The sequence below is a fragment of the Enterococcus sp. DIV0806c genome, assembly GCF_051710905.1.
Taxonomy (GTDB): domain Bacteria; phylum Bacillota; class Bacilli; order Lactobacillales; family Enterococcaceae; genus Enterococcus_B; species Enterococcus_B mundtii.
Genome location: NZ_JBIOLO010000003.1, coordinates 1 through 42,691, shown reverse-complemented (window position 1 = coordinate 42,691; position 42,691 = coordinate 1). Strand labels below are relative to the sequence as shown.

At 36.0% G+C, this 42,691-nt stretch carries 41 protein-coding genes; 35 read left to right on the top strand and 6 right to left on the bottom strand.

Annotated elements, in window-relative coordinates:
• From IGK77_RS16105 to IGK77_RS16080, 6 genes are all read left to right on the top strand, one after another.
• Positions 1 to 1,182 (top strand): helix-turn-helix domain-containing protein (locus IGK77_RS16105; RefSeq protein ID WP_438713403.1); only part of this gene is annotated, 1,182 nt, incomplete at its 5' end.
• Between the two features lie 55 nt (positions 1,183 to 1,237).
• Positions 1,238 to 2,716, top strand: coding sequence for a helix-turn-helix domain-containing protein (locus IGK77_RS16100; protein WP_409173956.1), 1,479 nt, complete (start codon positions 1,238 to 1,240; stop codon positions 2,714 to 2,716).
• A 19-nt stretch (positions 2,717 to 2,735) separates the two neighbouring features.
• Complete coding sequence (locus tag IGK77_RS16095) at positions 2,736 to 3,086, top strand: DUF7006 family protein (RefSeq protein ID WP_169059293.1); 351 nt, start codon at positions 2,736 to 2,738, stop codon at positions 3,084 to 3,086.
• 379 nt (positions 3,087 to 3,465) lie between these two features.
• On the top strand, positions 3,466 to 4,206 hold the full coding sequence (locus tag IGK77_RS16090; protein WP_169059294.1) for a trypsin-like serine peptidase: 741 nt from the start codon (positions 3,466 to 3,468) through the stop codon (positions 4,204 to 4,206).
• A 267-nt stretch (positions 4,207 to 4,473) separates the two neighbouring features.
• On the top strand, positions 4,474 to 4,674 hold the full coding sequence (locus IGK77_RS16085) for a cold-shock protein (protein WP_071868074.1): 201 nt from the start codon (positions 4,474 to 4,476) through the stop codon (positions 4,672 to 4,674).
• Between the two features lie 66 nt (positions 4,675 to 4,740).
• Entirely contained in the window at positions 4,741 to 4,956 is a 216-nt protein-coding gene (locus IGK77_RS16080; RefSeq protein ID WP_137073137.1) for a DUF2187 family protein, read from the top strand.
• Between the two features lie 167 nt (positions 4,957 to 5,123).
• Here IGK77_RS16080 and IGK77_RS16075 read toward each other — a convergent pair whose 3' ends face one another.
• Together IGK77_RS16075 and IGK77_RS16070 are read right to left on the bottom strand one after the other, a co-directional pair.
• Positions 5,124 to 5,705: a recombinase family protein gene (locus IGK77_RS16075; RefSeq protein ID WP_438713402.1), complete on the bottom strand. Its 582-nt coding sequence runs from the start codon at positions 5,703 to 5,705 to the stop codon at positions 5,124 to 5,126.
• Between the two features lie 544 nt (positions 5,706 to 6,249).
• Positions 6,250 to 6,687: a MerR family transcriptional regulator gene (locus tag IGK77_RS16070; RefSeq protein ID WP_074802112.1), complete on the bottom strand. Its 438-nt coding sequence runs from the start codon at positions 6,685 to 6,687 to the stop codon at positions 6,250 to 6,252.
• Between the two features lie 107 nt (positions 6,688 to 6,794).
• On the opposite strand from IGK77_RS16070, the gene IGK77_RS16065 reads away from it, so the two are divergent.
• From IGK77_RS16065 to IGK77_RS15995, 15 genes are all read left to right on the top strand, one after another.
• On the top strand, positions 6,795 to 7,772 hold the full coding sequence (locus IGK77_RS16065) for an alpha/beta hydrolase (RefSeq protein ID WP_244063278.1): 978 nt from the start codon (positions 6,795 to 6,797) through the stop codon (positions 7,770 to 7,772).
• A 47-nt stretch (positions 7,773 to 7,819) separates the two neighbouring features.
• Positions 7,820 to 8,560: a carboxymuconolactone decarboxylase family protein gene (locus tag IGK77_RS16060; protein ID WP_074802076.1), complete on the top strand. Its 741-nt coding sequence runs from the start codon at positions 7,820 to 7,822 to the stop codon at positions 8,558 to 8,560.
• Between the two features lie 11 nt (positions 8,561 to 8,571).
• On the top strand, positions 8,572 to 9,156 hold the full coding sequence (locus IGK77_RS16055) for an acyltransferase (RefSeq protein WP_373875951.1): 585 nt from the start codon (positions 8,572 to 8,574) through the stop codon (positions 9,154 to 9,156).
• A gap of 925 nt (positions 9,157 to 10,081) precedes the next feature.
• Complete coding sequence (locus IGK77_RS16050; RefSeq protein ID WP_074802078.1) at positions 10,082 to 11,548, top strand: helix-turn-helix domain-containing protein; 1,467 nt, start codon at positions 10,082 to 10,084, stop codon at positions 11,546 to 11,548.
• Positions 11,549 to 11,836: 288 nt separating this feature from the next.
• Positions 11,837 to 12,196: an LPXTG cell wall anchor domain-containing protein gene (locus IGK77_RS16045; protein WP_074802080.1), complete on the top strand. Its 360-nt coding sequence runs from the start codon at positions 11,837 to 11,839 to the stop codon at positions 12,194 to 12,196.
• A 4-nt stretch (positions 12,197 to 12,200) separates the two neighbouring features.
• Positions 12,201 to 13,007 carry a WxL domain-containing protein gene (locus IGK77_RS16040; protein ID WP_074802082.1) on the top strand — a complete coding sequence of 269 codons (807 nt, stop codon included), beginning with the start codon at positions 12,201 to 12,203 and terminating at the stop codon, positions 13,005 to 13,007.
• Between the two features lie 80 nt (positions 13,008 to 13,087).
• Positions 13,088 to 14,155, top strand: coding sequence for a DUF916 and DUF3324 domain-containing protein (locus tag IGK77_RS16035; protein ID WP_169059183.1), 1,068 nt, complete (start codon positions 13,088 to 13,090; stop codon positions 14,153 to 14,155).
• A 5-nt stretch (positions 14,156 to 14,160) separates the two neighbouring features.
• Complete coding sequence (locus IGK77_RS16030) at positions 14,161 to 18,450, top strand: WxL domain-containing protein (RefSeq protein ID WP_074802090.1); 4,290 nt, start codon at positions 14,161 to 14,163, stop codon at positions 18,448 to 18,450.
• 177 nt (positions 18,451 to 18,627) lie between these two features.
• Complete coding sequence (locus IGK77_RS16025) at positions 18,628 to 18,981, top strand: DUF7006 family protein (protein ID WP_074802088.1); 354 nt, start codon at positions 18,628 to 18,630, stop codon at positions 18,979 to 18,981.
• Positions 18,982 to 19,427: 446 nt separating this feature from the next.
• Entirely contained in the window at positions 19,428 to 19,631 is a 204-nt protein-coding gene (locus IGK77_RS16020; protein ID WP_169059075.1) for a DNA helicase UvrA, read from the top strand.
• 109 nt (positions 19,632 to 19,740) lie between these two features.
• Positions 19,741 to 21,066 carry a Y-family DNA polymerase gene (locus tag IGK77_RS16015; RefSeq protein ID WP_074802106.1) on the top strand — a complete coding sequence of 442 codons (1,326 nt, stop codon included), beginning with the start codon at positions 19,741 to 19,743 and terminating at the stop codon, positions 21,064 to 21,066.
• Positions 21,059 to 21,406, top strand: coding sequence for a hypothetical protein (locus IGK77_RS16010; protein WP_169059315.1), 348 nt, complete (start codon positions 21,059 to 21,061; stop codon positions 21,404 to 21,406). Before IGK77_RS16015 ends, IGK77_RS16010 begins: the two co-directional genes overlap by 8 nt.
• Positions 21,391 to 21,555 carry a hypothetical protein gene (locus IGK77_RS16005; RefSeq protein WP_169059313.1) on the top strand — a complete coding sequence of 55 codons (165 nt, stop codon included), beginning with the start codon at positions 21,391 to 21,393 and terminating at the stop codon, positions 21,553 to 21,555. The genes IGK77_RS16010 and IGK77_RS16005 overlap by 16 nt, the downstream gene beginning before the upstream one ends.
• A gap of 159 nt (positions 21,556 to 21,714) precedes the next feature.
• A complete protein-coding gene (locus IGK77_RS16000; protein WP_074802017.1) occupies positions 21,715 to 22,536 on the top strand; it encodes a hypothetical protein in 822 nt (273 codons plus the stop codon).
• Positions 22,537 to 22,681: 145 nt separating this feature from the next.
• Complete coding sequence (locus IGK77_RS15995) at positions 22,682 to 22,975, top strand: type III secretion system protein PrgN (RefSeq protein ID WP_074802014.1); 294 nt, start codon at positions 22,682 to 22,684, stop codon at positions 22,973 to 22,975.
• A 151-nt stretch (positions 22,976 to 23,126) separates the two neighbouring features.
• On the opposite strand, the gene IGK77_RS15990 is transcribed toward IGK77_RS15995, so the two are convergent.
• Both IGK77_RS15990 and IGK77_RS15985 read right to left on the bottom strand, forming a co-directional pair.
• Positions 23,127 to 23,435 (bottom strand): hypothetical protein, encoded by a 309-nt coding sequence (locus IGK77_RS15990; RefSeq protein WP_034690382.1) that lies wholly within the window; start codon positions 23,433 to 23,435, stop codon positions 23,127 to 23,129.
• A gap of 12 nt (positions 23,436 to 23,447) precedes the next feature.
• On the bottom strand, positions 23,448 to 24,404 hold the full coding sequence (locus IGK77_RS15985) for a ParA family protein (protein WP_074802011.1): 957 nt from the start codon (positions 24,402 to 24,404) through the stop codon (positions 23,448 to 23,450).
• 469 nt (positions 24,405 to 24,873) lie between these two features.
• On the opposite strand from IGK77_RS15985, the gene IGK77_RS15980 reads away from it, so the two are divergent.
• A complete protein-coding gene (locus IGK77_RS15980; protein ID WP_074802009.1) occupies positions 24,874 to 25,911 on the top strand; it encodes a replication initiator protein A in 1,038 nt (345 codons plus the stop codon).
• A gap of 121 nt (positions 25,912 to 26,032) precedes the next feature.
• On the opposite strand, the gene IGK77_RS15975 is transcribed toward IGK77_RS15980, so the two are convergent.
• Entirely contained in the window at positions 26,033 to 26,218 is a 186-nt protein-coding gene (locus tag IGK77_RS15975) for a hypothetical protein (RefSeq protein ID WP_438713401.1), read from the bottom strand.
• A 46-nt stretch (positions 26,219 to 26,264) separates the two neighbouring features.
• Here IGK77_RS15975 and IGK77_RS15970 point away from each other — a divergent pair, with 46 nt between their 5' ends.
• The 3 genes from IGK77_RS15970 to IGK77_RS15960 all read left to right on the top strand — a co-directional run bounded on the left by IGK77_RS15970 (position 26,265) and on the right by IGK77_RS15960 (position 28,816).
• On the top strand, positions 26,265 to 27,119 hold the full coding sequence (locus IGK77_RS15970) for a hypothetical protein (RefSeq protein WP_438713400.1): 855 nt from the start codon (positions 26,265 to 26,267) through the stop codon (positions 27,117 to 27,119).
• Between the two features lie 15 nt (positions 27,120 to 27,134).
• Complete coding sequence (locus IGK77_RS15965) at positions 27,135 to 27,647, top strand: TraM recognition domain-containing protein (RefSeq protein ID WP_074802004.1); 513 nt, start codon at positions 27,135 to 27,137, stop codon at positions 27,645 to 27,647.
• Between the two features lie 452 nt (positions 27,648 to 28,099).
• Positions 28,100 to 28,816 carry a hypothetical protein gene (locus tag IGK77_RS15960; protein WP_409173952.1) on the top strand — a complete coding sequence of 239 codons (717 nt, stop codon included), beginning with the start codon at positions 28,100 to 28,102 and terminating at the stop codon, positions 28,814 to 28,816.
• A gap of 253 nt (positions 28,817 to 29,069) precedes the next feature.
• Here the strand turns inward: IGK77_RS15960 and IGK77_RS15955 are convergent, their stop codons facing one another.
• Entirely contained in the window at positions 29,070 to 29,213 is a 144-nt protein-coding gene (locus IGK77_RS15955) for a putative holin-like toxin (RefSeq protein ID WP_066026087.1), read from the bottom strand.
• Positions 29,214 to 30,043: 830 nt separating this feature from the next.
• On the opposite strand from IGK77_RS15955, the gene IGK77_RS15950 reads away from it, so the two are divergent.
• The 10 genes from IGK77_RS15950 (at position 30,044) to IGK77_RS15905 (ending at position 42,534) form a co-directional block, all read left to right on the top strand.
• Positions 30,044 to 30,568, top strand: a complete 525-nt coding sequence (locus IGK77_RS15950; protein ID WP_074801999.1) for a hypothetical protein — start codon at positions 30,044 to 30,046, stop codon at positions 30,566 to 30,568.
• Between the two features lie 63 nt (positions 30,569 to 30,631).
• Entirely contained in the window at positions 30,632 to 30,973 is a 342-nt protein-coding gene (locus IGK77_RS15945) for a hypothetical protein (protein ID WP_074801996.1), read from the top strand.
• A gap of 133 nt (positions 30,974 to 31,106) precedes the next feature.
• On the top strand, positions 31,107 to 31,403 hold the full coding sequence (locus tag IGK77_RS15940; RefSeq protein ID WP_074801993.1) for a hypothetical protein: 297 nt from the start codon (positions 31,107 to 31,109) through the stop codon (positions 31,401 to 31,403).
• Positions 31,404 to 31,977: 574 nt separating this feature from the next.
• A complete protein-coding gene (locus tag IGK77_RS15935; protein ID WP_039729568.1) occupies positions 31,978 to 32,130 on the top strand; it encodes a leucocin A/sakacin P family class II bacteriocin in 153 nt (50 codons plus the stop codon).
• An 87-nt stretch (positions 32,131 to 32,217) separates the two neighbouring features.
• The gene (locus IGK77_RS15930) at positions 32,218 to 34,296 is read left to right on the top strand and encodes a peptidase domain-containing ABC transporter (protein ID WP_074801990.1); all 2,079 of its coding nucleotides are present in this window, start codon (positions 32,218 to 32,220) and stop codon (positions 34,294 to 34,296) included.
• A 24-nt stretch (positions 34,297 to 34,320) separates the two neighbouring features.
• Complete coding sequence (locus tag IGK77_RS15925) at positions 34,321 to 34,617, top strand: bacteriocin immunity protein (protein WP_023524142.1); 297 nt, start codon at positions 34,321 to 34,323, stop codon at positions 34,615 to 34,617.
• Positions 34,618 to 35,409: 792 nt separating this feature from the next.
• On the top strand, positions 35,410 to 35,718 hold the full coding sequence (locus IGK77_RS15920; RefSeq protein WP_438713399.1) for an LPXTG cell wall anchor domain-containing protein: 309 nt from the start codon (positions 35,410 to 35,412) through the stop codon (positions 35,716 to 35,718).
• A 24-nt stretch (positions 35,719 to 35,742) separates the two neighbouring features.
• Complete coding sequence (locus IGK77_RS15915; RefSeq protein WP_438713398.1) at positions 35,743 to 36,549, top strand: WxL domain-containing protein; 807 nt, start codon at positions 35,743 to 35,745, stop codon at positions 36,547 to 36,549.
• A 92-nt stretch (positions 36,550 to 36,641) separates the two neighbouring features.
• Positions 36,642 to 37,682 (top strand): DUF916 and DUF3324 domain-containing protein, encoded by a 1,041-nt coding sequence (locus IGK77_RS15910; RefSeq protein WP_194180145.1) that lies wholly within the window; start codon positions 36,642 to 36,644, stop codon positions 37,680 to 37,682.
• A 13-nt stretch (positions 37,683 to 37,695) separates the two neighbouring features.
• Positions 37,696 to 42,534 carry a WxL domain-containing protein gene (locus IGK77_RS15905; RefSeq protein ID WP_438713397.1) on the top strand — a complete coding sequence of 1,613 codons (4,839 nt, stop codon included), beginning with the start codon at positions 37,696 to 37,698 and terminating at the stop codon, positions 42,532 to 42,534.
• The last annotated feature ends 157 nt before the right edge of the window (positions 42,535 to 42,691 follow it).

The window sequence follows — 42,691 nt, the reverse complement described above, 5'->3', positions numbered from 1 at the left end:
CAAACCTTAGCTAAACAGACTGGGTTTGGGCGACGGACGATTATTGAGGATATAAAGGTGATCAAGGACTATTTTGGTGAGCGGATCCATTTGATCGGCGATGAGAAGGGCTATCACTTTTCCTTTCTGAACCCTAAAGGGTATTATGAGGAGAAACAAGCGTTACTAAATGAAGAGAAACTTTTTCTTTTTGTGGATCAATTGGCTGCGGGAAAGTGTTTAGACAATCAACAGTGGATGGCGTATCTTGATGTGTCGAGTGCAAGCTTCCAACGGATGAAACGGCAGCTTCAAACGTTATTAACGACCTATTATGGGATAAAAATTGAATCTAAAACCAATCAATTATGGGGAGAAGAAGCGGGGATTCGCCAATTCCTTTATGATTTTTATTTCACCTTACCATTGTATCCTAGGTTTCTTTCAGAACATATTCAGGACCTACATCAGGAGAAAGTGGCGATTCAAGACGGACCTTGGCACCTAGATCAAACCTTGTTTAATCAATGGCTGAAACTAGCTAAGCAACGAGTCGACCAAGGACATTGCTTACAAGAACAAGTGGCACATAAACAAGCCCAAACAACTCTAATCCAGGCTTTGGATCAACAGGTGAGTGTGTTTCTGCCAGGACCAGAAAAAGCTGCGTTGTTTCTTCTCTCGTTAGATGAGAGTCAATTTTTGAACCCTTTGACACAACAGGCATTTACCCGCACATTTTCACCTGCGAGTGAGTATGAGTTACCGATGCATAAGACCGAAGGTCTGACTTATGGTTTTTTCGAAACACTCCTTTTTTTAATGGAGGCCTTTTTCCAGCTACCTACACTTGAAGCACCAGAACAAGTGCCATATGCAAACAGTGAGAAACCGTCTCCTTTAGAAGTACTCATGAAACGTTTTTTAGCTGAGAAGAAAAAATATAGCCAGACGATTTATGTTTCCTATCAGCTAGTAGGACCACGTGCTTTGACACGATGGCTCAAACAGGAAGTTGAAACGATTTTAAAAAAATCTGGCTTACAGGTGGTGGAAGCTGCCCAAATGAATCCACTTGGACTAGTACGTCATGTACAAATCGTGAATCAACCACAAGCTAGAAACGCTCGTGAAACGATTGAACTTCCCTATGTACCTAGCAAGGAGAAAATCGATGAAGTGCTCTCTGCATTTTCTGAGTAAAGATGAGTGAACGAGCATAAGAGGGAAATATTTGAAAAAGTGAGGGGGAAAAAAATTGCGTGAGTTTCAGATGGCGTTTATTACAAGCGCAGAGGTCAAGCGATGGATGCAGGTGTTAAGTGTGATGGAACAAGAACGGCGTTTTACGATTGGAGAGCTGAGTGAACGACTGGCTATTTCACAACGTACCTTGATAAAAGATATTCAAACATTCAAAAACCATTTTGGCACAAGCATCGAATTACGTTCGAATTATAGTGGGTATTATTTTGAAGAACGAAATCGTAGGGACTACCAAGAGAAAAAAGAACAACTGTTGGAAAACGAAGTGTTATTTGAAATCGTGGGAAATGTTTTTTGGGGAAAAGATTTTACAGTGGCTGACTTGGCTCACCAGCACAGTTATGCAGAGAGTACTTTACGAAGGTTTTTATCAAGAATCCGACCGGTATTAGCTGAGTATGAGTTAACATTGGCTTTTAACCCAGTCAATTTTTTAGGGGAAGAAGCCAATATCCGAAAGTTCTTTTTTGATTTTTATTATAGCAGTGAACAAACTCCGTATACAATCCGTCCGCCAGAAGACTTACATACGTTGGTCTTGAACGAACTGTCTGGCAAATTGGGAAAGTATGAATTGGGTACGGGAATCACGATTTCAGCCTTTTATTACCAGCTTTATATCGCAATGGTCCGAGTTCATCAAAACCATTTTATGTCCTTACCTGAATGGGTAAAAGTAAGCATTTATCAGGAAAAAGATTTTCAGTTGCTTTATTCTTTACAAGAAAGAATCAAAGATGAATACGAGATCTATCTATCAAAGGAAGAATTCGCTTGGATCCATTTATCGATTATTTCCAAACGGACGATCCATCGTGTGGACCAAGAACAAACTTTTAACCAACGATTCAACCGCTGGAAGGATCTTCAGTTCATCGTGTCAGATTATCTTTCTGATCCTTTCTTTGAACAATGGGATACGGATACTTTAGAACCGTTTATGACCTCTTTTTTCCTTTCGCGCTTGATGAATGAAGCAGTGAGTCCGGTGTTGAACAAAGAGCTAGAAGAAATCCATTGGATGGTAAAGAAAAGCGATAAACAGATTTATGAAGCCCATAAACAATTTCTCTTAAAACATGCCCGAGTACTCAGTTTTTCTGCCCGATATTTTGAAGATATCGTGATGAGTTTTACGGCATATATGAACTTATTGTTCCACTATTACCAACCGGTCAAAAAAGTTTTATTTTTATTAGAAGGTGACTATTTAGTGGTTCAATCCATCCGAATGCAGGCACGTGTACTATTAGGGGAATATCATAAGCTGTTGTTTATGCCGCTTCAGGAATTGACGCCGGAACATTTAAATGATGCACACGTTGATTTGATTGTAACGAACTATCGACCGTACCTTTTGGATTACGCTCTTGACACGGATTGCGTTCTTATGGGCAGTATCCCTACGGCGCAAGATTGGGCAAGAGTCAAGCATCAGTTGAATCCACTGATCGATCATGAAACATTTTAAAAGAAGGAAGGAAAAAACAATGCCTACATTTTTTACAAAAGAAGCGTATCTGGAGGGCTTTCAAAGTACCTTTGAAGAGGTAGAAAAACGAGCAAGTGAAGACCTAAAGGTCTATTTAAACACCCAGATCCAACGATTGGAGACCTTAGTAAGTCAGATCTGTCAGGAGAATTTTTGGGAACTATTGCCGGAGATCTTAGGAATCGATGCCAAGATGAGTCTAGTAGCAGATCTGATCGACTTTGATCACTGTTCAGATGTGGAAATCCTTCGAATCGTTGAAAGTGAATACTCCACCTACTTTAAAGAACTATGTGGGTACAATCGCAGTATGGACCCGAAACATTCCATGATTTTCAATGTGGTATGATGAATCAATGACTTGTAGACTATATTCAAGAACTGGAAAAGCTAACTTAGATGAGAGTGAAGTGAAAGATTGTTTTTTTATTTTTGTAATATCAGTACCTAACATTTTCCTTTTGTTGAAAAACGATAAAGTATTCTCAACGGTTATATAGATTATCGAAAGTTGTACGAAATCTTAGCCTATAAAATGTGTGTTTTTTCACAATGTGTTATATTTTAAGTATTCATAACTTCCATTAGCGAATGAATAAAAAATTAAGAGAATATTATTAGTTAAAGGTTGAAATCTAAATTTCTCTAAGGGGGATAAAAACAGTTGCTTAGTATATTTGATTAGAAAAAATAGTTATTATTAAATATATTTAAAGGAGAGAATAGTTATGCAGAATAGAAAGCCTAGAATATGGGGCCCTTTGTTCATCCTATTTTTCATAAACTTTATCAGTTTAAGTCCTATTGCACGAGCAGAAGAAACCGATTTCCATACAAGAGCAATACTACCTAATAATGATAGAACCCAAATAACAGATACTTCAGTAGAACCTTATCAGTCAGTATGTTTTATTTATGTGAATAATGCTACTCAAGGATCTGGTGTGGTAGTAGGGAAAAATGCTATCCTGACTAACAGACATGTTGCAGCTGCCGTAAATAATGGAGATCCAGCTAATATAAAAGTGAATGCAGCTCGAGTTTCTAGTACGGAATATAAAGAAACAACGTTTTATGGACAAGAAATAAAATATAGTCCAGATGGACAAGATTTAGCTATCGTTTATTTAAAACCTAATACAGAAGGTCTGAGTATAGGTGACGTTGTAACTCCAGCTAAATATGTAAATGATCCAATTACTACAGTTGGAACACCTATCAGAGTTATTGGTTATCCAGGAGATAAACCATGGGCTACCATGTGGGAGAGCAAAGGCGTATCTACGACTGAAACGACGAATCGAATTTATTACAATGCTAGTACTTTTGGAGGGAATTCAGGATCACCAGTGTTCAATAATCAAAATGAAGTAATCGGAATTCATTTTGGTGCTGTTAGTGGTGAAAATATGGCCGTTCGCTTTAAACCAAGTATTTATGAATTCATTAGAGAAAATGTTGAACCTTAAAAAATGTGATAAAAATATTTATCGAGGTAAATATTTATTTACAAGATATTTTTTAAAGAGCCTATTCATTTTTAATTTCCAGAGCGTACAATAAATGGCCAAATGTTTATAAAATTAGTATACCACCCAGTTGTATGGTATACTGAATATAGTGATATACTTTGAAACGTATTAAGAGTGCTATGCTTCCATTTATACTCTCCTTTTGCTTATCAAATATTTATTGCAACAAAACGCATACGTAGTGATGCACAAGGAGGAAATAGTATGAATAATGGTACAGTAAAATGGTTTAATGCAGATAAAGGTTTTGGTTTTATCACCGGAGAGAATGGCCAAGATGTCTTTGCTCATTTTTCTGCGATTCAAGCAGATGGCTACAAGTCTCTTGATGAAGGTCAAGCAGTCACCTTTGATACTGAAGAAGGTCAACGTGGCATGCAAGCCGTTAACATTTGCACAGCATAAATGATTTGTTCAACCGTCTCAAGCAATTGAGACGGTTTTTTTAATACTTAAAAAGGGGAGATTATTATGAGTTTTGGAAAGTGGAAACCAATAGAATCATCTATCGAAGGCTTGGCTTTTAAAGAAAATCAACAGGTGTCATTTAAACATAACAAGAAACAAGTCGTAGGAACCATCGTAACTCTGTTAAATAATTCGGCAGTTGTCACTTTAAGCATGGACAAAGTAACCGCTACTTCAGAAAAAACGGTGATCAATTACAAAAATTTAGTAGCTATCTGAATTAAGTGCTACCCGTTAAAAAAGGGACTATTAAATTTACCACAGCACTTCCTGATTTGAATAACTTAAATGCGTAGGCTCTTACTTTAGTAAGAGTTTTTTAATTAGTTAATGATTACTTGTCTATTTAGGGTATGCTACTGAAAAAATAAAGAAACACCTAAAGTTTACTTAGACGTTTCTTTATTTTTTTCTTCTATTCTATTAAGGTAACGATAAATAGTTGTTCGAGAAACATTCCAACGTTCTGCAATCGTCTTAATAGGCGTACCGTTATCAACTAAAGTTTTAAGTAGTTCTAGGTCTTGTTTCTTTAGTTTTTCAGGACGACCACCAAAACGTCCTCTTGCTCGTGCAGCCGCACGACCAGCAGCCGATCTTTCTAAAATCAAATTGCGCTCAAATTCGGCAAAAGCCGCAAACAAATGAAACATAAGTTGTCCAGTAGAGCTAGATTTGTCCATTGTAATATTTTCTTGAAGACTATGAAAACTCACACCACGTTCATTCAAACGATTGACGATCGAAATCAGATCTTCCATATTTCTTCCCAGCCGATCCAAACGCCAAACTACGAGAGTATCTCCAGAACGAACAAAATCGATGGCCATTTCTAATCCTGGTCGATTACTTTTTGCACCACTCATATGATCGGTAAAAATTTTCTCACAACCAAATTTATTTAAACTATCTTCTTGCAAATCTAAATTTTGTAATCCGGTTGACACCCGGGCGTATCCTATTTTCAAAAAAATCACTCCCAACTAAAGTCTATTGTAACATAACTTTATGCCAACGGTATAAATGAACATAGATTTTATGATGGGTTTGTGAACACTAAAAGTATAGAAAAACTTAAATTTAAGGTAAAAAAATGAAGTGTCCATAAACGCCTGATTTTATGAACACTTTATTTTGAAAAAAGAACTAAGAAAATTATTTTGAATAAATTTCTTAGTTCTTAAATATTTATAGTTTATGTCAAATAAAAAAATATACCATTTAAATAGAAAAATGACAAACGTTCGACAAGACCAACAACCGACTTGATGAAGTCAAAGAGCAAATTCCTGAACGGCAAGCATGAGGGCAACAAATCGAGGTGTTCTTGAAATAATTGGAGCAGGTTGGTGTGGTCGATCAATTCGATGATGATTTGTTTATTGGACTGATTGATAGTATTCAGGTTTCGAGGGATAAAACTGTGGTACGATTTAAGGATGAGAATGAGATGGAAGGTTAGGATAAAGAATGTCGCATGATCGTTTATAGAATCCCAAGCGACTTTCTTTCTTAATGCGAGTTGTCATAACTGATCTTGACCTCTTGAGGTAAGTCATCAGGAATTTGTGCTTGAACAGCGTTCTCATCCCCTTGTTTAATTGCCTCATCGTAGTACCAGCATTTGAATTTAATCATATCAAGCATTTTTTGCATCTGCTGAATTTCATTTTCAATCGTTTCTTTTTGACGTTCAAATAACTCTTTTCGCGTCTCAAAGGTTTCAGCTCCGAGTTTTGTCCACTCCATAAATTGTTTGATATCTTTTATTTCTAGTCCGGATTTTTTCAAACATTCAATGACACGTAGTGCTTCAATTTCATTTTCCGAAAATTTGCGGATTCCTGAAACTCGTTCTATTGTGGGGAATAATCCTTCTCTATCATAGTAACGAAGTGTAGAAATAGGAATATTGAACATTTTTGATATTTCACCAATTGAATAAGTCATAATACCTCCAAAATAATTTCGACGTAGTCCTTGACCTAAAGTCAAGTTTAGGTATTAGAATTATATTACCTTACAAAAGCAATGTCAATTTCAAGGAGGAAATCAACATGAAAGAAGAATTGAACATCACTCAAGAATGGGATAAAGTTTTCCCTCAAAGTAGTCAAGTAAACCATCACAAAGTAACCTTCCCTAATCGCTTTGGGATTACATTGGTTGCTGATTTGTATGAACCCAAAGTCCAAACAGGTAAGCTTCCGGCGATTGCAATTAGTGGGCCATTTGGTGCAGTCAAAGAACAATCATCAGGTCTTTATGCTCAAACGATGGCTGAACGAGGATTTTTAACAATTGCTTTCGATCCATCATTTACTGGAGAAAGCGGTGGCTTCCCTCGCAGCGTTGCATCAGGTGATATTAATACGGAGGACTTTCAGGCAGCAGTTGATTTCTTGTCTGTACAAGAAAATGTTGACCCAGAAAAGATTGGTTTAATTGGAATCTGTGGCTGGGGTGGGATGGCACTCAACGCAGCAGCAATTGACACCCGAGTGAAAGCTACAGTTGCTTCAACAATGTATGATATGTCCCGAGTGACTGCTAATGGTTATTTTGACTCAGTTGATGAGGATGTACGATATGAACTCCGGCAACAACTCAATGCCCAACGCATCGAAGATTTCAAAAATGGAGATTTTGCTCGAGCAGGTGGTGTCGTAGATCCATTGCCAGAGGATGCACCTTACTTCGTCAAAGATTATTTTGACTACTATAAAACAGATCGCGGCTATCACAAACGCTCATTGAACTCGAATGAAGGTTGGAATGTCACATCTTCGCTTTCATTACTGAATACCAAGTTGTTAGCCTACAGTGATGAAATCCGTAACGCTGTGTTAATTATCCATGGTGAGAAAGCTCACTCACGCTATTTTGGAGAGGATGCTTTCAAGAAGTTGCAAGGCGGTAACAAGGAATTGATGATCATTCCGGGAGCATCACATACTGACCTTTACGATCAGATGGGCATTATCCCATTTGATAAGATGACTGAATTCTTTAACCAGTATTTGGAAGTGAAATAGAATAAAGGTATAGGTACGGACGTAAAAAAAGAATGGAGGAAATGATAATGGTTGAAAAACAAACGGCAGGAAGAGATGCTTTAGGAGAATTTGCACCAAAATTTGCAGAATTGAATGATGATGTATTGTTTGGAGAAGTTTGGTCGAGAGATGATAAGCTTTCCTTAAAGACTCGCTCCATTGTAACAATTACGTCCCTGATTTCTAAAGGGATTGTTGATTCATCTTTGAGTTATCACTTGGAAACAGCTCGGAAAAATGGTGTGACACAAACAGAAATGGCTGAGATTTTAACCCACCTTGCTTTTTATGCAGGGTGGCCTAATGCTTGGGCAGCCTTTCGTTTGGCAAAAGAAGTCTATGCGGATGATTTGAATGAAGAAGAGCACGGTGGCTTCTTTGGACAAGGCAAACCTAATACGGCTTATGCGCAATATTTCATTGGTCAAAGCTATTTGAAGCCACTGACTAATCCTGAAGAGACAATTTTTATCGCCAATGTTACATTTGAGCCTGCTTGTCGCAATAATTGGCATATCCATCATGCCAAATCTGGTGGAGGTCAAATCTTGATTTGTGTAGATGGTGAAGGCTGGTATCAAGAAGAAGGGAAACTTGCTCAAAGTTTGAAACCAGGAGATGTTGTGACAATTCCGGCAGGTGTCAAACATTGGCATGGTGCTAAGAAAGACTCTTGGTTTAGTCATCTAGCTGTTGAAGTGCCTGGTGATGAAACGTCAAATGAGTGGCTGGAACCGGTAACTGACGAAATGTATGATAACCTTTAGGAGTGATTTAAGTGGAAGTTAGAATTCAGGATATCATTAAAGCATATGGAACTAAGGATGAGACCTCACCGAATATAGCAGCATATGCGAATGAGCTGTATCAAGAAGCAATCAAAATTGGCATGGAAATGAATACCGCATACCATACGCCGGAAGAACTTCGTGAGATTATGAGTCGCTTAATCGGAAAAGAAATAGATGAAAGTTTTCGAGTTTTCCCACCGTTCTATACAGATTTTGGGAAAAATATCACGCTTGGTAAGAATGTCTTTATCAACTCTGGAACTCATTTTCAAGACCAAGGAGGCATTGTGATAGGAGATGGTGCCTTCATAGGGCACAACGTAGTACTCGCTACAATCAATCACGACTTATACCCCAAGAATAATCGCAAAAACCATTATGCGCCCATTGTTTTGAAGGATAACGTCTGGATTGGTTCAAACGCCACGATTACTTCTGGTGTGACAATTGGCGAGTGGTCAGTAGTCGCAGCAGGTGCAGTCGTAACAAAAGATGTGCCACCATATAGTATTGTTGGTGGTGTACCCGCAAGAGTCTTAAAGATAATTGATCCAGAAGGAGACAACGACTAATTAACCAAAAAGGAATCGACCTTGCATCTTCGCATGCGGGAACGATTCCTTTTTTCGTACTCACAAATACGCTTAAATCCACAACCATCGCTAAACTTTTACAAACTCCCTACTACTTTGTAAAAGTGCAACAAGGCAAAATGTAATTGTATCGCTAAGAACGTCTAAATAGAAGCACTGTGTACATGAACCGTACGCACAGTGTTGTTGGGATATGCTACTAATGGCTCTTTCTTTACATGATTCAAATAATAGAATATTACTTAAGATGAATATACCTGACTATAATAGGTAATCTTTAAGTCGTACTTAAATATATTGATCCAGCAAAGAGGAAATTTGGACTATCCATTATTCCAGATAAAAGAATTTATATAGAATGTAGAAAATAATAGGATATTTAGTGTTCACACGACGATTCTAAGATCACTTAGAATTAATTAGACCTGTAGTTGGTTAAACAAGGAGAATAAAACGGTCTCCAAATTGTCATTTATTACTAAAAATTTTTGCCATTTAAAAAGAAAAGTGACAATCGAGATTTTTCAATGATTGGCTAGCGTCTATTTAGGGTACACTCTAATAATACGCATAAGTAATATTATACTAATAAAAAGTATAGTAGCTTATAGATAATTATTTGAGATTATTTAATGATTTTATTTAGTATGTATATTACGTATAACTAAATCTGGATTAAAAAAAAGCTTTATTAAATTCTTTTATATGCTATGACTAAACTTTTTTTATTGAATTAAATAATATTAAGAATAGTATAAGGCTAAGAGTTACTTTGAGATAACTAAATAGAGAATATATATTATAATAAAACTATTAAATAATCGTATTATTATTTTCAATTTACAACAAATAGATTTATAAGTTACAAGAGTAAAGTTCTAATGATGAGTTGGGGGAGTATACAATGAAGGAATTTCAGTTAGAATTTTTAAGTAATAAAAAAAATAAGCGTTGGTTAACTATATTAAATTTTTTAGAACTATCTGAAGTAATTTCTTCAACGGATTTATCGAAAGCCATAGGAGTTGCAGAAAGAACAATAATATTAGATGTAAATCAAATAAAAAATGAAATTTCAAAATACTCAGAAATTACTTCATTTCATACGGGATATACTCTAAAAATAAAAAATATGGAGAAATACTTATCTTTTAAGAAAGAGCTATTGAGTCAGGAACCTTTGTTTATCATTTTAGAAAATATTTTTTATAGTAATCTTTATTCTATTGATGAATGGTCCGATAAATTATATATTTCTAAAACAACATTAGTGAGATATTTAACTAAAGTAGAGGATATTTTTACTAAATATAAGCTTTCAATACAATATAACCCCTTGAATTTTGTCGGTTCGGAAGTAAATATACGTAAATTTTTTGTAGATTTCTACTATATTTCTAATTATACTCCTCATACTGTCTTTCCAGATTTGAAGGTAGTAGAACTTGCAGAAACTTTATTTAAAAATGAAAAATTTCAAAATAATACTTCTATTACTTCTTTAGAGCTTGCATATTATATATATATATCGATTGAAAGATCCTTGCAAGGTCATATTGTTTCATTGTCAAAAGAAAGTAATAAGATATATATCAATAATAATAACAATGAATTTGAAAAATTAGATAGGTATGTGTATATGGTCTATAATCACCAATTACCTGTCGATGAGTTAGCTTATATTTATTATCTATATATTAGTAACCGAACGACAAATCAATCAAAAGAATTAGAATTCTGTCATCAATTTTCAAGTTATTTTCAAATAGATAGTTTAGTAAAAAAAATTTTTAATGACCAAAGAATATTTAGTGAAAACAAGCAACTAGATTTTATTTTTCTAACCTCATTTTTTACGTCTGTCAAAATAAAACATTTATTGTCATCAGTCTATTTGATGAATATAACTGATCATACTACAGATAGTATAAATTATAATTTAGTAGCGTATGAAAATTTATATCCGTACGTTCAACTAGTACTTAAAAAATTGAAAATAGACATTTATAAAGAGGATATTGTTAGTAATTTTTTAAGATTAAGACAAACGCTGAGAGATATATATGTAAAGAAACAAAAAAATATCGTGTTTTTACTAGAAGGTGATACGTTTATTAGACAAAACATTAAAGCAAAAGCAACTAAATATTTTTCATTTCATAATTTATTTTTTATAGATAAAATGTATTTTGAAAATTTTATGGAATCTAATTACATCGACATAGTCGTTACCAATTATAGTGAATATTTTGAAAATATATCGACAAAAAAATATATATTATTTAATACAATACCTAATATTAATGATTGGGAGACTTTATTAATTGAAATTAGCTCAAAAGAAGATCTTGAATTTCTTCTAAAAAAATAAAATTCTTTTAGAAAATAGCTTTAGTAGGTAAATGTAAGGAATCTTATCAATAATCAGTCTGAGAGAAAACCGTCTCAGGTGGATTCTTTGAATAAAAATTGTATTGGTAGAAAACAAGATTTTTTCTACCAATACTACATATAAAATAAATAAAACCGTAATTATCATACATGCCTGATAATTACGGTTTTATTTGTGAATTATTTATAGTTATTCTAATTAAGAAGATTAAGAAGTTAATTAAAATTAGTTTCTTAATTATTCAAAGACTTATAAAGGAGGAGGGATATGAAATACAAAAAAAAATACATACTAAGTATGGGTATGTTACTGATTCAATTTTATGCACCACTAGTTGTTTATGGGGCAGAGGTACGTTCGGCGGAAACTGAAGGGGCCATTGGTTTTACTGGTGTATATGAAACACCTGGAACACCAGTTCCGGCACCAGAAGCTGAGGTCAAACCAGATTTACCAAAAGAAATTTCCCAGCAACCGTCAGATACCGAACACGGAATATCCAGAAGATTACCGAAAACAAATGAGGAACAGAAGAGTATATGGACAAATTTTGGTCTTCTGTTGATCATAGCAACACTTGGCTTTTGGCTATGGAAAAAAGAAAAAAATGAAGAAAGTAGGATTTAAATAAATGAAATTTGTTAGATTAGCAACCATTGCAGCAGTAACATCCACAATTTTTGTCGGGGGTATCACAGCCTTCGCAGAAGAAGTACGTAATGTAACAACTGATGGAACAATTGAATTTACAGCGAATGAGGATGAAGAATTAGTCGTTGTTCCACCAGAAGAAGGTCCAGATGTAGAAATTTCTCCTGAAGTACCAGGAACCACAGGACCTTTATCCATCATGAAAGCTGCAACGATGAATTTCGGTTCACAAGTTATCTCTAATCAAGATCAAACCTACAATATGATTGCAGAAAAGCAACAAAAAACGGGCACGACTGGTGAAGAAAACAAAGTCCCTTATGTAAGTTTTGCGCAAGTACAAGATGTGCGTGGAACGAATGCTGGTTGGGATCTGCAAGTACGTATGACCGACTTTAAAGCAACGAATGAAACAGTCAATGATACATTGCTTGGTGCAGAGATTTCATTGTTGAATCCAAGAATCCAGTACGAAGGAAGTACGCCTGAGAATGCGCCAGTGGCTCATACGGATGGATTGAAATTGATACCAAATGCTTCTTCTGTATCAGTAATGACAGCAGAAAAAGATAAAGGCGCAGGTGTCTCTTCAGTCGTTTGGGGCAACCAAGCAAACTTAGATGCACAAGAGGCGGACGATGCTACTGACGTAGTAACAAATGATGCGATCCAATTATTTGTTCCTGGTTCTACAGCAAAAGATGCGACACAATACAAATCAACACTAACTTGGGAATTATCCACTACACCTGATAGTAGCGGTGTAGATGAAGAGAACGAAGCATAGTCTTTACGAAACTTATATAAGTACATGGAGTAGCGTTACAAGTTTGTAGCGCTACTCTCTTCAAAGGAAGGGGTAGAAGAATGAACAAAACAAATACATATCGAAAAAATAAAATCCATCAAGCAGGGATCATACTGCTCATGTTATTGGTTAGTTTTTTGTCATCGATGCGTGTGGGCGCAGAAGAAGAAACATTGAATTTTTATGTGACACCGGAGTTCTCAGAAAATCAAAAGTCAGGAAATGATCGTTATTTTCAATTGAATCTTGCACCAAATACGACAGAAAAACTCACGCTGAAACTACAAAATGCCAATGCAAAAGCAAAGAAAATCCAAATTACTCCACATACTGCTTATACCAACGTGATGGGAGTAGTAGAATACGGACAAGACGCGGATAAAGCAGATCCAACACTCAAACATTCACTGGCTGAGTTGATTGAACAACCAAAAATCCTTGAACTTGCTGGAAATGAAACAAAGACCGTTACGCTTGACTTGAACATGCCTACAGAAGAATTTGAAGGATTATTAGCGGGTGGATTACGAGTGTCAGAAGTCAAAGAAGAAGCATCAGAAGAAACGAGTAATGAAGAGGGTGTCGCCATCCAAAATGAGTTTGCGTATATCATAGGTGTAGTTGTGAGCAACAAACAAAATGCTGTACAACCGGATTTAGAGTTGTTAGATGTTTTTGCTGATCAACTCAACTATCGCAATGTGATCAGTGCGAATCTACAAAACTTCACACCGACCTTCGTGAATCGCTTAGAAGTCGAAGCTACGGTTCAAAAAGTGGGCGAAGAAGAGATTTTATACCAAGCAAGTCAAGAACAAATGCAAATGGCACCAAACTCCAATTTCAACTTTCCGATCTCTTTAGAAGGTGATCGTTTTCGCAGTGGTGACTATTTATTGAAAATGACGGCACGTTCAGGAGAAGAGGAATGGCAATGGGAAAAAACCTTTACGATCGAAGCAGATGAAGCACGAGCATTGAATCAGAAAGATGTCACAATCGATACGAGCATTAATTGGTGGATGATTGGCTCAATTACTTTACTTGTTTTATTACTTGGAATCGTTCTTTATCCACTAATTAAAAAAAAGCTAGAGCAAACGAACAAGATAAGTAAGAAGGAGTGAATGTAATGACTACAAGATTAAGAAGGGCGATACTTTTGTTGGGAACGGCAATTTTAATGATGCAATCAGTATCCATATCAGGCAGTATGGTTTCCGCAGATACATCGATGGATACCGAGGAACATGAACTAGTGGAACTACTGTCTGTTCAAAACTCCTTAGAAGAACTATTCAGTGATCCTCACTTTTTCTTTCCTCAATCTCAATTACAAGGGAAGGTAGAAGAACCCTTACAAGTGACATTCTTTTCGGATAAAGAAGTTTCAGAGGCGCGAGTTATCTTACCCAAAGAAGCAACGATCATCAAAGAGCAATTGCCAGAAGGGATTTCAGTCGAACAAGGAGAGCAATCTCATGAATGGATTATTCATTCAGAACGTATTCAAACTAAGTTTGGCCTTCCTTTAGTATTTGACACAGCAGGTAGTTATGAAGTGTTTGTAGAAGAAGTAAATGCAACTATTGAGATTCAACAAGATAAGAGCAATAACATCATGGATTCAACACAAGATGTAGAGCAACCTGATAATTCTGTAAAAGATGAAGAGAAAGATCATAATGATAAAACAATCGATGAAGATGCTTCTGATGAAAATACAGATGGAGATGAGGGCATAGATACATCAGCACCATTATTGGATCAACCTGTTGATGATGTTGAAGAAAAGATAATCAACCATACACATTTTGATGGAGAAACCATTGAAGTCAATACATTTGAAGAATTTCGCTTAGCCGTTGCTAATCCTGAAATTGGAGTTATTGAGGTGCGTGATAATCTGAATCGAAGCGACACTGGTGTATCAACAGCAATTGGCTCAATAGATCGAAGCTTATTAGTCAAAGGAAATGGTCACTCAATTAATTTTGGCGCTGACAATGGTAGTTTAGTTTTATCTGGCTATTCAGAGAGTACAAAAAGAACATTACGTTTTGAAAATACTACACTTTCAAAAATTGGGCAACGACCAATATTTGAAAGTACAGATACTGATAGTTATAACTGGGTAGTTGAATTAGAAAACATTGGAGAATCATCTATAAATAGATCTCCATTAATTCTTGCACGTAGAGCTAAGATTCATTTCACAGGAGGAGTAAATAAGTTTGAAAATACCCAATCAGCTTCAGATACATTTATTAATGTCACAGATATAGAGGTTAGCGGTTCATCAGAAGTAAATATTGAAAAAGCGAATACTTATATATTTTATACGGCTCCTGATATGCCCAATCCAAGTATAAATATTAATGACAACTCTTATGTAAATATTAAAACTTTAGCAGGGACAGCAAATGTAATCGATATGAGGGGAGAAAACGCAAAATTCAATTTAGAGAATTCTAGTTTAACTATAGATGCTATAGGAACAACAGCGCAGCCTTCTAATACAAGTAATAATGTAATTACTTTACCAGGGGCAAGACCAACAGTTAGTATCAGCGGACAAAGCAATCTGACTGTGAGAAGCACTGCCTCTAAAAGAGGACTGCATCTATCTGGAGATAATCCTAAACTATTGGTAGAAAACTCGGAGTTATCGGTCACATCCGAAACGCAATCAGCAGTGAACTTAGAGGGAACTGGTGCTGATATAAAGCTTAATGATAGTCATGTTAATGTCAATACTACAATAGGATATGGTATAAATTTAAGGGGAAATACTATTAATTTTCATGCATCAAAAAGTGAGATTGATATCAAAACTACAGGTTCTGCAAATGGAATAACTATGAATGGGCAAGACTCTTCTCTGGAGATTTTGGATAATAGTGCAATCTCTATAGAGGGTGGAGTTGGTGTGCATGAAAATATCTTAGTAGGAAATGGAAATGCGAATCCATCATTAAAAGTAAGTGATAACTCTAACATATCAATCAGTGCACGGAGCAACTCAAACACTGCAGCAGATGGAAATAACAATGCTATAAGAATTGATGGGGCTTCACCTATTTTAGAAGTTTCAAAAAATTCAAAGATATCTATTGATGTTCTTTCAGGAGGACGTAGAAGCATATTTATGAATGGTGAATCTGCAGTTTTTACGGTAGATAATAATTCTGAAATTCTAAGCAATAATTTGTATGGTACTTCTATAGGAATGAGTACAGCGAATGCTGAAGTTACTATAGATAATTTTTCGAAAATAAACATTGAGAGCTCAGCAAGAAGAAATAATCCTTTAATTAATTTTGCTGGAGGTTCAAATAATCTATCTATAAAAAATAATGCATCAGTTTTCACAAAACATGTTGAATTTGATAACCCTGGTAATAATACTCGTGCCATATCCATGGCTGGTTCCAATAATAACATTAGTATTACAAGCGGGGGAAATCTAGATTTAGATAATACTCATTATACCGACCGTCCGAGTAGTGGATCTATTTCAGAAAATTTTTCTACTGTCTATCTTGGCAATGGAAACAATAGTTTTAGTATTGATAACAATGGCGCAGAGGGAACTAGATCACAATTACGATTAATAAATGATTATGCATCAGCTTTGCATTCTGCTGGTGGACATCTAACGTTTAATCAAAATCCAGATACAGTTTTTTATGCAGAAGGATCTTCAAATAGTACTCGTGAATATGGTGTTTTCGTGGCAGAAGATACCATGGAATTCAATGTAGATTCTCCATACTATTTCGACTTTAAGAATGTAAGACAAGCCGGAGGAGATATTTTCGGAACGAAAGCTGGTTCTCATTTAAATATTACTAATACCTTTTTTTCTGCATGGTCAACAGGAAGCCATTTTGATAGTGATCCTGATATCGGTTTCTTTAAAAAAATTGATGTCTCTTATGAAGGTCGGGATTTTGCTTCTGCTTCTTCGAACAATAACCCTGATCTTTCAACATCTTTACCTGGACTGTCAGGAAGAGTATCTAGAATATCAGCTAATAACTCAAAACCTATTTTTGAAGGATTTAGACAGCCGACGAATGCTGATAAATCATTTATAGCTGAGTTTTCTTATAAAGAGGGATTAGATGATATAAGAGAAGCTGGTACGAATGAAATTACAGCCGAAATAAAAGTTACAGATCCTGATAATAATTCTAGAAATTATACAGCTTCTACCGTAGGAAATGAATCTCCAATTAAAACTTGGGAAGAAAAAGAAGCTAATGATCCGGGGAAAGGAGGAAGAATATTATTTGAATTTGAAGACCTTCTAAAAAAAGGAACTACCATTGAATTTGTATCAATCAGCAGAGGATCGAATGAAGGGGCAATCTATTTGTCAGAAGAAGAATTAGAATTAATTAGCCCAATAACAGTATTGAATGTAACTCCACCGGAATTAGTTGACTTCGGGCATAATATAAAATTAACTACTAATACTAATACTATCGAGGCATTTCCAAACTCAATAAACATTCCTGGAAATAATGCTTTATTATATATTAATAATCAATTTATAGAAAAACAACAAGTTAAAAATGATGGTAGTTTTTCTTTTGAACTCAAAAGTAAGCTAATGGAGGGGGATGAAGTACAAGTATCAATGGAAGACAACGAAGGAGTCTTGATTGATAATTTTAGTACTATTGATAGTGTTTTTAAAAGGCCTGAAACTAATAGTGATTATGGGAATAGAAATCCGATAGCAAATGATTATACTTATCATGATGCAATATTTAAAAAAGCTAAAACATATATTGTTGAGCTCTCAGATAATGTTTTACCGGTAGATCCTTTGGATCCTGAAATAGAAGTGACTCCAGAAAATCCACCAGTTCTTCCAGAAGAACAAGGTCCACTAAGTATCGATTTTGCCTCTCGCTTCAATTTTGGAGAACAGAATATCTCCGTCAAAGATAAAACATATTATGCGCAACCGCAACGTTTACTGAACGAAGACGGAACGGTCAATGAAACACAAGATCGCCCAAATTATATTCAGATTAGTGATCGACGTCCAGAATCTAAGCGAAACGGTTGGGAATTAGCGGTTACACAAAATGAACAGTTTAAAGGCAAAGAGAACCAAATGCTTAATGGAGCTAGTTTAATTCTGTCAAACCAACAAGTCGTTACTGCTCAAGGTGGAACGGAACCAGGACTCCAATTTACTGTTCCATGTAGGTTAGTACCTGGAAATCGGCGGACGTTACTTAAAGCACAAGGGAATGAGGGGACAGGTACTTGGATCTATCGTTTCGGTGATAGCGAGACGGCAGGAGAAAGTGTCAGTCTGTATGTACCTAAAGGAACCAATCCAGAAGCAACCAGTTATTCGACAACGTTGACATGGGAATTAAGTGCAGTTCCTGACAATTAGAAAAGAGTATCATTTTCTCTTATCTTGCTATGTCTTTAGAATCTCTGATAGATCAAATCGTTACCCAGAATGATGATTTAAAAATCCTCGATGGGTTACTGTAGTCTGATCAATAAATAAGCAGAAAAATTTTATCAAATCAGTCAGAAATGATTAAAAAAGAAAGGAGTGCACAAAATGAAACCACTCTTAACGAAGGATGCATATATGCGTCAGTTTGAAAAAAGTATGCCCCAAGACAAAAGGGAAGCAGAAGAACTGAATGATTACCTTGTACAACAGTTCGAGCAACTCGATCAACTGATAAGTACGATTTCGCCAGAAAATTTTTGGGAAAAGCTTCCTAGAGTGTTGGGAATCGATGCGAAACTAACACTGATAGCAGAGTTGATTCGTTATGACTATAATAAATGGCCTATAAAAGAAATCCTGCGAATCGTTGAGACGGACTATCGTACGTACCTCAAAGAACTTTGTGGAAATGAGTTAAGTGTGGAAATCAATAACTCTCTAGTATTTCATGTCGTATAAAATAAGTGTAACGCAATAGATCTTATAAAAAGAGCTTTCAGAAAAATATTTTCTGAAGGCTTTTTTTATAAGTATATGATTTGAACGGTCATTAGCTTTTGTTTCAATAATCTTATCATTAGATCATTGTTCATTAAAATAAAATTTATTAATGCATGAACAATTTATCAGAGACGGATACTTCTGAGTTTCTGATCATTCAATAAGAATAAATATTTCAATTCACATTTTTGTGAAACAAATAATGAGGAAAATTTAGACGAAACATTAAATACAAATGTGTTACAGTTAAGAGATAGTAAATAGGGAGTAATCTGTTTTAATTCAAAATATGGTTGTTCATACGAGCATTCTAAGGTCAAGTTCACTCATTGAGATGCATCATTGGTCGAACGAAGCGCCATACCAACTACGAATAGACATATTTTTAGGGAGGAATGAAGTAAATGAAAGAACAACAATTAGGCTATACTTTCTGGGGACGTCCATTATATGGATTAGAACGAAGAACGGCTGTATCGATCGATTGTGCTTGTGGTGAGCTGATTCAGCTCAATATTCAAACGAAACAATACCATTGTAAAAATTGTGGGAATTGTTACCAATTCATTGATCAAGACTTCCAATTGCTAAACGAAAAAAATAAGTAGGTGTATGATAGTCAGACAAAAAGTCTGACTTTTTTGCTATTTTAGAATGTTCCCCTTTACAAATGCGAACGTATGTTTGTATAATCGAATTGAAATGGGGGAGAACAACATGCTTGATTACTCAAATGAGCCAGTCAATGATTACTTTTTGATCGATATAAAAAGTTTTTATGCGAGCGTTGAATGTGTCGAAAGAAATTTAGATCCATTAACAACGCCTTTAGTTGTGATGAGTCGAGCAGATAATACAGGGTCAGGACTTACTTTAGCCGCTTCACCCACTGCCAAAAGTAAATACGGAATCACAAACGTTAGTAGACCACGTGATTTACCTTATCCTTTGCCTAAAGAACTGCACATTGTTCCGCCAAGAATGAACCTGTATATAAAGAAAAATATGGAAGTAAACAGTATTTTTCGGCAATACGTCGCAGATGAAGACTTATTGATTTATTCGATCGACGAATCAATTCTTAAAGTAACAAAATCGCTGAACTTATTTACGACACCTGGGACAAGAAGTGAGAGACGAAAACAGCTCGCAAGACAGATACAGTTACACGTTTATCGTCAAACTGGATTAATCGCAACTGTGGGTATTGGAGATAACCCTCTTTTAGCCAAGCTTGCCCTGGATAACGAAGCAAAGAAGAATAAGGGATTTGTTGCGGAATGGACGTATCAAAATGTGCCAGAAAAGATTTGGGCTATAAAGGAAATGACAGATTTCTGGGGTATTGGATCTCGAATGAAAAAAAGGCTTAATCGCATGGGGATCATGAGTATCAAAGAGTTAGCAAATTGGGAACCCTACGCTCTCAAGAGGCAATTAGGGGTTATTGGACTACAGCTCTATTTTCATGCGAATGGGATTGATCGAACGGATATCGCAGAACCGCCAGAACCAACCAAAGAGAAATCTTATGGTAATTCTCAGGTCCTACCAAAGGATTATACGAGGAAAGAAGAAGTTGAGATCGTGGTGAAGGAAATGGCGGAACAAGTGGCTGCACGTATTCGACAACATAATTGCAAGACTGGTTGTGTTCGCTTGTATATAGGGACGTCGATCATGGAAACAAAGTCAGGATTTTCGCACCAAATGAAAATCCCACTCACTGATAATACGAAAGAGCTTCAGTACTATTGCCTTTATCTTTTCAACAAATATTATGAAGGGCAAGAAGTAAGACACGTTGGAATTACTTACAGTAAACTCGTTTATACTGATTCCCTTCAGCTAGATTTGTTTAGTGATCCACAACAACAGATTAATGAAGAAAAACTAGATAAGATTATAGACAAGATCCGACAGAAGTATGGATTTACGTCGATTGTACAAGCTTCTTCTAAGTTAGAAGGCGCACGTAGTATTACTAGAAGTACATTGGTTGGTGGACATGCTGGGGGCAATGGAGGGCTTAATAATGATTGAATATAACGATCGAGGACGTTTGAAATGGGCAGGATTTTATCTTTCAGATCACACAGAAAAGATCGATGCCGACGTCGAGCAGCGTGCAAATCAAAACTTGGCCAAAGAACAAATGACGACTGAAGAGATTACGGAAGTATTGAACGCTGCTGTCCTGAAAAAAAAAGTTGTTTGTATCCAAAAGGAAGAACGTGATACTGAAGGCTACTATCCGGATGATATTAAGGGAGAAATTCATGGTTATGATGAACTAGGTATTTTTATTGGAGAACATAAGGTCCATTACGATGAAATTCGCCACATTGAAATCCAGGAGTTAGATAAATGGAGTCAGCTATGAATATCATTCAGCAGTACGAATGGCGCTATATTTGCTATGAAGAATTACTAGAGGAAATTTGGGGATATGGGCAACAACTAATTAACCAAGTGGGACTTGAGTGCTTTACCTTTTATGTAGAAGCTAGCGCAGGGTATCATAGTTTCTAAATCACCCTTTCCAAAACCTATCGCTATTTTCTGTTTAGTTGTTTCAGTGATCCCTTTTCTACTGAAAATAAAGGGAATTGATGTGTGATAGAATAAATAGAAAGCTATTTGAAGAAAAAATTTATTATGTGCAGATAATAAACAAAAGGAGTAAAAGAATTGAATCGATCAGAGTATAAACAAATGCTGACACTGAAATATTTTTATGAGGAGAAATTGCAAGAAATCAAAAAGAAACATAAGTCCGATCCGGATTTGTTTCATCCGATTGGTAAGGATCGTTATTGTCTATACTGTGAGCAGTATCGAGAGACCCAAGATAAGCTACAGCCTATGGTAAAACAATTAATGGAGTATGAAAAAACACACGAAGTCAAACAACCAGTGATTCAACAGTTGGCTGCAGTCCCCAAAAAGGAAAAGGCGAAGCCAAAAAAAGTGTATCAAGTCTATTCTCTCTTGTTCAAAGATGGTTCAGAATATTTGATTTATACGTTCGCCCAGGAAACTGGTTGTCGTTTATTAGGAAGACAGATTTCAGAATTAAGTAAGGCTGTTCCGATCTCAAAGGATTATTATTCTTCCATTTATTTAGAACAGGAAGATGGCTCGATTATTTCAGTAGAAGCACGCTTGCAAGAGCATTCGACTAAGAAAAGTTGGTTAGTAGCAGAGAAACAGCAAACGAGAATAAAAGCGACAGGGAATTGTTTTAATGAAAAACCCTTTGAGTATTTGAAATATACTAAAGGACAATACGGCTGTTTGAGAACTTTTTGCGGGAATACGGCGATTAAAAAAACAAAGAAATTCTCGAAAAATGGGAAAGTCGCTTTTGAAACAGCGCGTGGCATGATTGCGATAGAGTACGGACAAGTCCTTCTAAAGCTCTTTCCAGGCACGTTCATGGTCATTAGTGAACAAGAATTTAGCGAATATTTAGTAGAAGACGAATCATTAGTATGGATGAAGAAAGAATAGAAAAGCAAGAAGGGATTAAGCCTATTTTTTGATGCCGACATGAGGGATTAGTCCTAGTGAATAAAATAAGTAGACAATAGCAGGTTATAAAAGTTAGAATATTATTGCGTTCGCAATAATATTAGGAGAGGTAGGCTTACCCACCATGTCTCGAAATACCTTTGTTTATTCCCACCCAATCAACGTATTTATTATCAAGTATCTAGGAGTTACTGTCGATCAATTTTGTGAGTCTTATGGCTATAGTCAAGGTACTGTCGCAAGCTGGATCACACGGAATCGACGAGTTGAATCACTACCTGTAGGTTTCATTTATGATTTAGGGCTTGCGGCAAGCTTAAACATGTCTGATGTCTATGAAAAATTATTGATATTAGAAAATGAATACGATCAATTTAATTTCAACCAAAAAAAGAAAAAGAAGAAACACATAGACTAATACTGAAGTGAAAAATATTATTTCTGTCCAAAAAGGAGAAAAGGAGACTTTTCTCCTTTTTTAACCATATATCTATTTAAAACTAAATAAAAATCTATGTTAATCAACAAAATGAAAAAAGAGAAAAAGAGATTTTTCTCTTTTTCTCTTTTTAATTAATAAATTTTTCTTTTTGAATATTTGTAATAATTCTTTGAGCACGTTCATCATAATTATTTTTTAGATAAAATTCTGCCATTTGCCTTACTGTTTCATATTCTTTAGTACCGTCAAAATCACTAAATATTTCGATTAAACTTTTTATATCAGGATCTATCTTAATTGTTCTTCTATCTTTAGCAGTCCACTCTTTTTTGTTTTGCTCAGTAGATCCTGCATTATCTTCATTGATAACTCTGGAAGTTTCTACAATCCTTTCTACTTTAGGACGTTCTTTTTTTTCACGTTTAGTGAGTGCCATTTCTTTTCCTCCTTACGCTAGTTCAAATTGTGTTAAATCTAATTCTCTTGATAGCTTAGTTAACTTGTTTCCGTTCAAATATTTTGGAGAATAAACATAGTCTTCAGGTATATCTCCATATTGTTCGAATAATTGAATTCTCTCTTCAATTTCGGTAAATATATCAGCAAAAAGTGCAAATACCTTCCTATCATGATAATCGACAACTGAAACACCGTATTCTGGATATTCTTCTAAACGTTTTTGATTATTAACTATTGCATTAAATGTGAAATTCTCACCAAATGCTTCTTTTGTATTTTTGATAATTGACTCATGTAATTCTCTTTTAGGTTGAAGTAAAAATGGCAGCAAACCTAATACTTCACCTTTAAAATCATTACCGAAATCGTCAATTAACGTTTGTAAATATTCATTGATAATATCTAGTGAACCTTCGAAAGAATAAGTCTTAGTTTCCTGAGTAATAACAAAATAATCCGCACATACCATGGCATTGTCTACTTTGATATCAGTACTAGGACCAACGTCTATCCAAATGTAATCATAATCATATTTAATCGTTTCTAATATATTGGAAAAATGAAATGTTCTTTTTTTCTTATACATTGGATCATTTTCTTTTGGATAAAGATCTTCTAATAAATCGCCAAAATCAGCCATATCACGCCCACCAGCAATCATATAAAGATTGTCTGTAAGCTTAACTGTTGCTTTAGTTAAAGCTTCTCTATCCCCATTCGAATAATCTTTAATAGCTTGATAAATGGTTGCTGGAAAATTTTTATTAAAGGTCTTCCCAATTAAACTTGTTGCATTTGCTTGAATATCCCAATCAATTATAAGCACTTTTCTATTAAATTGAGGATTTGGAAGTGTTGCAACTAATGCTTCTTCTGTTGTGGATGTAGTTTTACCAACCCCGCCTTTTTGATTGGCATTAATTAGTGTAGTTCCTTTTCTTTTCATACTTAGCCTCCTGCAAAATGTATTTTTTCTCCTAAAATCATTTTATCATGGTTAAAGATTTAAATCTATAGTAAAATGTATTTAGGAGAAATTTTTAAATTCATAATTATGGTTAAGGAAAAAAAATAAAAAAGGGTAATTTCTCTTTTTCTCTTTTTCTCTTTTTAGAGAAGCTTAACAATTAATAAAGAGAAAAGTCTCTTTTTCTCTTTTTCTCTTTTATCTAAACAGCTATTTTATTGCGATTCATAAAAGAGAAAAGTCTCTTTTTCTCTTTTTCTCCTAAGAGACTTTTCTCCTAATTATTATTATTATAAAGCAACTATGTACAAGGGGTAATTTCTCTTTTTCTCTTTTTCCCCTAAAATCTTTTTTAGTTTATACCGTTTACAATTAATAGATTATCCAAGTATAGTTAATATGATTAAAACGAAAAGAAAGAAATATATATAGAACCGAGGAGATTTAAATGCAAGAATTCAATTTTATCACTGCTCAAGAAACATATCGTGCGCTATATTATCAACTACCAAAAGTCCTATTTACTTCTCCCCTTTATAAAGAGATGAGTAATGATTCAAAAATAGCTTATGCAATGTTACAGGATAGATGTGAAGCGTCTATAGAAAATAACTGGATTGATGAGCAAAACAGAATATTTTTTATTTTTACTCGAGCGGAACTAATGGACATTTTAGGTTGCAAAGAAAATAAGATTTCTAAAATTAAAAAAGAGTTGAAAGATAAAAACCTATTATTTGAACAGAAGACTCCCCCAAGAAAGCTTCCAAATGGAACCTGGCACAATTCACCGAATAGGCTTTATCTGGGAAAATTGGAGGTTTCTGCAGAAGATGTATTTATAAAAAGAAATATCAAAGAAGATGTTCCCGAAAGTGGGAAAAACCCACTTTCGGATAAAACACCGATAGATAGCGATTCTCATGGAAGTGGGAAAAACCCACCTTCGAAAGAAACGGCTTTAAATCAACATTCTTTCGAAAGTGGGAAAAAAGGAGGTAATCTATTATATTCTTCTAATTCTTTAGACACTAATAGACACATTATAGACACAGAGAAAGACCACCTACAAGATCAATTATTGCTTAATAATTTTGAAACGATCATGAAAGACAATAGCATTGCAACCTTTGTCCCTGACCGAGTACTAAGTTTGATTAAAACATTCTCGTCTAGTTACAGTGAAGCTCAAAAGACCGTTCAGACAATCCATAACGCAAAAGCAAAAGCAGAAAAAGATACTCAGACTAAAATTATTTTTGAGGATCTAGATATTTATGGGCTTAATGCCGAGCAAGAATTATATCAAACTCTTTTAAAAGCCTATCAAAAACAGAAAACAGAAAAAGTTGAAAATATTCAAAATCTAATCTTTGTTTACGTTAAGAACTGGTTTATGGAAAATCCGATTGCTGCAAAACAACAAGCTGAATCAAGCGAAAAATTACCGAAAGTCCCTTTGCATGATTGGCTCAACGAAGGTTAAAATCAGTCGTGACTATGGGAATTGTCTAGGTGTGTCTCAGCGTAGCTGATGTGTCTTTATCAGTAAAAAATTTACAAATTACTTGCTAGAATTGTTAATTTTAATCGTGATATGAGCGTTTTTAGTCAATAAAGTAAGCGACTTTCCCAGGTATTCCGGTAGTTATTAGATTATTTAGGCTATATAAAACAATATCTGCGGTTGTTTGTATTTTATTTCCTTCATAATTCCGCATGTTCGCGATAAACTCGACTTCTTTTTGATAGGTTCTAGCTTTTTCTAATGCAATGGATTTTTCTGAACTCAACCAACATGCGACCTTCAGCGGAACGACAGGAAGCGGGAAAACAACCTTGAATATGATCTTTGTAGACTATGCGATTGCGCATAATATTCCGGTACTTTACATTGATGGGAAAGGCGCAAAAGACACGTTAGAGTCAATCCAAACGATCGCAAAGAAGTATGACAAGCAGGTCAAAGTCTTTAGTGATACGAATAATGTTCGCTATAATCCGATCAAACATGGTAACAGTGTCATGGTTCGTGATCGACTGATCACGCTTGCGGAAACGGAGAGTGTCTTTTATTCAGGGGCTGCTAAGTCATTGATTCAAGCAACGGTTCAGTTCTTAGACTTGTTTGAAATCGATCGAACACTCCACCAATTATCGGAACATTTCTTACCAAGAAATGTTTTGATGCAATTTTTAAACGCGCAATTGGCCATCAAAGAAGAGAAAAAAAAGAAGAAAGCAACGAAGAAAAAAGAGAACGATGACAGTGAGAGTGACGAGGATCAACGGAAGAAAAATCGGTTGGAAGAATTAGATGTTGATGCAGAAACAAGTATCGAACCAGTAGGAGAAACGTTAATTGAAATCAATCCGGAACACTTACCGTTAGAAGAATTGTATTATCTTATCCGTCGATTTCGGTATCTTCTTCCTGAAAAACAAAAAGAAATGTTTAAAAAGTTGTTCATGCGCTATGAACATAAAGACAATCCCTTTTATCTTTACGCAACGTCAGAAGCACTACAGACGAACGTCAACATGTTGATTGATAGTGAACTAGGACACTTATTTGACACGTCAGAAAAAGGGGTAGAAGAGTTGGATTTGTTGAAAGACAGTAAAAATAATGAGGTCATGTTCCTGACTTTAAACGGTCTGGTATATAAAGATTACATTAAAACACTCGCGTAATTTTTCGTTACAGAAGTGAATTATTTAGCTTCTGAAAACTATATCTATAGTAATTTTCAACCCTTTTTATTGATCTGTGATGAACCTTCTGTTTATTTGAACGACTCCTTTTTAGATGGAGTGAACAAAGGAAGAGGCGCTGGATTACACACGATTTTCAGTCCACAGATGTTAGCGGATATTGATCGAATCGATCCAATCCTTACACGCCAGCTTGTAGGAAACTGTAATACCTACTTCATTGGGCAAGTCAATTCGGGAGAAGAAATCGATACGTGGACGTCATTGATCGGAACCTATAATGATATTGAAAAGACGTCGATGGTGGAACAAGAATATGGTTATAGTGATTTAGAGAAGACAGATTGGATATCTTCTAGAGGAACGGTTCGTAATGTTCGTAACTTCATTGTCCATCCAGATGAGTTACGAGACGTTCGTCAAGGGGAGTTCATTGTCTATCGAAAATCGAAAAGTATTCGAGAACAAGCGAGTCGTGTCTACGTTGTAAATGCGGCGAACCGTTGATTTTCAGCAATGTTTTTTGAGAATCCACCGTGAATCCACCGAGAAACCGGCGAGAATCCACCGAGAATTGGAGTCCGTGGGCGCCTTGCCGCAAAACGTTGTCACACCAAGGTTTATTCTTTCTTTTTGCTAAAGCAAAATTCCTGACCATTTACGTTCAACGTGGGAAAAATCCCACTTATTAACGTAAATGGTCAGGAACCGAAAAAATAAACCTGTGACAAATGCGGCAAGGCGCCCACTAAACACTAAAAAATAATGACGATCTGATGAATATGTAGAAGCAAAGAGTCACAGAACATAAGCCCAAAAGAGAGAGATAACAATTGACGGAGTCTAATCTGAAGGAAAGGATGATAAGAATTCGAGAACTACTTTATAGTAAACATGTCGAGGTTAAAAAAGAGAATGCCGAGTGGCTAATATTGAACGTATTACATGAACTAAGAATCATGACAGCTAAACAAATAGTCAGGATGATGAATCAAGAATTTCCGTATAGCTTGGCTTCATTATATAGAAGATTAGCTACACTGAAAAAATTGGACATGATTGATTATATAACTATTCAAGAAGACCAAAATATACGTTACTTTTTTCTGACAAAAAAGGGTCATAACTCGATAGGTGGAATTTATAGTTTTCCAAAAGTACCTGAATACAATTTGAACCACCATATTGAAGTTACTAACTATCTCATTGAATCCATGGACTTGGCAAAGAAAAAGTCAACGTTTATACTGGCTCAATCGGAACGTAGGCAGATGTATGAGAAGAAGGATATGTCTAAAGCAAAAAAAGGAACACTGTTTCATGTTTCAGATTATGTTTTACGATTCGAAAACCAGATGGCAGAAGTTAGTAACTGGCATTTTGAAATTGAGCTAACACTTAAATCACAGAATCGATATACGAAAGCCATTTTTCCAAAGTATCTTCGGTTGCTTACACAAAAAAGAAATGCGCAATTGATTTATGTCACACCAAGCAATATTATTTATAACTCCTTAGATATGTTTAAAGAATATTTTATGCTCAAGAAACAAGACGAAGAGCTGAAATCAATCGATGCTTCTGCTTTTGATCGTCTTCATATTGTATCGAGTAAAGAGTTCAATGGAGTATTGAAAAAAATGTTAGAAGAAAATGATTTTATAAATGAGCGTTGAACTAATTTAAAGGATAAGTTTTTTTGTTGCCCCGACACTCCGACCGCCACCACCGTTTACGGGGCAACAAAAAAAGGAAAGCAAGCTTTCCGGTTTTGGCATTTATGTAGTTTTTTCAGCAGTATCATGGTATAATCAGTATGTAAAGAGGAGTTGCGCTAACAACTCCTCAATGACAGCACCGATTAAAGAACGGCGGCCGTTAATCTAAATAGTTCAAAAAGAAATAGCTAGTCTCCGGCTAAAGTGACGGCTATTTCTTTTTGTCGTTGTTTACTATCGCTAGAATGCCAAAAATGATTGTTGCGATTAAAGAACCGAAACTAATCATTAAGGCTAGCGCTGTTTCAACAGGCAAAAGGCGTCTCCTTTCATAAGATTTCGGAAGTACGATCATACGCACCACCTCACTTTCGATTGGATAGCCACCGTCATTAAACTTTACTGTCACCTACTATTATACCATAAAAACCAGTGTGAATCCTTAACTCTAAGGCATTCATGCTGGTTTTTTGTTTGTCAACTAGATGTATTTCTTCCTTCGCTCCAACCGCCACCGCCGCTACGGAAGAAGCCATGTGTTTGCTTCAGAAATTCAAAAGACAAAACAAGTTCAAAACCTTTCTCACGTCAGGCTGATGAACTGGTTTTTTCTTTGTCATTTTCCAAGTATCTTCCTTCGCTCTGTCTGTCGTCGCTACGGAAGAAGGCGTTTATGTTTGCTCGAAATTCAAAAGAAGAAAGCGAAAGTTCAAAAGAAAAGAGAAGCGGAACCTCATTGCAAGCAATGATTTCCGCAAGAAGTAAGATTCCGCATGCGGAATCTTTTTTAGATTTTTAAAAATGTCAGGGCGATGGGCCTTTATTTCACCTTCTCGCTGTTGTTTTGTCTCATGTCGATCTGAAGCCGCTGCTATCGGATTGGCGAGAGTGCTTATACACCTTCCGCATTCAGAAAAAAAGGGGCGGAAAAACTTTTAAGAAGCTCACTTAAAACTTTTCCCTACAGCACTCCCTTTTTTTCTGCCTGCTACAGGTGTATGGAACAAGCACGCCAAACCGCTATCAGCTCAGCTCGAAATGATCCAAGAGCAAACAAAGCTAAGAGGAAAAGAATAAATAAAGGACCATTGACATTCTTAAAAATCAAATTCTTTTCGCCTCCCACAAATCGCTTGCTGAAATGAACTTTGGGGAACAAAAAACGACAAATAAGGAGAGATTCGCATGGAAATAACTGCAAATAATATCAAAAGAAGTTTGAGAGAGCAAGGAATTAATACGAAAAAAGTACGTATTCGGGTTGAAATGGTGGGCTACGGAAGCACTTCTATCAGAGTAAAATTGCACGATTTAACGCTAGAAACGGAAGCGATTCGTTACGAAATCCAAAAACAGTGGGGGAGCATTCGATATGACGAAAAAGTGCAAGGTGAGATTTTAGAGGGCTGTAATACGTATGTTTTTTGTGAATATGAAGAGGAAGTCTTAGAACAAGCGATTGAAGAGAAATACGAGCAAGCAGAAACCATTTATCGGCGCTTAGAACAGCTAGACACATACAATGGCGAACAAATATTTGAAACAGAGAGCGTGAGAGCCGTTGCCTTTTTCAAAGATCAATCAATTTCATTAATGATGAAAGACCGTTTTAGTTCGATTCGATACCGCAGACATTCTATGAATAATGTTTATGATTTAGCACATGCCCTTGTTTTACTAGAAACAATTGGTCACTTCGGTAAACTCTAAACGAAAGAATCAGGAAAGGAGACATACGAAAGGGTTTCATAACCCTTTCGTATCAATCAAAAGATGAAGATAAATGAAGGAAAGAAGTATAAATGCAAAAATTCTTTTGTCTTTCAAGAAGAAGAAATTAGGCAAGGGGATATGATTGGTATCAATCATATCGAGTCGCCAGTATTAGTCGATTGCGAAGTGTATCGTGAAGATGGGCGAGGCATGAAACGATTCAGAACGATTGAAATCAACCTGGCACGCTTAGAACAATCGATCGATTTTTCGAGTGAAGCGAATTTTTACGGCGACTGTGAAGAATGCCACCGACTACTTGATTATTTACCAAGGGGGGCTTGGGGCGTAGGTTATGTTTGCGCTCCTTGTGCAAAAAGACTAAGAGGAGAGTATGAGTAACGTCGTTAGTGAGATTAGTAGAACAATGATTCAATTCATTTTATTCTTTAAGGTAAATCAGCACATATATTCCGAAAAGCGAATATATATGGCAACTTAAATTACAAATAAAAAGTTAATTGGAGATGACATTATGAAATTAATCGATATTTACGATAATAATAGCTTAAAGTATAAGGGGTCTTTTGAACACACCGATGAAAATATTATCAATTATGTAGCAGCAATCCCACAGTTCAAGTTTATACGATTAGTTGAATTATCTAGTGATGAAATAGTTCTAACGACAATCGGCAATTTCCTTGACTATGTACCTGATCAAAATTGGTTAGAAAAAATTCGTCCTAGCTTGATTGCTAAACAGATGAAAGAAGATGTTATAGATGAAGTGCTAATAATTGATCGATATAAAGAAGATGGAGATTTCTAAAAAAATTAAACATACAAAGGAAAAAGATAAATGAGGTGACCATTTTAATAAAACAACAAATCATGAAATGATTGTTTTGCAGAAGAAGAACAAGTGAACACTGAAGCCCTAGAGTAGTAGGATACTCTAAGGCTTTTCTTTTTGGCTAATCTCGCCGTGTTTGTTTTACTTCTTGTTGCGAGTATTTAGCCAGTACTCGTATATGGTTACTAGCAAACCGATAAGAATGTGGGATTAAGCATACACGAATACTTTTTCTTGCTTGTAAGACTATAGGATAGACAACTATTCACTTGTTTAAAATATTTTTTTAGATTTAGGCAAATGAATCAAAGTAAGTATATTTACGATTATGACATTAAAAATAACTTTTATGACATCAAAAGCTACGTTTATGAAATCCATATTTATAATAAAATAAAATATGTTTTTAGATGACAAAATTGTAAGTTAAAATAACGTAATTTTAAGTAAAAAAATATAAATAATATGCTATCTTTTAAATAAGGACAATTATTTATTGTTCAAAAAATGAGAGAAGGTTTAAGTTTTGAAGAAATTAACAGCAAAAGAAATGTCACAAGTAGTAGGTGGAAAATACTACGGTAATGGAGTCTCATGTAATAAAAAAGGGTGCAGTGTTGATTGGGGAAAAGCTATTGGCATTATTGGAAATAATTCTGCTGCGAATTTAGCTACTGGTGGAGCAGCTGGTTGGAAAAGTTAATTTGAGCCTTTTATTTTAGTATATTATATTTTTAGAATACTCATTCAAAAATTCTATGGATGAGTATTCTTATTTATAGGTGATTCTTTGAGACAAAAATTAATAAAACAGTATAATGAAGTTGATTGTGGTATAGCCTGTATGCAGATGATTTTAAATAATTTTCATTCATGGATTTCAGTGGAAGTTTTAAGAGACTTAACTGAAACCGATTCTGAAGGTACCTGTGCATTAGGTATAGTTAACGGATTTGCTAAATTAGGAATAAATTGTGAAGCCTATAAAGCTAATAGTGATGTATGGAAAGAGAATGAGTTCAATTATCCCGTAATTGCTAATATAGTAACGAATAATCAATTTCTTCATTATTGTATTGTATATGGTGTGAAAAAAGAGAAATTGTTAATAGCTGACCCTGCGATTGGAAAATACAAAGAATCAATAGAAAAGTTCAACAACAATTGGACTGGTGTTATTTTAGTTGCTGAAAAGACGCCTGATTTCCAACCCATAAATAATACAAAAAAAAGTTTTTTTTCTTCAATAAGTTTATTAAAAGATCAATATAAAAAAATTTTATTGGTGATATTATCTTCATTAATAATAACAATTATAGGAATACTATCAAGTTACTATTTTAGAATTTTAATAGATTGGTTACTTCCTGAAAAAGACTTTTTAAATCTATTTATGATATCAATTAGCTATATCATAGGCATTTTTATAACAAGTATATTTGAAATTACAAGAAGATATAATTTAGAAAAGCTAGGACAAGATGTAGGTAGAAGCATTTTATTTAAATATTTAGATCATATTTTCATTTTACCAGCTTCCTTTTTTTCTAAAAGAAAAACTGGAGATATTGTCTCTAGATTTTCTGATGCTAATAAAATTATAGAAGCTTTAGCTAGCTTTACTATATCTATTTTTTTAGATTTAAGTTCAGTCATTGTTGTGGGGATTATATTGATCAATATTAATAAACAATTATTTTTAATAACGTTAAGTTCTATTCCATTTTATATACTAATTATATTAGGATCAAATAAAAAAATGAGTCGATTAAACGGAGAAGAGATGCAAACAAATTCAATAGTTGATTCTAATTTTATTGAAGGATTAAACGGAATATATACTATAAAAGCACTTTGTAGTGAGAATAAGATTGTAAATCAAATATATAGAAGTTTAAATGAATTTTTTGATGTATCACTAAAGAGAAATATGTATGATTCTATAATTCAAAATTTAAAAATTTTGGTTTCTCTTTTAACCTCGGCTTTTGTATTATGGTTTGGTTCGTATTATGTTATCAATGGAGAAATTACAATAGGAGAACTAATAACTTTCAATTCATTATCTATATTTTTTTCTACACCTCTACAAAATATAATAAATCTACAAGAAAAATTCCAAAAAGCACAAGTTGCAAATAATCGGCTTAACGATGTATTTTCTATAAATAATGAAAATAAAGACAAGTTTATTCATTTGGCTAAATTAACTGAAAAAGCAACGATTACATTTGAAAATGTATATTTTAGTTATTCTACTAAATATCCTAATGTGTTAGATAATATGAGTTTTTCTCTACCCGTGAGTAATAATATAGGAATAAAAGGTGATAGTGGTGCTGGGAAATCAACTTTAGCACAACTTCTAGCTGGATTTTACTCTCCAGATAATGGAAGAATTTGTATAAATGAGCAAAATATTGAAAATATTAATAGAAAAGATTTACGTAAGTTGATTACCTATGTGCCTCAAGAATCTTTTATTATGAGTGGAACTATTAAAGACAATTTATTTTTAGGTTTAGAAAGTATTCCTGATGAACAAGAACTCGAAAAAGTACTGAAAGATACTTGTTTATGGAGTTATATTACTGCGCTTCCTCTAGGACTTGATACGTATCTAGAGGAAAATGGTGCGAATTTATCAGGTGGTCAAAAGCAAAGAATTGCTTTAGCAAGAGTTTTATTATCAGGAAGTAAAATTTTATTATTAGATGAAGCTACGAGTGCTCTAGATTCTAAAACTGAAATGCTGATTTTTGAAAAAATATTAAAGTACCCTAACAAGTCAATCATTATTATATCTCATAATGATAAATTAATAGACAAGTGTGACATAATCATTGATTTAGACGAAAGGGATTCGTAAAAAGGAATCAAGGAGGATGAATAAATGAGTAATTTAAAGTGGTTTTCTGGTGGAGACGATCGACGTAAAAAAGCAGAAGTGATTATTACTGAATTATTAGATGATTTAGAGATAGATCTTGGAAATGAATCTCTTCGAAAAGTATTAGGCTCCTATCTTAAAAAGTTGAAAAATGAAGGAACTTCAGTTCCGTTAGTTTTAAGTCGTATGAATATAGAGATATCTAATGCAATAAAAAAAGACGGTGTATCGTTAAATGAAAATCAATCTAAAAAATTAAAAGAACTAATGTCTATATCTAATATTAGATATGGTTACTAGTGATTTATTTATTTAAATTAGATAGAGTTAATTTTTACTATTGGATCATAAAATTATTAATTTTTGTCGGTGTCTTTAAAAATGCTGATAAATAGTTATTGGTTGTGGGGACAATGTATAACGATTTTAATTGAATCCCTATTGTTAATTCTAAAATCCTGAATAAGTTACTAAAAGTTACAAACAAGAAATACAATTAATAAAAGGGATCAGAAGCTTTTAAGTTTTTGATCCTTTTTAACTTGCTTATTTGATAATTCTTTCAGTTGCTCACTTAATTAGGTTTAGTAAGATATTTACCTAGAGTCCACCAGAGTATACCCTGTTGGACTTTCTATTTCGCTTTTAAACACCTAAATTAGAAAATGACATCGAAGTTGAGCAAGAAAAATAAAAGGTAAGGATCAAAAATATTTAAGTTTTTTTATCCTTACCTTTTATTTTTTTTGAGCACTAATTATTTTCTCCCATTCATTCTGATGAATCCATGATCTCATTTGTTTTTTTTGTTGTTTTCTAGATATGCATAACGAGGTGAAAATTGTGATTTTCAATCTTATATAAATTGTTATAAGATAATGAGTATAAGGAAGGCTGAAGGTTAAGCCTTGTTTATTCACTAAAACGTATTAGAAACCATCGTTTTTTAGAATAACGAATACTTATGTATGCTAAGTCATCGTAACGCCAATTTAACAACATTACTTTAGACATCTGACAAGTTCAGATGTCTATTTTGCTGTACACCCAAAAACGATCGTTTTTGAGATAGATGTTAAAGGAGGAGGGAAGATGCGAAAAACTATTGGTCTTATGATTGGTCTAATGTCCCTAATAATAGCGATACAATTTCCGCTACAGGTGTATGGTACACAGGTCCAATCCGTCGAGTCAGAAGGATCCATTGGATTTACAGGAACTTATGAACCGATCGGACCACCAGATCCACCTCCCAGCACCAGTCCACAAAAGCCGGGAGGAACTTTGCCGAAAACCAATACGACCGGTAGTTCACTCGGACTATGGATTGGAAGTTTGTTAGTGGCAGGTGTTTTATTAGTCGTAGGGAATAAAAAAAGAAAAGCAACACAAAAAAATTAATTAAAAGAAAGCAGGAATTTAAGTATGAAATTTATTCGTTTAGCAACTGTAGCCGCATTATCAACAACAATTTTCGCAGGAGGAGTACAGGCTTTCGCTGAAGAGGAAAACCAAGAGTCAAAAGAAGTACGTAAAACAACAACGACCGGTCAGGTCACCTTCACTCCAAATATTGAAGACACAGTAGTAGAACCTGATCCTGAAGGTCCAGAGGTGACGATCCCACCAATTCCTGGTACAGGACCACTAACGATTGCAACAGTTCCAACAATGAACTTTGGAACGAAAGTGATCTCAACTGCTGATGAACATTACAACATGATTGCGGAAATGCAACAGAAAGCCGGGACAACAGGCGAGGAAAATATGATTCCTTATGTCAGTATGGCGCAAGTCCAAGACACCCGTGGTACCAATGAAGGATGGGAACTGAGCGTGAGTTTAAGTGAATTTCAAGCAAAAACAGATACCCTAAATAGTGTGTTAAAAGGCGCCAAAATCACGTTATTCGATCCTTCCCTTCGTTACAGTGTGAATGATGCAAATCAGGAACCGACGATTCACACAAGTGGTTTAGAGTTGATTCCAAGTGAAGAGGCCGTGCCGGTCATGACAGCTGCTAACCAAAAGGGTGGCGGAACTTCTTCCGTTGTTTGGGGAGATCATGATGCGCTCGCAAAACAAGTAGAAGATGGGGTAGATGTCGTCGAAAATAAGGCGATCCAATTGTTTGTTCCTGGCTCAACTGCCAAAGATGCAGTAACGTATACCTCTACATTGACATGGGAATTAGAACTAACACCAGATAATGAGGAACCTGATGCGGTTTAAGAAGTAAACCATTCCTATTTCCATGTCCCATTAGTCACTGGCAGCGTTACAGATTTCTGTGACGCTGCTTTTTTTAGAAAGGATTATGACAAATGATACACAAACAAACGATACAAAAAAGTCTATGGTTGCTTATAGCGCTCTTCTTTTTCTTGCCACGGGCGGTCCAGGCCGAAGAAGCGAGTTTAAATACGTACGTTACCCCTCTTTTTCCAGAGAGCCAAGTGGATGAAAGTAAAGGATACTATGAGTTATTACTCCCTCCTGGACAAAAAGAGACTTTGCGACTAGAAGTCGGAAATTCCAGTTCAGAACCAATCAACGTTCAGGTGACACCGCATACGGCTTATACTAATACTTTGGGGAATGTCGAGTATGGCAAAGATGTTGAAGAAGCGGATCCATCCTTAATCCACTCCTTGGATGAGCTGATGACTCCTTCGGAGGTCATTGCTTTAGCTGGAAATGAAACAAAGGTTATAGAAATTCCTCTGCAAATGCCTAAAGACGCCTTTGAAGGGTATTTAGCGGGCGGTTTAAGGATCACCGAAGTAAAAGAAGAGGAAGATAGCGATGCCCCAGGAGGAGAAGGCGTAGCTATCAAGAATGAATTTGCCCATGTGGTTGGTGTGGTCGTTAGTAATACTCGAGACTCGGTGCAACCGGAGTTGGAACTATTAGATGTGTTCGCGGATCAATTGAACTATCGCAATGTGATCAGTGCCACGTTACAAAACTTTACGCCCACTTTTGTCAATCAATTGGCGGTGGAAGCGACCGTGAAACGAGCAGGGGAGAACGAGGTGCTCTATAAGGCTGAGAAAGAAATGATGCAGATGGCCCCAAATTCTAATTTCAACTTCCCGATTTCTTTAGAAGGCGACCGTTTTCGAAGTGGGAACTATGTCCTTGAATTAACAGCTACATCGGGAGAGAATGAATGGTCATGGACGCGTGAATTTACGATTGAAGCCGATGAAGCCCGCAAGTTAAATCGAGAAGACGTAATGATTGATTCTGGTGTCAATTGGTGGATGATCGGTGTGATTATTTTGCTTATTTTAATGTTTGGACTTGTGCTTTACCTGATGTGGCAAAAGAAAAGAGCACGTGAAAGCGAAAAAGAAGTATAGAGAGGAGGATTCCATGAGAAAGCTAATGAAAAAGGGAATGCTCATTTTAGGGACGATGATTCTTGTTCTGCATGCATTCCTCCTGCCAGTAGGCATCGTCTATGCGGAAACCACGGATAAAAAGGAAGAGGGGCAAGTACAGGAAGAAGAACAATTGGAACTTCCATCCATAAAAAACTATCCAGAAGTGAAAAAGGAAGGCAATCCTCGCTTTTCCTTTCCTCGCTCTCGCCTTCAAGGAACGGTTGAAGAGCCATTGAAGGTGACATTTGTTTCAGATCAAGAGGTGACAGAGGCAAGAATTACCCTCCCGAAGGAAGCAAAGCTGGTAAAAGACCAGTTACAAGCTGGAGTTGCCGTCAACCAAGAAGAAGAATCAGATGAATGGGTGATTCAAGCGGAGCGTGCGCAACAAACGTTTGTGCTTCCAGTGGTATTTAAAGCTGAAGGTAATTATGATGTGTCCGTCGAAGACGTAACTGCGACACTTGAAATATCGGAAAAGGAAGAACCGGAGACTGAAGATCAATCAGAAATGAATCAGGATTCATCTGATGAATCAAATGAAGAACATGAGCAATATCCAAATACGACTGAACAATCAGAAGAAAAAGAAGCGCCTGTAGCAACCGAAGAATCGAAAGAGGAAGCTACTCCTTCTGAGAACGAAACATTCAAACAGGCGGTCTTTGATGGAAATACAGAAGAAGTCTCAACAATGGCTGCATTCAGAGAAGCTGTCGCAAATCCTGAAGTCAGCATTATCTCTGTTCAAGCAAATTTAACTGAAAATACAGCCAATATCATGACGATCGACCGACCAATCAAGATACAAGGAAACGGACATACGCTGACTTTTGGTAACAATAGTTTTTATTTTCAATTAGCAGAAGTGAGTGAACCAACGAGCTTTCGGATAGAGGACGTAACAGTTACAAAAACCGGCGCTACACCTTTAGTCAATGCAACAACAGAGGTTAGCCACAATTGGACACTAGAAATAGAAGATGTAGCTGAAGTCAATGCCAATACGATGCGACTAGCATCAATTCCAAAAGGTACGGTTCAATTTACAGGTGGCACGAATAACTTTACACGCACAAGCTCTACGCAAACTTTCATTGAAGCAAAAGAAGTCAAAGCAATCAATCAAGCAAAAGTAACGATCAGTCGTGGAAATGCCACGATCTTTCTAGCAGCAGCGACGATTTCCGAACCTAAACTAACAATCGAAAACGGTGCAAATTTAGCAATTACTACGACTTCAGGTGTGGCAAATACGATTGATTTTAGAGGAGAAAATGCGGAGATTGCACTCCAATCTGGTGGGGATTTAACGATCAATACAGTAGGAACGACTGCTACTCCTACTAATATAAGAAATAATACGATTGCTATGACTGGAACAGGACCGAAAATCACCGTTCTTGATAAAAGTAACTTGACTACGACAAGTACTGCAGCCAAAAGAGGGTTACATCTATCCGGAAATAATCCCCAGTTAATTGTGAATGATTCGAAATTATCTGTGACCTCAGCCACACAGTCAGCCATAAATCTATCAGGGGATGAGCCAATATTTTCTGTAATGAATAGTCATACTGATATTCGTTCTGAAACAGGGACCACACTTGCCTTGACAGGTGTATCGCCTAAAGTCAACTATGTGGGGTCTATAGGGAGTTTAATAAGTACCACCGGACAACGATTGCATTTGAACGGCGGCAACCCTCAATTATCATTGGAACAGACCCAACTGTCAATGTCAGCTACAACCGGCCGTGGAGTTTATTTAGAAGGAACAACGCCACAAGTATTACTAAATGATAGTAGTATTGAAATGACAGATACAGGTGCTTCTCAAGGTATGATTTTGGAAGGAACGGATGCGTTACTTTCTTTAAAAAAGAATAGTATTTTCAACATTTCTGGAGGTGGAACAGGAACACTAGAAAATATTCAAGTTGGGAATAATAATGCAAGACCTAAGATAGACTTAGAAGATGGTTCAAAATTAGCAATAACCGCTACCAGTGGACCTGGTGCAGGGTCTGCCACAAGCAACAATGCCGTCCATCTCAGAGGAAATGAACCAGAATTAAATATAACAGATGGAGCGAGCATTTCCATTGATATTACTTCTGGTAATCGGCGTGGCATCGTGTTGACGGGGAATAATTCAACTACACTTGTTGATTCTAGTGATGTAAGTTTGAAGCTGGAGGGTAGTGGTGTAGGTTATGCTGCAATAGGAACTACCAATAAACTAGCCATATCAAAGAGCCAGTGGGAGGCGAACGGAGACGCCGGACACAATATTCATATGGTCGGAGACAATAGCACAGTCTTCCTTGATCACTCTGATGCTGTTTTTGATGCATCTGGTTCTGGTAGGAATATTTGGTTAGCTGGAGCAGATTCAGTTCTTGCTATAGAAAATGGTGCTCAAGTAAATGCAACATCAGATAATGCGAACAGTATAACAATACATGGCGCACGTGCATTATTACAAATGAGTGGGTCTGAATCAAAGATGGAAGTAATTAGTAATGTCAGTGCCGGTGAAACCAATGCAGCGGTTTATCTAGGTGCTGCTAGCGCTAGTACTACTTCAGGAGCTGCAAATCCTAATGCTGAAGTTAGATTGACGGAAGGCGCAAAAATGAACGTCCATGCAAATCGTGCCTCTGCGTTAGGTTTGCTTAGCTCAAATGGCCAATTTAACCTGTTAAAGCAGTCCGAATTAAATTTAACCGCAGGAAGTACCAATGAATCGCAGAATGGAGCTGTCGCTGTCTTACGTTTTATACGTGCAGGAGGCTATCAGTTTACAATAGACAATGCAAAAATGAACATAAGTAAATCTGGAGGAAGAACACCAGGTATTCGTATGTATGGTGGTAATAATCATATTTTAGTTAGGAACGGAGGGCAATTTTTCATCTATAATCCTGGGAATGGTACACCTATAGATCAAGATACGTCCTCTGGTTTGGCCAATCAAGGGGTACATTATCCTAGGACCGGGGGTAATTCTTTTGTAGTTGATGGTGTTGGTTCTAAAGTTCAAATTATTGCGGACAACGGTGCAGCGATCGATATGGAAAGTCAGGCGGGGCAAATTGAAGCACGAGACGGCGCCACTTTCATTGCTCAAGGACGAACAGCTACAGATGCGGCAGGAATTTTCAATGCTGGAAATTTAACTGTTGATTTTGATAATCCGTTATTTATGGACTTTAGAAATACTCGCGTTGGTGGTGGGAATATATTTAATGCTAGTAGTGGATCGACATTAAACGCAATAAATAGTGATTTATCTGTTTGGCGAAAAGGTGCTGATTTGAATGGAGACCCAAATTTAAACTTCCGAAGTATTGATTATTCGTTTACTGGAACAAATTTTAATACGTTAAGAGAGACAAGTGACCCCACACAACTAAATACGGACGTGTTTGGAAACACAGGTTTAACTGCATACAGTCGATTAAGTAGTAATAATGGGCGCTGGGCTATCGCAGATGAGCTGAGAGTACCAACCAATGCTGATAAGAAAATCTATGGGCGCGTGAGTCTTCCTGTAGGACTAGATGATAGTCGTCCAGCGTGGGACGATGAAGCGATCGTGACAGTCGAAGTAGAATCTCCATCAGGACACACGCAAGACTATACGACTAAGACCGTCGGTCATTCAGACGAATCACCAGGGATCAGTATCTACGGAGAAGACCCACGTGGCGGACTTTTTGAAATCACCTTACCTGAACCCCTTGAAGCAGGATCAAAAGTTCGAATCAGTCACGTAGAATTAACCAGTGGCGAACTGACCGAAGGTTTTGACCACCAGATCTTAACAGATACTGTGGAAGTCTTTCCAATCGTCCCTCCGGCACCTGCGAAATTCTCATCTTCTATCATTGGTGAAAATAGTAAAACCATCCAAGGGATTTCAGAAAATAAAGAAGCTGAAGTAACCGCAACGTATAATGGGCAACCCTTTGATACATCAGATGCCACTATCAACGATGAGGGCAGATTCACACTTGATTTAAGTGAACTCTCATTACAAGAAGACGATGAAATTCAAATCTTTTTACGGGATAATGCAGGATCCGCAAAGGCCGCAGAGGTCGTTGCTCCACCTGAAACAAATAATGATCGAGGTAATATCAATCCGGCAACCGAGTTACTGTTTCATGATGTGACATTTGAACCAGCGACGATTTTAACGGTTGGGAATCTTGGTCCTGTTTCACCGGTAGATCCGATGAATCCAGAAATTGAAGTCGATCCAGAGAATAAACCTGAGCTCGAAGAAGACCAAGGCTTGTTAAGCATAGATTTTGCTTCTCGATTCACATTTGGCCAACAAGCAATCTCTACGCGAACGAAGCGGTATTATGCGCAACCGCAACGCTTGTTAAATCCGGATGGAACCGTCAATGAGGCTGAAGAGCGACCAAACTATATCCAGATCAGTGATCGACGGCCAGAAGAGGAACGTCACGGCTGGCAATTAGCAGTTACGCAAAACAGTCAATTTACGGATCTACAGGAAAATGAACTAAGAGGGGCTCGTTTGTCTTTCACTAACCAACAATTGGAGTCTATTCACGGAAGTGATGAACCGATGTTGTATAATCAAGACGGTGTTACCTTAATTCCAGGAGAAAAGACTAAACTTCTGACCGCGCTCGATGGCCAAGGCGCAGGTACCTGGATCTATCGGTTTGGTGACGGTGAAAGTGCAAGCGAAAGCGTGGCACTTGAAGTCCCTCCAACCGCGAATCCAAGAGCAAGCACCTATGAAACAACACTCACCTGGGAACTAAGTGTAGTTCCCGACAATTAGTCACAAGAAAGAAAAGGGCTGCGGCTCTTTTCTTTTTCTTTATAGAAAGGACAGAAAAAATATGCACATTTTATTTGATCATTTAGTCATGGCAGATAAGACGAAACGTTGGCTGCTCTTATTGGCGACGTTAGAAGAAGAGGAACATGTTACCGCA

Bases quoted from the DNA above. Each gene is read 5' to 3' on its own strand.
- IGK77_RS16095 (WP_169059293.1), top strand. From the start codon at position 2,736: ATGCCTACATTTTTTACAAAAGAAGCGTATCTGGAGGGCTTTCAAAGT.
- IGK77_RS16090 (WP_169059294.1), top strand. From the start codon at position 3,466: ATGCAGAATAGAAAGCCTAGAATATGGGGCCCTTTGTTCATCCTATTT.
- IGK77_RS16085 (WP_071868074.1), top strand. From the start codon at position 4,474: ATGAATAATGGTACAGTAAAATGGTTTAATGCAGATAAAGGTTTTGGT.
- IGK77_RS16080 (WP_137073137.1), top strand. From the start codon at position 4,741: ATGAGTTTTGGAAAGTGGAAACCAATAGAATCATCTATCGAAGGCTTG.
- IGK77_RS16070 (WP_074802112.1), bottom strand. From the start codon at position 6,687: ATGACTTATTCAATTGGTGAAATATCAAAAATGTTCAATATTCCTATT.
- IGK77_RS16065 (WP_244063278.1), top strand. From the start codon at position 6,795: ATGAAAGAAGAATTGAACATCACTCAAGAATGGGATAAAGTTTTCCCT.
- IGK77_RS16060 (WP_074802076.1), top strand. From the start codon at position 7,820: ATGGTTGAAAAACAAACGGCAGGAAGAGATGCTTTAGGAGAATTTGCA.
- IGK77_RS16050 (WP_074802078.1), top strand. From the start codon at position 10,082: ATGAAGGAATTTCAGTTAGAATTTTTAAGTAATAAAAAAAATAAGCGT.
- IGK77_RS16045 (WP_074802080.1), top strand. From the start codon at position 11,837: ATGAAATACAAAAAAAAATACATACTAAGTATGGGTATGTTACTGATT.
- IGK77_RS16040 (WP_074802082.1), top strand. From the start codon at position 12,201: ATGAAATTTGTTAGATTAGCAACCATTGCAGCAGTAACATCCACAATT.
- IGK77_RS16035 (WP_169059183.1), top strand. From the start codon at position 13,088: ATGAACAAAACAAATACATATCGAAAAAATAAAATCCATCAAGCAGGG.
- IGK77_RS16030 (WP_074802090.1), top strand. From the start codon at position 14,161: ATGACTACAAGATTAAGAAGGGCGATACTTTTGTTGGGAACGGCAATT.
- IGK77_RS16025 (WP_074802088.1), top strand. From the start codon at position 18,628: ATGAAACCACTCTTAACGAAGGATGCATATATGCGTCAGTTTGAAAAA.
- IGK77_RS16020 (WP_169059075.1), top strand. From the start codon at position 19,428: ATGAAAGAACAACAATTAGGCTATACTTTCTGGGGACGTCCATTATAT.
- IGK77_RS16015 (WP_074802106.1), top strand. From the start codon at position 19,741: ATGCTTGATTACTCAAATGAGCCAGTCAATGATTACTTTTTGATCGAT.
- IGK77_RS16010 (WP_169059315.1), top strand. From the start codon at position 21,059: ATGATTGAATATAACGATCGAGGACGTTTGAAATGGGCAGGATTTTAT.
- IGK77_RS16005 (WP_169059313.1), top strand. From the start codon at position 21,391: ATGGAGTCAGCTATGAATATCATTCAGCAGTACGAATGGCGCTATATT.
- IGK77_RS15995 (WP_074802014.1), top strand. From the start codon at position 22,682: ATGTCTCGAAATACCTTTGTTTATTCCCACCCAATCAACGTATTTATT.
- IGK77_RS15990 (WP_034690382.1), bottom strand. From the start codon at position 23,435: ATGGCACTCACTAAACGTGAAAAAAAAGAACGTCCTAAAGTAGAAAGG.
- IGK77_RS15985 (WP_074802011.1), bottom strand. From the start codon at position 24,404: ATGAAAAGAAAAGGAACTACACTAATTAATGCCAATCAAAAAGGCGGG.
- IGK77_RS15980 (WP_074802009.1), top strand. From the start codon at position 24,874: ATGCAAGAATTCAATTTTATCACTGCTCAAGAAACATATCGTGCGCTA.
- IGK77_RS15960 (WP_409173952.1), top strand. From the start codon at position 28,100: ATGACAGCTAAACAAATAGTCAGGATGATGAATCAAGAATTTCCGTAT.
- IGK77_RS15955 (WP_066026087.1), bottom strand. From the start codon at position 29,213: ATGATCGTACTTCCGAAATCTTATGAAAGGAGACGCCTTTTGCCTGTT.
- IGK77_RS15950 (WP_074801999.1), top strand. From the start codon at position 30,044: ATGGAAATAACTGCAAATAATATCAAAAGAAGTTTGAGAGAGCAAGGA.
- IGK77_RS15945 (WP_074801996.1), top strand. From the start codon at position 30,632: ATGAAGATAAATGAAGGAAAGAAGTATAAATGCAAAAATTCTTTTGTC.
- IGK77_RS15940 (WP_074801993.1), top strand. From the start codon at position 31,107: ATGAAATTAATCGATATTTACGATAATAATAGCTTAAAGTATAAGGGG.
- IGK77_RS15935 (WP_039729568.1), top strand. From the start codon at position 31,978: ATGTCACAAGTAGTAGGTGGAAAATACTACGGTAATGGAGTCTCATGT.
- IGK77_RS15925 (WP_023524142.1), top strand. From the start codon at position 34,321: ATGAGTAATTTAAAGTGGTTTTCTGGTGGAGACGATCGACGTAAAAAA.
- IGK77_RS15920 (WP_438713399.1), top strand. From the start codon at position 35,410: ATGCGAAAAACTATTGGTCTTATGATTGGTCTAATGTCCCTAATAATA.
- IGK77_RS15915 (WP_438713398.1), top strand. From the start codon at position 35,743: ATGAAATTTATTCGTTTAGCAACTGTAGCCGCATTATCAACAACAATT.
- IGK77_RS15910 (WP_194180145.1), top strand. From the start codon at position 36,642: ATGATACACAAACAAACGATACAAAAAAGTCTATGGTTGCTTATAGCG.
- IGK77_RS15905 (WP_438713397.1), top strand. From the start codon at position 37,696: ATGAGAAAGCTAATGAAAAAGGGAATGCTCATTTTAGGGACGATGATT.